The organism is Streptomyces piniterrae (assembly GCF_005048155.1).
GTDB lineage: Bacteria > Actinomycetota > Actinomycetes > Streptomycetales > Streptomycetaceae > Streptomyces > Streptomyces piniterrae.
The window spans coordinates 57,672-114,992 of sequence record NZ_SUMB01000007.1; the positions used below are offsets into that span (position 1 = coordinate 57,672).

A 57,321-nucleotide genomic window follows, 5' to 3' on the forward strand; every position below is an offset into this window, starting at 1 on the left:
GTGATCGCGCCGGCGCTCCAGATGGCGAAGTCCAGCAGCGTCCACTCGTAGCGGGTACGCGACATCAGGCCGACTCTGTCGCCGGGCCGGACACCGGAGGCCATCAGGCCCTTGGCGGCGGCGCGGACCTCGGCCAGGAAGGTGGCGGCGGTGACGTCCTGCCAGGCACCGTTCACCTTGCGGCCCACGACCGCGACATCAGGATGCTGCGCGGCATTTCGGCGGATCAGATCCGTCAGGTTGCCGTCCGCGGGGACCTCGTACAGGGCCGGAAGGCTGAACTCGCGCAAGACTGCTGCTCCTCATTGGCGCCGGCGCCACGACGCTGTGTGTACACCGGCTGCGGTCCATGATTCAGGCAGGGGGGATCGGACTGCCCGGACGTTACCCACCGGTATTGCTTCAGGGATAGGGGGGTACGGCCAGATGTTTGATGCGTCACATACATAGGGACACGCCATGGGGACTGCTTCGCGCAGACTAAACCAGGCCATTGGTGACCCGAAAGTAACCGCAGGTCCAGGAGGCCCTCCCGGGCGCGCCCCGCGGGATCTAGGGTGGCGCCATGCGTGTGCATGTGGTCAGTGACGTCCATGGCAACAGCCGGGACCTGGCGCGGGCCGGAATCGGCGCCGACGCCGTGGTCTGCCTCGGTGACCTGGTGCTCTTCCTTGATTACCACGACCATTCGCGCGGCATCTTCCCCGATCTCTTCGGCGTCGCGCACGCCGACACCCTGGTCGAACTGCGCACCGCCCGCCGCTTCGAGGAGGCCCGTGAGCTGGGCCGCAGGCTGTGGGGCGAGCTGGACGGCACGGGCCGGAGCCGGGAGTCGGTCATCGAGTCCGCGGTCCGCAAGCAATACGCGGAACTGTTCGCCGCGTTCCCCACACCCACGTACGCCACCTACGGCAATGTCGACATGCCGCGGCTGTGGCCGGAATACGCCGGACCTGGCACCACCGTCCTCGACGGGGAGCGGGTGGAGATCGGCGGCCGGGTCTTCGGCTTCATCGGCGGCGGACTGACCAGCCCGATGCGGACTCCCTACGAGATCAGCGACGAGGAGTACGCCGCCAAGATCGAGGCGGTCGGCGAGGTGGACGTGCTGTGCACGCATATCCCGCCGGACGTCCCCGAGCTCTGCTACGACACCGTCGCCCGCCGCTTCGAACGCGGCAGCGCCGCGCTGCTGCACGCCATCCGCCGTACCCGGCCCCGCTATTCGCTCTTCGGCCATGTCCATCAGCCGCTCGCCCGGCGGGCCCGGATCGGCGGTACGGAATGCGTCAACGTCGGGCACTTCAACGCGACCGGGACGCCGTACGTCCTGGAGTGGTGAGCCCGGCCGCACGGGGGCGGACGGCGTTCGGCGCCGGGGGCGGGCCGGTGGCCGATAGCGCACGGGCCCGTCGTACAGGGACCGCTGGTGTCCGCCCGCCGTTCGCCGCGCGGTAGCCTTCAGCAGCAGAGACACGGAATGTGACGCGAGTCGGCGGACCGGCATGAATCGGCATGGAGGAGCACGGCGATGGCCGAACACACCAGCTCGAGCATCACGATCGAGGCGGCACCCGCCGACGTGATGGGAGTGATCGCCGACTTTGACCGCTACCCGGAGTGGACCGGCGAGGTCAAAGAGGCGCAGGTGCTCGCCAAGGACGACCGGGGGCGCGCGGAGCAGGTCCGCCTGCTGCTGGACGCCGGCGCGATCAAGGACGACCACACCCTCGCCTACACCTGGACCGGTGACAACGAGGTCAGCTGGTCGCTGGTCAAGTCGCAGATGCTGCGCGCCCTCGACGGCTCCTACCGGCTCGCCGCGCTCGGCGACGGCAAGCGGACCGAGGTGACCTACCGCCTCACCGTCGACGTCAAGATCCCCATGCTGGGAATGATCAAGCGCAAGGCGGAGAAGGTCATCATCGAGCGGGCGCTGGAGGGTCTGAAGCGGCGCGTGGAGAGCGGTCCCGAGGGTGCCGCTGACGCCACCGGGAAGCCCACCGACGAGGCCAAGAAGCTCTGAGCGTGCGCACCCTTCTCGTCACCGGCCCCGGCGGCGCGGGCCGCACCACGCTCGCCGCCGCGACCGCCCTGGCCGGCGCCCGACGGGGAGCCCGCGTACTGCTGCTCACCACCGAGAGCGACACCGCGGAAACCGTGCTGGGCTCCGGGCGCCTCGCCGCCGACGCGCCCACCCCGATAGTCCCCGGACTGCACGCCCGCCGGATCGACCCCGGCGACCGCTTCCGCCGGGAGTTCCTCGCCTTCCAGGAACGCGCCGGGGTCGCCCTCGACCTGCTCGGCGCCGCCCCCCTCGAAGAGGACGAACTCACCGAACTCCCCGGCTCCGAAGCCTTCGCGCTGCTGCACGCCCTGCGCGCCGAACACGCCTCGGGCGCCTGGGACTTGGTCGTCGTCGACACCCCGCCGGCCGCCGAAACGATCCGGTTGCTGGCGCTGCCCGCCCAGGTCCGCCGCTATCTGCGCCGGCTGCTGCCGCCCGAACGCCAGGCCGCCCGCGCACTGCGCCCGGTCCTCGCCCAGCTCGCCGGCGTCCCGATGCCGGCCCAGAAGCTGTACGAGGCCGCCGAGCGCTGGGAGAGCGAACTCGCCGCCGTCCAGCGGGTGATCGACGACCCCGGCACCTCCGTACGCCTGGTCACCGAAGCCGGCCCGGTCGCCGCCGCCAACCTGCGCGGCCTGCGCGCCGGACTCGCACTGCACGGCCGTCGCACCGACGCCGTCCTCGTCAACCGGCTGCTGCCCACCGGTTCCGCCGACCCCTTCCTCGGCGCGCTCTCCGGCAGCCAGCAGTCCGCCCTCAAGGCGCTGCGCGAGGAATTCCCCGACGTGCCCGTCCACGAGGTGCCGCACCTGGGCCGCGACCCCCAGGGCGTCGAGGAGCTGGACGAGCTGATCGACGGGCCGACCGGCGAAATCGGCGACGGCGACCCCGCGGACCGGGCGCACCCCGACCCGTGGGCCGTCGAGGACCGCCTCGCCACCGACGGCATCCTCGTCTGGCGGGTGCCGCTGCCCGGCGCCGAGCGGGACGCCCTCGGCCTGGTGCGCCGCGGCGACGAGATCGTCGTCACCGTCGGCCGCTACCGCCGGATCCGTACGCTCCCCTCCGCACTGCGCCGCTGCACCGTCTCCGGCGCCGGGCTGCGGGACGGCGTCCTGGACATCCGCTTCACCCCCGATCCCGCGCTGTGGCCCGAGAGCCGCTGAACGGCCCGTGAGCCGTGAACGCCATACCACCATTCGGGTAACGTCGTGAGTGAGCGGCGCTCAGGGGCGCTCGTCGTGAGTACCCTTCCCGACCCGCCCCGCACACGCCGCTCGGCCGTACCACCCGCCGTACCCGCCGCGCCGCAGGAGTCCACGGAGTTCATCATGAGTGATGCCACCGAGCGTCCCGCCGACCGCCAGGCCGATGTCGATGCCGATGCCTGGGCGACGGCCTGCGCCGAGGACCTCGCCGCGCTCAAGGCCCGCCGCCGCGCGGAGAACGGCCAGCAGCCCGGCAGCGCCGCCGACGAGCTGCGCAAGCTCGCCGAGGCGGTGACCGAGAAGCTCAGCGGCATCCAGCTGCCCGGCGCGCTGGGCGGGATCGCCGCGCAGGGCGCCGTCAACCAGCTCTTCCGGCAGGCCAAGGCCGCCGTCGAGCCGGTCATCGAGCGCAACCCGGAGATCTTCGACCACCTCGCCGCGGCCGGCTCCGAGCTGCTCGCCGCCTACCGCTCGGCCGTCGAGAGCAGCGAGCGCCGCTGGACCCGCGAGGACCTCGGCGACCGGCCCGGCGGCACCACCGGAACGAACCGCGGCGACGATCCCCGCGACGACGACGGTCCCACCGGCACCGAGCGCATCGATCTCGACTGACCTCGTCTCCGGTACGGTTGGTCCCGGCGGGGTTCGAGCGAATACTGAGGGACACATGGGACTCACCATCGGCGTCGACATCGGCGGCACGAAGATCGCGGCCGGCGTGGTCGACGAAGAGGGCTCGATCCTTGAGACGTGCACGGTGCCGACCCCGCAGGCCACCGACGCGCTGACCGAGGCCATCGCGGACGCCGTCCGGAAGGTAGGGGCCGACCACCAGATCGAGGCGGTCGGTATCGGCGCCGCCGGCTATGTCGACGAGAAGCGGGCCACGGTCCTCTTCGCGCCCAACATCGACTGGCGTCACGAACCGCTCAAGGACAAGGTCGAGCAGCGCGTCGGCCTCCCCGTCGTCGTCGAGAACGACGCCAACGCAGCGGCCTGGGGCGAGTACAAGTTCGGCGCCGGCCAGGGCCACAGCGACGTCATCTGCATCACCCTGGGCACCGGCCTGGGTGGCGGCATCATCATCGGCAACAAGCTGCGCCGCGGCCGGTTCGGCGTCGCCGCCGAGTTCGGCCACATCCGGGTCGTCCCCGACGGCCTGCTCTGCGGCTGCGGCAGCCAGGGCTGCTGGGAGCAGTACGCGTCCGGGCGCGCCCTGCTGCGCTACGCCCGCCAGCGTGCCTTCGCCACCCCCGAGAGCGCGCAGATCCTGCTGGGCCTGGGCGACGGCACCTCCGAGGGCATCCAGGGCAAGCACGTCAGCGAGGCCGCCCGCAAGGGCGACCCGGTCGCCATCGACTCCTTCCGCGAGCTGGCCCGCTGGGCCGGCGCCGGCCTCGCCGACCTGGCCTCGCTCTTCGACCCGTCCGCCTTCATCGTCGGCGGCGGCGTCTCGGACGAGGGCGAACTGGTCCTCGACCCGATCCGCAAGTCCTTCCGCCGCTGGCTGGTCGGCAACCAGTGGCGCCCGCACGCCCAGGTACTCGCCGCCCAGCTGGGCGGCAAGGCGGGACTGGTGGGCGCCGCCGACCTGGCCCGCCAGGGCTAGCACGCCGGCAGCGGCCGCTCATCCGTAGGGCAACGGCCCGTCGCGTCCCGGGGACGCGACGGGCCGTTGCCCTATCTTGGCGCGGGTGACCTTACCGTTGAACCCGCTCCCCGACTCCCACACCGATCCCGACGGTTCGGCCGTCATCCGGGTGCTCAGCTACAACATCCGCTCGATGCGCGACGACCGGGCCGCGCTGGCCCGGGTCATCAGGGCCTGCGCCCCCGACCTCGTGCTGATCCAGGAGGCGCCGCGGTTCTTCCGCTGGCGCAAGGCCGCCGAGCGGCTGGCCCGCGCGTCCGGCCTGGTCCATGTCACCGGCGGCGGGACGACCGCGGGCCCGATGATCCTCTCCACCCTGCGCGCCCATGTGGAGCGCACGGAGGACATCCTGCTGCCCCGTACCCCCGGCCTCCACCAGCGCGGTTTCGCGACCGCCGTGGTACGGATCGGCCGGGCCCGGCTCGGTGCGCTCAGCTGCCATCTCAGCCTCGCCGCCGAGGAGCGTTACGAGCAGGCCGGGCTGCTCCTGGAACGGCTGGCGCGGCTGGACGTCCCGCACGCGGTCGCCGGGGGCGACCTCAACGACCGGCCGGACGGCCGGAGTTTCCGGCGGCTGGCGGGCGCGCTCACCGACGGCTGGACGGCGAAGCCGTGGGGCGGCGAGTTCACCTCCACGCCCCATGACCCGCATCAGCGGATCGACGCGGTGTTCACGACGGCGGGGGTGGAGGTGCTCGGCTGCGGGGTGCCGCACGGCCTGCCGGGCGTACACGAGGCGGATCTCAGGGCCGCCACGGACCATCTGCCGGTGCTGGCGGCGCTGCGGGTGCCGGCCGGCTGAGGTCAGACCACCGCGCCGCTGCCCGGCGTCCCGTCGTCGTCCTCGTCGTCGTTCTTCATCCGGGCCACCAGGGTGGCGAAGCCGCCGAGGAAGCCGCCGATGCCCAGGACCGTGATCCACCATGTCACCGGCTGCTGGAGCAGCATCATCAGCACCAGCAGCAGCGGACCGCCGAGCACCGCGATCCAAGCGAACTTGGTGGTGACGTCGGCGTGCGGCAGCGGCGGCGGTTCGGGCGGGGTGAAGTGCCCCTCGTCCGTCTCGTCGAAGTCGTCGTCGGACGGTTCGGCGGTGCTCCAGTCGCGCGGTCCGACACCGGGGGCGTAGACGATGAAGCTGCCAGGACGGGAGGCGTCGCCGCCGGACTTCGCGTCGCCGGATTTCGCATCGTCGGAGCCGGGGCCGGAGCCGGGGCTGGAGCCGGAGCCGGAGCCGGGACCGGACGCGGACCCGGGACCGGGTGCGGCCCCGGCGTCGTCGCCCGCCGCCGCGCTGCCCGCGGCCTTCCCGTCGCCGTCCCCGTTCCTGCCGCCGTCCTTCTCCCCGTCCGTGCCGTCATCCGTCGTGGGGAACTCCGGCTGCTCGCCGTAGCCCGCGACGATCTCGGCCCACGCGGCCTCTTCGTCCAGCGGGTCCCGGGGATCGCGGGGGCTACGCTCCGCCACTGGCCGCCGCCTCCTCCTCGACGGTGCCCGCGTGTGCTTCCGGCGCGAGCCGGGTGATGAAGGCGAGGGTCTCCCGGAAGATCTGCTCCGCGTCGTGGTCGAGCGTCGCGACGTGGTAGCTGCGCTCCAGGAGGGTCTGCCGTACGTCCGTGGAGGACACCCGGCTCAGGATGCGCTCGGAGTCCACGGGCGGTACGACATGGTCCTGCGGGCTGGTCATCACCAGCAACGGCTGGGTGACGCGGGGGAGTTCGGAGTCGACCTGCTGGAAGAACCGGCGCAGCGAGTGCGCCGCGTGCAGCGGCACCCGGTCGTAGCCGACCTCCTCCGCGCCCGGCTTGGCGATGTCGCTCGCGATCCCCTTGGTCGTCCGTACGAGGTGGCGCAGCGCCGGCAGCAGCGGCGCCGCCGCGTCGTGCACCTTGTTGCCGGGGTTGACCAGGGCCAGCCCGCTGATCGCGGCGCCGTGTTTGGCGGCCAGCCGCAGCGCCAGGGCACCGCCCATGGACAGCCCGCAGACGAAGACCTTGGCGCACCGCTCGGTCAGCGCCCGCAGTTCGCGGTCGACCTCGGCGTACCAGTCCTGCCAGGTGGTGAGCTGGAGGTCCTGCCAGCGGGTGCCGTGTCCCGGCAGCAGCGGGAGCGAGACGGTCAGCCCGTGGTCGGCGAGATGTTCGGCCCAGGGGCGTACGGACTGGGGGGAGCCGGTGAAGCCGTGGCATACGAGAACGCCGACCTCTCCGCCGTCACGGCGGAACGGCTCGGCTCCGGGAAGCAGCGGCACCAGGGGACTCCGATCGATGAAGGGGGCCGGCGAGTTACCCCAGGGTACGCGGAGGGGCCCCGGCCGGATAGGTCCGACGGGGGCCGCCGGACGGGTAAGTCGGCACTCCCGTCCCGGGCGCCCGTCGGGACCCGTGCCCGGCGCCCGGCGGGCCGTCGCGGCCCGGTCGCGCCCGCTCGCCGCCCCGTCGCGACCGGCGGGGCGCCGGGGCAGGTTAATCTCTTTGCGTCACACACAGGAGGCAGTCGGTTGATCTACGGCGCAATGAAGTTTTCCATCGGCGGGTCGCTGAAGCTTGCCTTCAGGCCCTGGGTGGAAGGCATCGAGAACATTCCCGCCGAGGGTCCGGCGATCCTCGCGAGCAACCATCTGTCCTTCTCGGACTCCTTCTTCCTGCCCGCGGTGCTCGACCGGAAGGTCACCTTCATCGCGAAGGCCGAGTACTTCACCTCCCCGGGCGTCAAGGGGAAGCTGACGGCGGCGTTCTTCAAGGGCGTGGGCCAGCTCCCGGTGGACCGCTCGGGCGGCCGGGGCGCGGGCGAGGCGGCGATCAAGAGCGGCATCGAGGTGCTGGAGCGCGGTGAGCTGTTCGGCATCTACCCGGAGGGCACCCGCTCCCCGGACGGCCGGCTCTACCGCGGCAAGCCCGGCGGTCTGGCGCGGGTCGCGCTGGCCACCGGGGCGCCGGTGATCCCCGTCGCGATGATCGACACCGAGAAGGTGCAGCCTCCGGGCAAGATCGTGCCGAAGATGATCCGGCCGGGCATCCGCATCGGCAAGCCGCTGGACTTCACCCGCTATCAGGGCATGGAGGGCGACCGCTTCATCCTGCGGTCGGTCACCGACGAGGTCATGTACGAGATCATGAAGCTGTCCGGCCAGGAGTACGTCGACATCTACGCGACGGCGGCGAAGCGCCAGATCGCCGAGGCGAAGGCGGAGGCGGCGAAGAAGAAGGCGGAGGCCGAGAAGGCCGAGAAGGCCGCGCAGTCCGGGCACGCCGCAGGGAACAAGTCGGGCAAGGGCAAGAGCAAGGGCTAGGCCGAGGCCGGGGCGTGGAGATGCCCGGCAGGGGGTGGGGGCCGGTATGACGGATGCCGCGATACGGACCGTGGACAGGCGGAAGGGCAAGCGCCCGAAAGTGCTGCGGATGTCCGTCGAGCTTCCACTGTGGCGCGCGCTCACCGGCTACCGGATCCTCACCCTCGGCTACACCCTCGTCCTGGTCACGCTCTCCTACGACCAGTACGCCCATCCGCTGGGCGCCGCCGCCTACATGGGCGCGCTCACCCTCTGGATGGTGCTGACCTGGCGGCATACGACCGCCAGGGAGCGCTGCACCAGGCAGTTCCTGATCGCCGACCTGTCCTTCGCGGTCGGCGGCATCCTCATCACCCCGCTGATCGACACCCACGCCCGCATCATGGACGGGGGGCCCACGCTGCCGTCCATCTGGACGGCGGGCGCGGTCCTGGGCTTCGCGATCAAGGGCGGCTGGCGGTGGGCCGCGGCTGCTTCCGCCGCGGTCGCCGTGGCCAATCTCGTCGAACGCCAGGAGTTCGCCCGCGACACCATCCACAACGTGGTCCTGGTGTGGGTGGCCAGCGTCGCCATCGGCTATGTCGTCGAGGTGGCCCGCACCAGTGAGCGCACCCTCGCCCGCGCGCTGCAGATCGAGGCCGCCACCCGGGAACGGGAGCGGCTGGCCCGCGACATCCACGACAGTGTGCTCCAGGTGCTGGCGATGGTGCAGCGGCGCGGTGCCGCGATCGGCGGGGAGGCCGCCGAGCTCGGCCGGATGGCGGGCGAACAGGAGGTCGCGCTGCGGACGTTGGTCTCCAGCGGGCTGGTGCCGCCGCAGCGCGGGGCGGAAATGCCGGGCACCGCCGGGGTGTTGGGCACGAAGGCGCCCAGGACCGGTACGCCGCCGGAGGACCGGCCCGGTGCGCCGTGCGACATCCGGGCGCTGCTCGCGCCGTACGCGGGTGCCGGGATCACCTTCTCCGAGCCGGGTGCCCCGGTCGAGCTGCCGGCCGTCGCGGCGGCGGAGCTGACGGCCGCTGTCGGTGCCGCGTTGGACAATGTGCGGGTGCACGCGGGGGCCGGCGCCCACGCGTGGATCCTGGTGGAGGACGAACCGGACGCGGTGATCGTGACGGTGCGCGACGACGGCCCCGGCATCCCCGAGGGCCGGCTCGCCGACGCCGAGCGCGAGGGCCGTCTCGGGGTGGCCCTCTCGATCCGCGGGCGGCTGCGGGATCTGGGCGGCAGCGCCGACTGGATCTCGGTTCACGGACAGGGCACGGAAGTGGAGTTGAAGGTCCCCAAGGGCGGTGCGCCCGGGGGCGGCAGAGGGGGGAAGACGTGAGTGAGCAGGCGGGCCTGAAGGTGATGGTGGTCGACGACCACCCGATGTGGCGCGACGCGGTCGCGCGGGATCTGGCGGAGGCCGGGTTCGACGTGGTGGCGACGGCCGGGGACGGCCTCCAGGCGGTGCGCAGGGCGCAGGCCGCGGCGCCCGATGTGCTGGTGCTGGACCTCAATCTGCCGGAGCTGCCCGGCGTCCGGGTGTGCAAGGAGCTGGTCGGCGCCAATCCGGCGCTGCGGGTGCTGGTGCTCTCCGCGAGTGGCGAGCACGCCGACGTCCTGGAGGCGGTCAAGTCCGGGGCGACCGGCTATCTGCTGAAGTCGGCGAGCACCGAGGAACTGCTCGACGCGGTGCGCCGCACCGCGGTCGGCGACCCGGTGTTCACCCCGGGTCTGGCCGGTCTGGTGCTCGGCGAGTACCGCAGGCTGGCGACGGAGCCGGCCCCGGCGGCGCCCGACGAGCCCGGCGCTCCGCAGCTGACGGACCGGGAGACCGAGGTGCTGCGCCTGGTCGCCAAGGGCCTCTCGTACAAGCAGATCGCCGAGCGGCTGGTCATCTCGCACCGCACGGTGCAGAACCACGTCCAGAACACCCTCGGCAAGCTGCAGTTGCACAACCGCGTGGAGCTGGTGCGGTACGCGATCGAGCGCGGCCTCGACGACGCGTAGCGGGCGGCGTAGACCCATCCGGTCCCGCTCGTACGGGTGAACGCATCTTCTCAACTCCCCGATATTTCCGCGAAATCGGACATCACCCCATCCCGGAGTGACCCAGATCACCATTAGCGTGAGCCGGGTCGGCTCATTCACGGCCGTGTGCGCGGCCCTGACGGGATGTAGGTGAGGCAACGATGCGGGTCGGAGTACTGACCGGCGGCGGCGACTGCCCCGGTCTCAACGCGGTGATCCGGGGCGCCGTCCGCAAGGGCACCCAGGAGCACGGATACGAGTTCATCGGTTTCCGGGACGGCTGGCGCGGCCCGCTGGACGGCGACACGGTCCCGCTGGACATCGCGGCGGTCCGCGGCATCCTGCCCCGTGGCGGCACGATCCTGGGCTCTTCGCGGACCAACCCGTTCAAGGTGGACGACGGCATCCGCCGGATCAACGACACCCTCGCGAAGGAGGAGGTCGAGGCGCTGATCGCGATCGGCGGGGAGGACACCCTCGGCGTCGCCGCCCGGCTCCACGAGGAACACGGCGTGCCCTGCGTCGGCGTCCCCAAGACCATCGACAACGACCTCTCGGCCACCGACTACACCTTCGGCTTCGACACCGCCGTCGGCGTCGCCACCGAGGCCATCGACCGGCTGCACACCACCGCCGAATCCCATATGCGGGTGCTGGTGGTGGAGGTGATGGGCCGGCACGCCGGCTGGATCGCGCTGCACTCGGGCCTGGCGGGCGGGGCGAACGTCATCCTCATCCCCGAGCAGCGCTTCGACGTCGAGCAGGTCTGCCGCTGGATCGAGTCCCGCTTCAAGGTCCGCTACGCCCCGATCGTGGTCGTCGCCGAGGGGGCGATGCCCAAGGACGGCCAGATGGTGCTCAAGGACGAGTCGAAGGACTCCTTCGGACACGTCCGGCTGTCGGGTGTGGGGGAGTGGCTGGCCAAGGAGATCGAGCAGCGCACCGGCAAGGAGGCCCGCACGACGGTGCTCGGGCACACCCAGCGCGGCGGTACGCCCAGCGCCTTCGACCGCTGGCTGGCCACCCGCTTCGGGCTGCACGCCATCGACGCGGTGCGGGACGGCGACTTCGGCAAGATGGTCGCGCTGCGCGGCACGGAGATCGTCCGGGTGCCGATCGCGGAGGCGACCGCGAAGCTGAAGACCGTCGATCCGTCGCTGTACTCGGAGGTCGGCGTGTTCTTCGGCTAGCCGGGCCGGGCCGGGCCGGGTCGGGCCGCTCCCTCCCCGCTCCGGACGGCGTCGTCGAGCGATGGGCCGTATATTCGGCCTATCGCTCGAAAACGGGAAGAAACCCCGAAAGCGGGGAGAACACGGGGAAACCCACCTATCCGGATCGGCGGGAGCAGTCGTGGAGATCGTTGCCTTCGGCGTGCAGGCGGACGAGCAGCCGCTGCTGGAGAGGGCCTTCGAAGGCCGTCACCAGATCCGCAGCCTGGATGTCTTCCTCAACCGCGACACCGCCCCCATCGCGCGCGGCTACGAGATCGTCAGCACCAGCGTCAACGCCGATCTGAGCGCGGACGTCCTGCAGACCCTCTCGGCCGGCGGCACCAAGATGATCGCCCAGCGCTCCACGGGCTTCAACAACATCGATCTGGAGGCCGCGGCCGACCTCCTCATGACCATCGGCCGGGTCTCCTCCTACTCGCCCTACGCGGTCGCCGAATTCGCCTGGGGCCTGACGCTGGCCGTGAACCGGCGGATCGTACGGGCCGCCAACCGCACCCGTAACTTCGACTTCCGGCTGGACGGCCTCATGGGCCGCGATCTGCGCGGCCGTACGGTCGGGGTGATGGGCACCGGCAAGATCGGCGAGGCGTTCACCCGGATCGCCCATGGCATCGGGATGAACCTGCTCGGCTGGGACATCGTCGAGAACCCGCGCTGTATCGAGCTGGGCCTGAAGTACGTCGGCAAGGAGCAGCTGTTCGCCGAGGCGGATCTGATCACCCTGCATGTGCCGCTGGTGGAGGCCACCCGCCATCTCATCGACGCCGACGCGCTGGCCGCGATGAAGGACGACGCGATCCTGGTCAACTCCAGCCGTGGCGGGCTGATCGACACCGCCGCCCTCGTCGAGACCCTCAAGGCCGGCCGGCTCACCGGCGTCGGCCTGGACGTCTACGAGGAGGAGGCCGGGCTGTTCTTCTTCGACCGGTCCCTGGACGTGATCAACGACGACACCCTGGCCCGCCTGATGACGTTCGGAAACGTGCTGGTCACCTCACATCAGGCGTACTTCACGGAGGAAGCGGTCGGCCAGATCATCGAGGCCACCGTGACCAATGTCCAGGACTACCTGGCCGGCCGCACCAACGAGAACATGCTGGTCACACAAGGACAGCTGCCAGCAGCTGCGCGGTGACCGAGGCGCCGTCCAGGGTCAGCACCGACTCGGGGTGGAACTGCACGCCGGCGAAGCCGGGCCCGCGCAGCGCGTGCACCTCGCCGGTCGCCGCGTCCCGGCTCAACTCGACGCGGTGCATGGCCAGTTCGGCCGCCGTCGTGTCATCGCAGCGGGCCGTGAAGGTGTTGTAGAAGCCGACCGTCTCCGGGCGCCCGAAGAAGTCGATCCGCTCCTGCGCGCCCTGGAACGGGACGTCCTTGCGGACGATCTCCAGCCCCAGCTCCGCGGCGAGCAGCTCGTGCCCGAGGCAGACGCCGAGGAGACCGTGGCGGTGGCCGGCGACGAGCTCCGCCGTCAGCGCGCGCAGAAACCGCATCTTGGGGTCGGCCGCGTCGGACGGATCGCCCGGACCCGGGCCCAGCACCACCGGCCCCTCATGCGCGACGGCGGCCTCGCGCAGCCCCGGCTCGTCGTAGCGGCGGACGGTGACGGACAGGCCCGAGGTGCGCAGCAGATGCGCCAGCATCGCGGTGAAGGTGTCCTCGGCGTCGACGACCAGCGCATGGCCGCTCAGCGCGGCGGTCGGCGCAGTGGTCCGCATCCGCAGCCAGAAGGGCGCGAGGTCGGCGCGGCGGGCGTCCAGCGCGGCCCGCACCCGCGGGTCGTCGGCCAGCCGCGGCGGCTCCCCGCCGGCCGCCGGGAGCGCGGGGGCCTCCCGTACGCCCAGCGCGGTGAGCACCCCCGCGGCCTTGGCGTGCGTCTCGGCGACCTCGCTGTGCGGGTCGGAGGCGCGGACCAGGGTGGCGCCCACCGGGACGCGCAGTCTGCCCCCGGCCGCGATGTCGGCGGTACGGATCAGGATCGGCGAGTCCAGCGTCTGGGCGCCTCCGGCGTCCCTGCCGATCAGCGCCAGCGCGCCCGCGTAGTAGCCGCGCCCGCGCCCGTCGGGACCGACCGGCTCATGGCGCTCGATGACCCGGCAGGCGTTCTGCACCGGCGACCCGGTGACCGTCGCCGCGAACATGGTCTCCCTGAGCACCTCCCGCACATCGAGGGTGGACCGGCCGCGCAGCTCGTATTCGGTATGCGCGAGATGGGCCATTTCCTTGAGCCGGGGTCCGATCACCACCCCGCCCTTGTCGCCGACGGTGCACATCATCTTCAGCTCTTCGTCGACCACCATGGACAGCTCCTCGACCTCCTTGCGGTCGCCGAGGAACGCCAGCAGGCTCTCGGGGGTGGGGCCGCCGACCGGGTAGCGGTAGGTGCCGCTGATCGGGTTCATCACCACCGTTCCGCCGGTCATCCGGACATGCACCTCGGGGCTGGCGCCGACCAGGGTGCGCACCCCGGGCCGGTGGACGACATAAGTCCAGTAGGCGCCGCGCTCACCGGCCAGCAGCCGGCGGAACAGGGCCAGCGCGTCGGCCGCCGAGAAGTCGGGAATCTGCCCCTCGAAGGTCCTGCGGATGACGAAGTTCGCACCCTCGCCGGTGCCGATCTCGTCCCTGACCACCCGCCCGACGATCTCCGCGTACGCCTCGTCGGCCACGTCGAACGCCCCTTCCGTGACCCGTACGTCATGCGCGGGAAGGGCCGCCAGCACCTCGTCCAGGGGCAGTTCGGCGGTCTCCCGGGGCCGGAGTACGGCCAGCGGGGTGCCGTCGTCGTGGGCGCGGAAGCCGCGCTCGCGGATCTGCCGGAACGGGATCAGCGCCAGCGCGTCGGTCACCGGCGCGGCCGGAACGCCGTCACCCAGCGGGATGTCGGCCAGCCGCTCGACCTCCGCCACCTCGCCGATCAGCACCTCGATGGCGGCGGGGCCGGGCTCCCGCCCGTGGGAGCGGCGGCGCAGCAGGGCGAACGGCGGGCAGTCGGGGTCGAGCAGCCGCTGGACGAGCGCGGCGGCGGTCGGTGCGAGGGGCTCGGGGTGCATGGCGGTTCCTTCCGGGTGGGGAGGAACGGCCGGCGCAAACGCCGAAGGCCGCCCCTCGGGCGGCCTTCGCGGAGTGTGTGTGGTGCGCGCGAATCAGTGGGCCGCCGGATGGGCGGTCCACCACCAGTTCATGTTCATGGCCGGTTGCGCGTACATGGTGGGCACCCTACCCGACGCCCTACGGGAGGGTGGCCAGGAATTTCGCGAGCGCTTCGTTGAACTGGCCGGGCTGCTCCAGGTTCGGCATGTGGGCGGCGTCGTCGATGACGGTGAGCGTCGCGTCCGGGATGTGCCAGTGCAGGAACTCCGCGTCGGAGACCGGGGTGTACTCGTCGTCCTCGCCGACGACGACCAGCGTGGGCACCGTGATCCGCCCCAACAGCTCGGTGTAGTCCAGCCGTTCGGCGCGGCCGCGGAGCGCCGCCGCGGCTCCCGCGGGCGGCGCTCCGAGCATCATCCGGCGGACGTGCGCGGCGACCTCCGGCTGCCGCTCGATGTTGTACCGGGCGACCATCTTGTCCAGCACCTCGTCCGTGTAGCCGGCCATGCCCTCGCCCAGCAGCCGGTCGGCGATGGCGTTACGGATCGCCCTGCCCTCGGGGGTCTCGCCCCGCGCGAAGGTGTCGGCCAGCACCAGACCGCGCAGCCGCTGCGGGAACAGCCTGGCGAACTCCATGACGATCTGGCCGCCCATCGACAGTCCGCCGAGCACGATCCGCTCCGCCGCCAGGCCCAGCGCGTCCAGCAGCGCGGCGAGGTCGTGGGCGAAGGTCTCCAGGTAGGTGATCCCGGGGACGACCGTCGTGGTGCCGTATCCGCGCAGATCCGGGGCGATCACCCGCCAGCCGGCGTCCGGTCCGGCGGCGGCCCCGAAGGTCTCGATCTGCGGCGTCCACATCGTGCGGTCGAAGGGATGGCCGTGGACGAGTACGAGGGGGGCTCCGGCGCCCCGGTCCTCGTATCCGATGGTGATCCCGTTGACGTCCTTCGCGTACGACGTGCTCGGCACAACCCGCCCCTTTCGCCTGCCAGTTGGCTCCCTGCCCCTTGACGGCTCGATGCTATGAGGCAGACAATCTCGGTGCAATAAAAACATTGCGCTCGGTGCAATATGGCTGGGAAGTGCCGAGCTTTCGTGAGGGGCGAGCGAGAGGCGGACGGGGCCATGGCCACAGAGGACTACCAGCGCATCGCCGACCGGGTCGCGGCCGATATCGCCGCCGGGCGGCTGCGCCCCGGCGACCGGCTCCCCGCCCAGCGTGCCTTCGCCCGCCGGTACCGGATCGCCAACTCCACCGCCACCCGCGTCTACCGCGAACTGGCCCGCCGCGGCCTGACCGTCGGCGAGGTCGGCCGGGGCACCTACGTCCGCGCCGCACAGCACGCGCCGGGGCCCGCGCTCGCCGAACCCGCCGCCCCGGCCGCCGGCACCCGCGTCAACCTCGAACTCAACTACCCCGTCGTGCCCGAACAGGCCGCCCTGCTCGCCGCGGGCATCACGCCACTGCTGCGGCCCGACGCCCTCGGCGCGGCGATGGGACCCGTCGGCCCGGCCGGCACCCCGGCGGCCCGCACCGCAGCGGCCGCCCTCCTCGCCCGCACGGGCCTGGCCGCCGACCCCGACCGGATCCTGTTCGCCGGCAACGGGCGGCAGGCGGTGGCCGGCTCCGTTGCCGCACTGGTACCCCCGGGCGGCCGGCTGGGCGTCGAAGCGTTCACCTATCCGCTGGTCAAGGGCATCGCGGCGCGGATCGGCGTGACGCTCGTGCCGCTCGCGACGGACGAGTACGGGCTGCGCCCCGACGCGGTACGCGCCGCCCACCGCTCCGCCCCGCTGCGCGCGCTCTACCTCCAGCCCACCCTCCACAATCCGCTCGGCGTGACCATGCCGCCCCACCGCCGCACCGAACTGGCCGAGACCCTGGACGAGCTGGACCTGTGGGCGGTCGAGGACACGATCTGGGCCTTCCTCCAGGAGGACGCGGCGGCGGGCGGCGAGCGGGCCGAAGGGGAGGCCGGTGAGCGGGAGGAGGCCCCGTGGGAGGAGCTCCGCGCCGGGTACCGGGCGGAGCCGGCCGGGGGCCCGGCCGTACCCGGAGTGCCGCTCGGTCCCGGGCTGCCGCTCCGGCCCGGCGTGCCCTTCCCGCCCGCCCTGCCGCTGCCGCCGCTCGCCGCGTACGCGCCCGAGCGCACCGTCCTCGTCGACAGCCTCTCCAAGCGGCTGGCCCCCGGCCTGACCGTCGGCCTGGTCCTCGCGCCGGGCCCGCTGACCGACAAGGTGGCCGCCGCACTGCGCTCCGGCGGCTGGACCGCGCCCGGCTTCCCCCTGGAGGCGGTCACCCGCTGGCTGGCCGACGGCACCGTGGACCGCATCGCCCGCGCCAAGCGCCGGGACGCCGCCGCCCGGCAGGCGCAGGTCCGCGAGCACCTCGCGGGGTTCGACGTACGCAGCGACCCGCGGTCCTACTTCGCCTGGTGGCAGCTGCCGGACGGCTGGCGGGCGGAGAGCTTCCTGGCCGCCGCCGCCCGGCGCGGTATCGCCGTCACCCCGGCCACCGCCTTCGCGGTCGCCCCCGAGGGCGCCCAGGGCACCGCGCCCGCGCCGAACGCCGTACGCCTCGGCCTGGCCGGCGCTCCCATGGACGTGCTGCCCTACGCGCTGAAGACGCTCGCGGCCGTCGCCCGCGGCGCTCCGGACGACGCGCTCCCGGAATGACGGGCCGGGGCCGGGCCGTCCGCGTCTTCGGATGTGGACCCTGTCTCATAGTGCGGTCGTCGTGCTGGACGCCCGCCGGGACCCCGTAATGTTGGGCATGTGACCGTGAACGCTGAAACCCACGCCGGTGGCAACACCTGGCGAGACCTGCCCGCGGCGCAGCAGCCTGACTGGCCGGACCAAGAGGCTCTGCGCGATGTGATCGCGGAGCTCGAGTCCTATCCGCCGCTCGTCTTCGCGGGCGAGTGCGACCAGCTGCGCGAGCGCCTGGGAGCCGTCGCCCGTGGTGAGGCGTTCCTGCTCCAGGGCGGCGACTGCGCGGAGGCCTTCGACGCCGTATCCGCCGAGCACATCCGGAACAAGCTCAAGACGCTCCTCCAGATGGGCGCCGTACTGACCTACGCCGGCTCCGTCCCGGTGGTCAAGGTCGGCCGGATCGCCGGCCAGTACAGCAAGCCCCGCTCCAAGCCGACCGAGACCCGCGACGGGGTGACGCTGCCGACCTACCGCGGCGACTCCGTCAACGGCTTCGAGTTCACCGAGGCGGCCCGTATCCCGGACCCGCAGCGGCTCAAGCGGATGTACCACGCCTCCGCTGCGACGCTGAACCTGGTGCGCGCCTTCACCACCGGCGGCTACGCCGACCTGCGCCAGGTGCACGCCTGGAACCAGGACTTCGTGAAGTCCTCGCCCTCCGGGCAGCGCTACGAGGCGCTGGCCCGCGAGATCGACCGGGCGATGAACTTCATGAACGCCTGCGGGGTGGATCCGGAGGAGTTCCGGACCGTCGAGTTCTACGCCTCGCACGAGGCGCTGATCCTGGACTACGAGTCGTCGCTGACCCGCACCGACTCGCGCACCGGCCACCTCTACGACGTGTCGGGCCACATGGTCTGGATCGGTGAGCGCACCCGCCAGCTGGACGGGGCGCACCTGGAGTTCGCGTCGAAGATCCGCAATCCGATCGGCGTGAAGCTCGGCCCGACCACCACCCCGGAGGACGCGCTCACCCTCATCGAGCGCCTCGACCCGGACCGTGAGCCCGGCCGGCTGACCTTCATCACCCGGATGGGCGCGGACAAGGTCCGTGACAAGCTCCCCGAGCTGGTCGACAAGGTCACCGCCTCCGGCGCCCAGGTCGCGTGGATCTGCGACCCGATGCACGGCAACACCTTCGAGGCGGCCTCGGGTCACAAGACCCGCCGCTTCGACGATGTGCTGGACGAGGTCAAGGGCTTCTTCGAGGTCCACAAGGGCCTCGGCACCCACCCGGGCGGCATCCACGTCGAGCTGACCGGTGACGACGTCACGGAGTGCGTGGGCGGCGGCGACGAGATCTTCGTCGACGATCTGCACCAGCGCTACGAGACGGCCTGCGACCCGCGGCTCAACCGCAGCCAGTCGCTGGACCTGGCGTTCCTGGTGGCGGAGATGTACCGCGACCAGTAGCTCGTACGAAGACACAACAGTGGGGCGCGGATCCTGTGATCCGCGCCCCACCGCGTTGTGGAGCACCCGCCGTGACAGGTAAGGTAAGGGTTACCTCACTCAAGATCAGCCGGATCGACGAGCCAATCCTCCTCGGGGGTGAACCGCGTGTACGTCTGCTCATGCTTCGGGATCACCGAGCAGCAGGTCCGCGACCACGCGGATTCGGGTGCCTGCACGCCCCGCCAGATCGCCTCCGCCTGCAAGGCCGGCACCGACTGCGGCAACTGCGTGCGCCGCATCCAGGCACTGCTCGGCCGCGGCGCCTGCCCCCGGCGTGAGCTCATCGACAACGGCGCGTCCGAGCCGCTGGTCGCGGAGGAGGCCGAAGCGGTGCTCGCGGGGCTCCCGGGGGCCGCGTAGCCCGTCGGCCCGTCAGCTCGGCTGCTCGATCAGCTGGGCGATGTAGAGCCCCTCCCCGAGCTTCTCGACCAACTCCAGCTGGGTGTCGAGATAGTCGATGTGGTGCTCCTCGTCCGCGAGGATGCTCTCGAAGATATTCGCCGACGTGATGTCGCCCTTGTTGCGCATCACCTCGATACCGCGCTTGAGCCGGTCGATCGCCTCGACCTCCACCTGCCGGTCCGCCTGGAACATCTCGGTGACGGTCTGGCCGACGCGCACATGGAACAGCCGCTGGTAATTCGGCAGCCCTTCGAGGAAGAGAATGCGGTCGGTCAGCACCTCGGCATGCTTCATCTCGTCGAACGACTCGCTGCGGGTGTACTTCGCGAGCTTCGTCCAGCCGAAGTTCTCCTGCATCTTGGCGTGCAGGAAGTACTGGTTGATCGCGGTCAGCTCGGCAGTCAGCTGCTCGTTGAGGAATTCGATGACCTCGGGGTCGCCCTGCATGGCAGCGGGCTCCTTCCGCGCGTGAACTGGGCAGATGCCGCGCATCCTCGCACCGCCCGGAGCGAGCCGTCCAGTAAGTTCACGCTTAGTGCGAGTTGCCCGAATCCGTCCGTCCCTGGTCATCGGCACCCCTCCCGGTCTGACAACATGGAGGGCATGGGTCAGCCGGAACGCCGCGAACAGGAGCATCCTCAGCTCCCTCCGGGGCAGCGACTTCAGCGGGGCTGGCCGGTGACGCATTACGGGCCGGTTCCGAAGTTCCGCCCCGAGCGCTGGGAGTTCCGGGCCTTCGGCGCCACCGCGGACGGCGGCAAGCACTGCTGGTCGCATGAGGAATTCACGGCACTGCCGTATTCGACGGTCGTCTCCGATATGCACTGCGTGACCAAATTCAGCATGCTGGGCGCCGAATGGGGCGGGGTCCGCACACAGACGATCCTGGAGCTCGCGCCGCCCGCGCCGGATGTCACCCATGTGATGGTGTGGGCCGAGTACGGATTCAGCTCGAATTTGCGGCTGGCGGATTTCGCCGCGGAGAACTGCATCTTCGCCACGCACCGCTCCGGAGAACTGCTCACCGCCGAACACGGCTTTCCGGTACGGCTGATCGTCCCGCACCTGTACGCCTGGAAGGGCCCCAAATGGGTCCGCGGCATCGAGTACATGACGGCGGACCGCCGCGGCTTCTGGGAGGAGCGCGGCTACCACAACCTCGGCGACCCGTGGCGTGAACAGCGCTACTCCTACCAGGAGGAGCCGGGCGAGGGCCCCGAGCTCTGAGCCGGGGCCCGCACCGTGACGCGTGGCTCCGCTACGAAGAGGCCGACGCGCGCAGCTCCTTCAGGCGGGCCACATCCGCCGCATGCCCCTCCTTGCCGCCGGGTGTCTCGATCACCAGAGGGACGCCGGCGGTCGCCGGGTGCCGGAACAGTTCCCCGAACGGCTCCGCGCCGAGGTGCCCGGCGCCGATGTTGGCGTGCCGGTCCTTGCGCGCGCCGGCCACGTCCTTGGAGTCATTGGCGTGGATCAGCTTCAGCCGCCCCTCGCCGGTGACCTCCACCAGCTCGTCCAGCAGCGCCTTCATCCCGCCCGGCGCCGCCATGTCGTGACCGGCCGCGAAGGCATGGCAGGTGTCGAGGCAGACCCCGAGCCTGGGGTGCCGGTCGAGCGCCTCGAAGTACGGCCCGAGATCCTCCGCCAGCGAGCACAGCGACGCCCCCTGGCCCGCCGTCGGCTCCAGCAGCAACCACGGGTCGTCGTCCCGCGTCAGCTCGTCCAGCAGCGGCCGCAGCCGCTCCCTGACCTGCGCCAGCGCCTGCGCGCGAGGGCGCCCGCCGGTCGCCGAGCCGGTGTGCACGACGACCCCGAGCGCGCCGATCTCCCGGCCGCGGCGCAGCGAGTGCCGCAGCGACGCCACGGACTTCTCGACGGTCGCCTCGGTGTGCGAGCCGAAGTTGATCAGATACGGCGCATGCACATACGCCGGGATGCCGTCCCGCGCACAGGCGGCCCGGAACGCCTCGTCCTGCCCGGGGTTGCCGGGCGGCGTCGCCCAGCCGCGCGGATTGGCCACGAAGACCTGCACGGTCTCGGCGCCCATCTCGGCGGCGTACGGAAGGCCGACCTTGGCCAGGCCGCCGGCCACCGGCACATGGCCGCCGACCGGATTACGGGCACGGGCACGCCGCTCGGCGCGCTCTGGGAACGGGGGAGTACTCACGCTCCCAGGGTGCCAGGGACCCGAAGGGTCCCCGACACCGCTCCCCGACCGCGCGGGAACCTCGCCCCCGTTACAGCGCTCCCTTGAGCTTGATGGTGATCGTGCTGCCCTTCGGCGCCTGCTCCTCGCCCTCGACCGACTGGCTCTCGACCTCGTCCTGGGGGAAGAGGAACGGCTTCTTCACCTCGACCCGGAAGCCGCGATCCGTCAGCGTCTTCCTGGCGTCCGCCTCGCTCTGACCGGTGACGTCCGGGACGGTGACCATCTCAGGGCCCTTGGAGAGCGTGAGGGTGACGGTGTCGCCCTTGCCCAGTTCGGTGTTCTCATCGGGCGACTGCTGGGCGATGGTGCCCCGGTCCTCCTGGGAGAACACCGGCCGGGCCGCGAACTTCACCTTGAAGCCCTCGTCACGCAGCGTCTCCACGGCGTCCGCCCGGTCGTCGCCGATCACATCGGGCACCTGCACGGCGGGGCCACGGCTGATGGTGAGCGCCACCGCCGTATCGGGGTGCCGCTTGGTGCCCGGGGCCGGGTCCGTACGGATCACCGAGCCCTTGGCGACGTCCGCGTCGAACTCCCGGCGCTCGGTGCCCGGGGCCAGCCCGAGGTCGCGCAGTTTGCGCTTGGCGTCAGCGACCGGGGTGCCGGACAGCTCGGGGATCGTGACGATCTCCGGGCCGCGGGAGATGGTGAGGGTGACCGTGCCCGTACCGCGGATCTGCCGGCCGGTCGCCGGGTCCGTGGCCATGACATGGCCGCGCGCCACGGTCGCGCTGAAGTCCCGCTTCACCTTCACGCCCAGGCCCTCGTCCCGCAGCGTCTTCTCCGCCTTGGCCTGCGGCATGTCCAGCACCGCCGGGACGGTCGTGAACTGGCCGATATTGATGTACCAGACGCCGGTGCCCACCCCGAGGACGAGCAGGACGGCCGCGACGATGGTGAGCAGCCGGTGCCGCTGGAGCAGCCCGCCACGGGGCGCCGCGGCGGCCACCGGGCGCAGCCGCGTCGTCTGGTCCGTCGGCGCCGCGGCCGGCGGCGGCACCTCCAGCCGGCTGGTGCGGTTGAGCCCGTCCCCGGTCTCCTCGACGGGCAGCGGCATCTGGACGCCGCCGATCCGCGGGAGCACGTCCGTGCGCTCGGCGTCGCCGCCCTCCCCCACTCTCGACTTCGCTCGAGCGGGGGGACCCCCATCGGAGCCCTGGGCGGGCGTCTCCTTGGCCTGCGGCGGCACGACGTCCAGCTGCGCGTCGGTCAGCTCGGCGCGGGCCGCGCGGGAGCGGGACAGCAGGGCCACCGCGTCCTGCGGGCGCTGCTGCGGATCGCGGGCGGTGGCCAGCGCCACCAGGTCGTCCAGCTGCGGCGCCAGACCGGGCACGAGCTCGGACGGCGGCAGCACGTCCTCGTGCAGATGCTGGTAGAGGATCTGCGCCGCGGAGCCGCCGGTGTGCGGCTTGCCGCCGGTCAGCATCTCGTAGAGCACCACACCGCAGGCGTAGACATCCACCCGGGTGTCCGCGGTGCCGTGCTCCATCTGCTCGGGGGCCAGATAGGAGACCGTCCCCAGGACCGAGCCCGTCGAGGCGGTGGTGTTGGTGTCCACGGCGCGCACCAGACCGAAGTCGGCGACCTTGACCCGGCCGTCGTCGCCGATCAGGACGTTCTCCGGCTTCATGTCGCGGTGCACCAGGCCGGCGCGGTGCGCGGCGCCCAGGGCGGCGAGGACCGGCTCCAGGATGTCCAGCGCGGCCCGCGGCTGCAGCGCGCCCCGCTCGCGGAGCACGTCGCGCAGTGTGCACCCCGCGACGTACTCCATCGCCAGATAGACGTATGTGCCGTCCGTGCCCTGGTCGAAGACGCCGACCACGTTCGGGTGCGACAGGCGCGCGACCGACTTCGCCTCACGGATGAACCGGTCGACGAACGCGTCGTCCATGGCGAGGGTCGGGTGCATCACCTTCAGCGCGAGCACACGGTCGAGCCGGGTGTCCATGGCCCGGTAGACCGTGGCCATCCCGCCGGCGGCGATGCGCGCCTGGACGCGGTAGCGGCCGTCGAGCAGCTGGCCCACGAGTGGGTCCTGGAGGGTCGTATCCACGGCAGACGAGTCTACGAGCAAGCACCGACAGGTCTCACGCCCCGGCCGCTCCCCGGCCGTACTGCAGCCGAACGGTGACAGGAACATGGCTTCCTGGCGGGAACACGGCCTCGTCCGCCCCGCCTCCGCCGCGCCGCTCAGAACGCCGGCCGCTCCGGATCCAGCTCCGCCACGCCCTCCGTCGGCGACGACGCCTGCGCGAAGTGGCGGCGCGGGATCCGGCCCGCGCGGTACGCCAGCCGGCCCGCCTCGACCGCGTGCCGCATCGCCGCGGCCATCAGCTCCGGCTCCTGCGCCCGGGTCACCGCGGACGCCAGCATCACCGCGGCGCAGCCCAGCTCCATCGCCAGTGCGGCGTCCGAGGCGGTGCCCGCGCCCGCGTCCAGCACGACGGGGACGGTGGCGCGCTCGGTGATCAGCTGGAAGTTGTGCGGATTGCGGATGCCGAGACCGGAGCCGATCGGCGAGCCCAGCGGCATGATCGCGGCGCAGCCGACGTCCTCCAGCTTCCGGGCCAGCACCGGATCGTCGTTCGTATAGGGCAGCACCGTGAAACCGTCGTCCACCAGGGTCTCGGCGGCGTCCAGCAGCTCGATCGGGTCGGGCAGCAGGGTCCGCTCGTCGGCGACGACCTCCAGCTTGACCCAGTCGGTGCCGAGCGCTTCCCGGGCGAGCCGGGCGGTGAGCACCGCCTCGCCCGCGGTGAAGCAGCCCGCGGTGTTCGGCAGCACCCGGATCCCGTGCCGTTGCAGTACGGACAGCACCGAGCCCTGCACGGTCGGGTCCAGCCGCCGCATGGCGACCGTCGTCAGTTCCGTGCCGGAGGCGAGCAGCGCGCGTTCCAGGACGTCGAGGCTGGGCGCGCCGCCGGTGCCCATGATCAGGCGGGACCGGAAGGTGGTGCCGGCGATGGTGAGGGCGTCGGGGGCCGCCGCATCGGCTGTGCCGGTTGCCTCGGTCATGTCTGCGGTTTCGGTCATGTCTGCGGATCAGCCTCCCTGGACCGCGGTGAGCACTTCGACGCGGTCGCCGTCGCCGAGGGCGGTGGCGGGCCACTGGGTGCGCGGCACCACGGTCTCGTTGACCGCGGCGGCCACCCCGCCAGGCGCCGTGGAGAGGGTCGCGACGAGCCGGTCGAGGGTGAGGCCGCCGGGGATCTCGCGGGCCTCCCCGTTGACGGACACGGAAACGGTGTGGCCACCGGGGGCGCTCATACGGGCTGCTCCTCTGGGACGCGGGCGCCTGCCGGCCCGTGGACGGCCGCGGCGGGGAACCGCGCGGGGGAGAACGGGCGGGCCTCCTCCGGGAGGTTCCCGGTGGCCAGCGCCTCGGCCATCGCCTCACCGGTGACCGGCGTCAGCAGCACCCCGTTGCGGAAGTGCCCGGTGGCCAGGTGGAGGCCGGGCAGCGCGGACGGGCCGAGCAGCGGGGCGTTGTCGGGGGAGGTGGGGCGCAGCCCGGCGCAGGTCTCGACCAGCGGCAGCTCGGTGATGCCGGGGACCAGCTCGTGCGCGTCCCGCAGCAGCTCGTAGACGCCGCCCGCGGTGACGGTGGTGTCCCAGCCCAGCTCCTCGCTGGTGGCGCCGACGACCAGTTCGCCGTTCTCCCGGGGCACCAGATAGAGCGGCCCGCCCCGTACGACGGCCCGTACGGTGCGCGACAGGAAGGCGGGCCCGCCGGCCGGTGCGTCCGGCATGCGCAGTCGCAGTACCTGTCCCTTGACCGGCCGCACCGGAGGCAGCACGTCCTCGGGTACGCCGGCCAGCCGCCCGCTGTGGCTGCCTCCGGCCAGCACCGTCTGACCGGCCGACAGCCGTGTGCCGTCGTCGAGTTCGACGCCCGAGGCGCGCCCCCCGGAGACCGTCAGCCGCTTCGCCCAGCCACGGTGGAAGGCCACCCCGGCCCGCTCGCAGGCGATCAGCAGGGCGCTGGCCAGTCGGCGCGGATCGACCTGGTGGTCGCCGTCCACCCGGAGACCGCCGCGCACCCCGGGGGCCAGCATCGGCTCCAGCCGGCGGCACTCGCGCCCCGAGAGCCACTGCGAGTCCAGTCCGGAGCGGGTCTGCAGGGCGTGCAGTTCGCGCAGATGGGCGCGGTCGTCGGCGTCCAGGGCGACGGCGAGGGTGCCGCACCGCCGGTAGCCGATCCGCTGCCCGCTGGCCTCCTCCAGCTCCGCCGTGAACCGTGGATAGCGGCCCGCGGAGGCGAGGTTGAGGCCGAGCAGGGTCTGCTCGCCGAAGTGCAGCTCGGTGACCGCGGCCAGCATGCCGGCCGCGACCCGGGCGGCGCCGCCGCCGGGCGCGGGGTCGGCCACGGCCACGGTGAGCCCACGGGCGGCCGCCTTCCAGGCCGTGACCAGCCCGATGATCCCGCCCCCGATGACGAGCACGTCGGGGTGCCCGGACGGGGTCGCCGATGAGATGGACGACGAGATGGATGCGGTGGATGACGTCGGTGTTGTGGCAGGTGGATGCATGGGCGTCCAGCCCCTCCCTTCGCCGGCATGACCCGGATCAGGTTCGTACGGTCGGAGGCCGGCCAGCCTCCCTCTCAGCCCGGTGCGTCCGGGCTCCCGCGAGTGCGTGCATCGGTCACCCTAATACGGGCCCGCGACGCGCCGTAAGGGAGCGCCCCGGGGTCCCGCGGGGGCGGCGCCCCGAGGCGGCCGATCGTGACGGTGTGTCAGAGATCTCCTTGCGCGCTGCTGCGAGCGGCGCGACACACCGTCCTACAGTGATCGGGTGAGCGAGCACAGCACGTCCTCCCAGGCCCCTGACCGCACGCCGCGCGTCGTGATCGTCGGCGCGGGAATAGCGGGTGTGCAGACCGCGGTCGCCCTCCGTGAGCAGGGCTGGCGCGGTGCGATCACACTGCTCGGCGACGAGCCCCACCAGCCCTACGACCGCCCACCGCTGTCCAAGGCCCTGCTGCTCGGCAAGGCCGACGGCGCCGCCTTCGACATCGACTTCGGCGCGCTCGGCATCGAGCTGCACCTGGCCCGCCGGGTCACCGCCCTGCGCCCCGACGCGCATGTCGTCGAGACCGCCGAGGGGCCCATCCCGTACGACTACGCGGTGCTCGCGACCGGCGCCGATCCGGTCGTGCTGCCCGGCAGCGAAGGGGTGCCCGGCGTCCATCTGCTGCGCACCCTGGACGACGCCGAGCGGCTGCGCCCGGTGCTCGCCGGCCAGCACAAGATCGTGGTCGTCGGGGCCGGCTGGATCGGCGCGGAGTTCGCGACCGCGGCCCGCGAGGCGGGCTGCGCGGTCACCGTCGTCGAGGCCGCCGACCGCCCGCTGGCCGGCGCGCTGCCCGCCGAGGTCGCCGCCCATATGACCGACTGGTACGCGGACGCCGGGGCCGATCTGCGCACCGGAGTCTCGGTCGCGTCCGTGGCGCCGGGCGCGGTCACCCTCGCGGACGGTACGACGCTCTCCGCCGACGCCGTGGTCGTCGGGATCGGCGCCCGGCCGGCCACCGGCTGGCTGGCAGGATCCGGCGTCGCCCTGTCGCCCGAGGACGGATCCGTGCTGGCCGACGAGCACCTGTGCACCTCCGTCCCCGACGTCTACGCGGTCGGCGACTGCGCCTCCTTCCCGTCCGCCCGCTACGGCCGCCGCCTCTTGATCCACCACTGGGACAACGCCCTCCAGGGCCCCCGTACGGTCGCCGAGAACATCGCCCGCGAGCCCGCGGAGGGCCTGGCCTACGACCCGGTCCCGTACTTCTGGTCCGAGCAGTTCGGCCGGTTCGTGCAGTACGCGGGCCACCACTCGGCCGCCGACGAGCTGGTCTGGCGCGGCGACCCGACCGGCGCCGCCTGGTCGGTGGTCTGGCTGCGGGACGGCCGGCTGGTCGCGCTGCTCGCCGTGGGCCGGCCGAGGGACCTCGCACAGGGGCGCAAGCTCATCGAGCGGGGCGCCGCCCTGGACCGGCAGCGCGCCGCGGACGCGTCCGTCTCGCTGAAGTCGGCGGTGAGCTAGGCCTGTCCGATGCTGCCCGACGGGTCATGGCCGGGCCCGCCGCGGGCGGGGCGCCACCCCCTGATGGCGATGCCCGGCTACCGGCTGTCAGTGCGAGGTGGCAGGCTTGTCCTGTGACCGAGATTGACGCAAACATCGATGGACTCGTCCCCGCCTGGCTCACCCTCCCCGACATCGCCGAAGAGATCGGCGTCGAGGTGACGCGCGTCCGGCAGCTGGTCAAGGAGGGCCAGCTGATCGCGGTGCGCCGCGGCGAGAACAGGGCGCTTCAGGTGCCGGCCGATTTCATCAAGGACGGCAAGGTCGTCAAGGGCCTCGTCGGGACCCTGACGCTCCTGCGCGACGACGGCTTCGCCGACGACGAGATGCTGGAGTGGCTCTTCACCCCTGATGACTCCCTGCCCGGCACCCCGGCGCAGGCACTGCGCGAGAATCGCGGCACGGAGGTGAAGCGCCGGGCCCAGGCGCTCGCCGTCTGAACCGCCCGGCGCGGCCGCGCGCCCAGCCGGGCGTTCCTCAGCAACCGCACCATCATCCGTAACCGCACCCGAGGGGCGTACGGACCGGAAAGCCCGGCCCGTACGCCCCTGACCTGGGGGGAAACCACCCGATGAGCACCGCACGACAGGCCCTGTCCGACGCCCGGCTGTATCTGTGCACGGACGCCCGCACGCGCCAGGGCGACCTCCCGCAGTTCCTGGACGCGGTGCTGTCCTCGGGTGTGGACATCGTCCAGCTGCGCGACAAGGGCATGGAGGCCGGCGAGGAGCTCAGGCATCTGGAGGTCTTCGCAGACGCCTGCCGGCGGCACGGCAAGCTGCTGGCGGTCAACGACCGTGCGGACGTCGCGCACGCCATAGCCGCCGATGTGCTGCATCTGGGGCAGGGCGATCTGCCGGTCCCGGCCGCCCGCGCCATCCTCGGCACGGACGTCCTCGTGGGCCGCTCCACCCACGCCGAGGCCGAGGTGGACGCCGCGGTCGCCGAGGCGGGGGTGGACTACTTCTGCACCGGCCCGTGCTGGCCCACGCCCACCAAGCCGGGCCGCCACGCCCCCGGCCTCGACCTGGTCCGTTACACCGCCTCGCGTGCCCCCGAGCGCCCCTGGTTCGCCATCGGCGGGATCGACGCCGGCAATCTGGACGAGGTGCTGGAGGCGGGCGCCCGCCGCGTCGTGGTGGTCCGCGCGATCACCGAGGCGGACGACCCGGGGGCCGCGGCCGCGGACCTGGCGAAGCGCGTACGGGCCCTGGGCGCCTGACGTCGGAGACCGGAAATGGAACCCGGGGTGCGTCGGCTGCCGGTCCGGCGGCGCTTTCTGTACGGCCGATGGCCGGGAAATGTCCAACCAGTGGACATGAAACCGGCTAATCAGGCATAACGCCGCTGGCGGTTGGTGTGTGCCTGCCCGGTGGCTAACCTGCCGGTATGGCCCTAGGTACAGCTTCCACCAGGACTGATCGCGCCCGTACCGTGCGTGAGCTGCTGGCTTCCGGCAAGCAGTCATATTCGTTCGAGTTCGCCGCCCCGAAGACCGAGAAGGGCGAGCGGACCCTGTGGAACGCCATTCGCCGGATCGAGGCCGTCTCCCCGACCTTTGTCTCCGTGACGTATGGAGCCGGCGGCACCTCCCGTGAGGGCACGGTGCGCGCCACCGAACGCATCGCCACCGACACCACCCTGACGCCGGTCGCCCACCTCACCGCCGTCAACCACTCCCTGGCCGACCTGCGCAACGTCATCGGGCAGTACGCCGACGCCGGCATCCGCAACATGCTCGCACTGCGCGGCGACCCGCCCGGCGACCCGATGGGCGAATGGGTGCGGCACCCCGAAGGCGTCTCGTACGCCGCCGACCTGGTCCGGCTGATCAAGGAGTCCGGCGACTTCTGCGTCGGCGTCGCCGCCTTCCCCGAGATGCACCCCCGCTCGACGGACTGGGACACGGACGTGGCCCACTTCGTCGACAAGTGCCGGGCGGGCGCGGACTTCGCGATCACCCAGATGTTCTTCTACGCCGAGGACTATCTCCGGCTCCGCGACCGGGTCAGCGACGCCGGCTGCGCGACGCCGATCATCCCGGAGATCATGCCGGTCACGAACGTGCGCCAGATCGAGCGTTTCGCGCAGCTCAGCAACGCCGCCTTCCCACCCGAGCTCGCCGACCGCATCCTCGCCGTCAAGGACGACCCGGCGGCTGTACGCTCCATTGGGATCGAGTACGCGACGGAACTGTGTGCGCGCTTGATGGCCGAGGGCGTTCCCGGGCTGCACTTCATTACCCTGAACCACTCCACGGCAACGCTGGAAATCTACGAGAATCTGGGTCTGCACCAGCAGTCCTGATCACGGTGGCCGGAAACCGGCGGAAGAGGGGCGTACATGGGCTGGACGGTCCTCTACATCGCGTTCGGCCTCGTTGCTCTGTGGCTCCTCGGTGAGGTCCTGCTCCAGTACAAGGCCCGGCTGCGCTGGCGGCTGCTCGCCTTCTCCGGCTTCATCGGTGTGGTGGTCGGCGTCATCATCCCCTCGGTGATCGTGATCGGGGTCGGTGCCATCGCCTTCGCGATCGGGCAGACCAATGTGACGCTCTCCTTCAAGCGCGGCTTCTCGACCGGCTGGGCGCTGGGCGGGAAGCCGGGGGAGAGCCGGCGCCGCCGGGGCCGCTCCAGCGGCGCGCCCGCCCAGCCGACCCTTCAGGTCTCCGACCTGGAAGCCGTGCCGCTGGACGGCGGCACCGGCCAGGGCGGCGACCAGGGGGCGTACGACGGGCAGGACGCCTACCAGGGCGTCCAGGACGGCTATGCCGGGCAGGGCGCGGCCTACACCGCGACCGACGGCTACGCCGGCCAGGACCCGTACCAGACCCAGCAGCAGACCTACCCGGGCCTCGACGACGGCTACGCCCAGCAGCAGCCCTACGGCGCCCAGGACGGCTACGCCCGCGCGGAGGCCACCGCCGTCTACGCCCCGCAGCCGCTGCCCGACGAGACCGGGCAGTACGGCGTCTACAGCCCCGACGCCCGCACCCAGCAGCCCGACTACTCCGCCCACGACACGTACGGCACCGCCGCCGGCAACGGAAACAGCGACGGCAACGGCTATGCGTACGGCGCCGGTTACGGCCAGAACGGCACCGGCCAGGACGCCTACGCCGACCCCTACGCGGCGTACGGCGACGGCCAGGGCCAGGGCCAGCAGGCGCCCTACTCCGACCCGTACCTCGGCACCCAGCAGTACGCGGCGCAGTACGACCCGTACGAGCAGCTGGACCCCTATGGGCAGCCGGCCTACGCCCCGCAGCAGCCGTACGACCCCCTGCAGTCCGACGGCCAGGGCCAGCCGCTGGGGCAGAACCCGGGCCAGGGATACGGCGAGACACCGCCCGGCGGGGTGTGGGTCCCGCAGCAGCGCGGCGGCGAACTCCCGCCCGAGCAGCCGCCCTACCCGCCCTACCAGCAGGGCTACGACGAGCAGCAGTACCGCTACTGAGCCGCCGGAGCGGCGGCGGTCAGCGGGGCTGTCGGCACGCTCCGGCAACGCCGCGCGGTGCCGCACCGGACGCCGCGGCCGCCCCGCTGGGCCTCATGCCGACCCGCGCCAGTCCTCGCCGTTCACGATGAGACCCGCGACGATCGCGCCGGACATCCCGGCATGGGCCGGCCCGCCGCCCGGATGCGACCGGCCGCCGACCGCGTAGAGCCCCGGTATCCGGGTGCGGTTGGCGGGCCGCAGAAAGCGGCCTTCCCGCCCCGCCAGCGCCGGTCCGGCCACCGGCTCGTCGTCGGCGGGCGGCAGCACCTCCCGCCACAGCAGCCGCTCCCGCAGCCCCGGCACCGCGGCCTCGGCGCGCTCGACCAGCCGGTCGGCAGCCGCCTCCGCGGCCTCGCGGTCCCATGGGCCGCCCGCGGCCACCGTCGCGCTCAGCGTCACGGCCTCGTGGTCGTCGTCGGGCCGGGACGCGGGGTCGTCCGGCCGCAGCACCGTCACCGTAGGCCCGTGGCACACCGCCCGCGGGCCCGCACCCTCCCCGAACACGGCCGCCAGCTCGGCCGCGCGGTCCTCGCCGTGCACCACCGTCCGGTGCGCGGCGTCCCCCGGCCGCGCGCCACGCAGCGCCAGCGCCACCGTGAACCGCCCAGGAGCCCTCTCCGGACGGACCTCAGGACCGACGTCCTCCGCGCCCCACAACGGCCCGCCCGGCACCATCGCCGCCAGCCGGACCGGATCGCCGCCCGCGACCACGAACTCCGCGCCGGCCACCTGCCCGTCGGCCAGCTCGACGCCCGCCGCCCGGCCGTCCTTCTCGACTATCCCGGTCACCTCCGCACCGAAGGTGAACTCCACCCTGCGGGCCAGACAGCGCTCGTACAGCGCATCCGCCAGCGCCCGCATGCCGCCGCGCGCGTACCAACTCCCGAAGGTCTGCTCCATATACGGCAGCACCGCGGCGCTCGCCGGGGCGCTGCGCGGGTCGAAGCCGTACGCCAGCGCATGGCTCTCCAGCAGCGCGACCAGCCGGGGGTCGGCCAGTTCGCGGCGGGCGACCTCGGCGAGGGTGGCCGTCGTCGGGCCCTTGCCGCGGCCGAACAGCCCGCGCCTGCGCACCGCCGGATACGGATCGCGCCCCAGCACCTGCCAGTCGGGCCGCAGCGGCTCCTCCAGAAGCGGCCGGCGGGTGGCGTCCCAGGCGTCGCGGGCCCGGTTGACGAAGGCGCTCCAGCGCTCGCCGGCGCCCGCGCCCAGCGCGCCGTCCAGCGCCTCGACGACCCCGGCCCGCGAGGCGTTCGGCAGCGAGACCGCGGTGCCGTCGGCGAAGACATGGCGGCTCGCCGGGTCGACCTGCGACAGCTCGACGCAGCTCTCCAGCGGCTCACGGCCGGTCTTGACGAACAGATCCCGGTAGACCGCCGGCAGATGCAGCAGACCGGGCCCCGTATCGAACGCGAAGCCGTCCCGCTCGAACCGCCGCAGCGCGCCGCCATACGTCGCGCCACGCTCGAACACCGCCACCCGGTGGCCGGCGACGGCCAGCCGGGCAGCGGCCGCCATCGCGCCCATCCCGGCGCCGATCACCGCAATCCCTGCCATGCCAGCGACTTTAACCGGGCCCACCGACAACGCCCGCACGGCGGTGGTTCGGCAGCCGGGCCGCCGCCCCCGCCGAGCCGTCCCGGCTACTGGCGCGCCGCCGCACCCGCCACCGCGGCCGCCCGCTTCTCCGCGCGCCGCAACCGCCTGCGCCGCAGGAACCGGCGGATCCGCGACCACAGGAAGATCACCAGCGTGATGCCCGCGAGCAGCAGCGTGCCCGCGATGACCGCCGCCGCCACCGGGTGGAACACGGCGAACGCGATCAGCCCGGCGACCCCCAGATCCTCGACGATGCTCAGCACGATGTTGCTCGCGGGCTCCGGCGAGGTGTTGACCGCGATCCGCGTACCCGCCTTCACCAGATGGCTCAGCAGCGCCGTGGAGCCGCCCACGGCGCCCGCCGCCAGCTGGGGCAGCGAACCGTCGTGCCCGGCCAGCAGCGCCGCCACCACGGCGCCCGCGACGGGCCGCACCACCGTGTGCACGGCGTCCCACACCGAGTCCACGTACGGGACCTTGTCGGCGACGGCCTCCACGAGGAACAGCACCCCCGCGACGATCAGCACATCGGGGCGCTGCAGCGCGGCCGGCACCTCGTCGGTGACGCCGGTCGCGCCGAGCAGGCCGAAGAGCAGGACGACGGCATAGGCGTTGATCCCACTCGCCCAGCCACTGGTGAAAACCAACGGGAGAACAGACACGGGGGAGAGCGTAGGCGAGCGCTGGGCCTCGGTGCTCAGGTTTGAGTATCCGTACTCAGACGCCCAGATGAGTAGGTACGCGGATGGGCCGGAACCCCTCCGGACGGAAGAGTGGGGACCACGGAAGGGACGCGGCGCCGCACCGCCGACACGGGGCGGCGGAACGGCGCGGCTCCCGACCGTGACGGGGGAAGTACGGGGGCTCCACGGGGGGACACGGGGGAGCACGGGGGAAGCGCTGTCCTGGTCGGATCGGAGGGGGAACGATCTGCGCCAGGGCAGCGCACTCTTTTGTGTCGGGGCCACGGGCCGTGCTGTGTGCGCGCCGTACCGACCATACGGCGCGCATGCACGCCCCCCGCGGCTAGCACTGGCGGCCGGTCACCCGCCCCTGGAGGAGCCGCGACAGCGCCGCGTGCACATCGTCGATCGACCGGTCCGGCTGGTACGACTGCCAGTCCAGGGCGGCCACCAGCACCATCCCGAACAGCGCCGACGCGGTCAGCGGAATATCGATCTCCTCGCTCAGCTCCTCATTGGCCACCGCCTCCCGCAGCACGTCCTCCACCACGGTGATGGCCCGCTGGCGGACCACCATCAGGGTCGACTGCCAGGCGCGGTTGGTGCGCCACAGCTCGGCCACATAGAGCTGGGTGAGCGCCGGGTAGCGGGAGATGAAGTCCAGACCGGCCCGGATCATCGCGTCCAGGGCGTCGATCCGGCTGCCGCCCCGGTCGGCCACCTCGTCCGCGGCCGCCTGCAGCGAGGTCGCCAGCAGCTCGATGCCGTGCCGCAGCAGCTCCTCGAAGAGAACGTTCTTGCTCGCGAAGTTGTAGTAGACGGTGCCCTTCGCGACGCCCGCCCGCTCGGCGATCTCGTCCACCGTCGTGGAGGAGAAGCCCTGTTCGGCGATGAGCGTGACCGCGGCCTCGAAAAGTTTGCGCCGGGTGGCGTCGCGGCGTGTATTGGAGCTGTCCATGGGGGCGATTGTGCCGGTCCCGGCGGTCTGCTCGCTCACAGGCTCAGCTCCGGATGGAGGTCCTTCATCCGCACCACCTGGCGGCCACGGGCCGACAGAGAGGTCAGCGCGAGCGCCCCCACGGTGAACGCGAGCAGCACCGCACTGCCCTGCCATACGGGTTCGAGGCCACCGCCCGTGATGAGCCGGCGCAGCCCCTCCACGATGTAACTCATGGGCAGGAAGGGGTGGATGGCGCCGAAGAAGCCGGGACTGGTCTGCACCGGGTACGTACCGCCCGCCGACGTCAGCTGGAGCATCAGCAGCGCCAGGACCAGGATCCGGCCGGCCGGTCCGAACTGCGCGTTCAGCCACTGCACGATCGCCGAGAAACAGGCCGTGACCAGCACAAGGAAGCCGATCGTGCCGGCCTCGCCGGCCATCCGGAGCCCCAGCCCGAAGTGCAGAACGGACATCAGGGCCACGGTCTGCAGCACCCCGATCGCGACCACCGGCAGCCACCCGGACAGCGCCACCCGCCAGGACGACGCGCCCATCGTCAGCGCCCTCCGGTTGAGGGGCTTGATCAGCATGTACGCCACCATGGCGCCGACCCACAGGGACAGCGGAATGAAGTACGGGGCGAACCCGGTGCCGTAGTTGGGCGCCTTGTGGGCCGAGTCCGAAGCGAGCTGCACCGGGTCGGACATGACCAGGGTGCGCGCGTCGCGGTCCTGCTTGCCGTAGTCGGGAATCCGCTTCGCCCCGTCGTGCAGCCCGCCGGCCAGCTTCGCGGAGCCGTCCGAGAGCTTGAACATGCCGCCGTTCAGCGTCTGCGCGCCGTCCTTGAGCCTGCCCACGCCCGAGTCGAGGTCGCCCATACCGGTGGAGGCGCGACCGGTCCCGCTGTGCAGCTGGTCCGCGCCGTCCGCCAGCCTGCCCGCGCCGTCGGCGAGTTGATCCGTACCGGCGGCCAACTTGCGCGCGCCCGCCGACACTTTGTGGGCACCGTCGTTCAGGTCGTTGATCTTCTTGACCGCGGCGTCCATGTCGGCGCCCAGGGTCGGCCCGTGCTCGGCCAGCTCACCGGCCAGATAGTGCAGCGTGTCCAGGTCCTTGCCGAGCTGGTCGAGGTTCTTCTGGTCGTGGACGTACCCGCTGACCTCCTCGGCCTTGTCCGCCGCGGCGTCCGCCTGCTCCGTGATGCGCTTCAGCTCGGCACAGGAGGTGTCGAGGGTCAGCCCGCTCTCGCAGCGCGCCCGGTAGAAGCTCCCGAGGTGGTCGGAGATGCCCCGGGAGAGCTCCGCCCCGGTGGCGGCCGCGGCAGGCAGCTTGTCCAGGTGGTCACGGACCGCCTGCGAGCCGTCGGCGACCAGCCGCGCGGCCTCGCCGATCTCCTTGCCGTGCGCGTGGATGAAGGGCCCCACCTTCTCGGCCATCCCGTTGACCTTGTCGGCGAGCTGCTGGGTGCCCTGTGCCACCCGCCCGGAACCGTCGGCCACCTGGTGCGAGCCGCCGGCCGCGGCGTCCGCCCCGCGGGCGAGGTCGGCGCTGCCTCGGGTGAGCCGCCCGGCGCCCTCGTCGAGGTCCCCGAGGCCCTCGACCAGCCGGCCGCTGCCGTGCTTCGCGGTGCCCAGTCCGTCGGCCAGTCTGCCGGTGCCGTCCTTGGCCTTCCCGATGCCGTCCTTCAGTTTGTCGGCGCCGTCCGCGGCCTCCTCCGTCTTGCCGTGCAGCGTCGAGAAGGAGACGAAGATCTTGTCGAGGAACGTCCGCGCGGCCTTCTTGGAGGCGGCGGAGCGCACCTCGGAGAACACCGTCCGGGAGATCTGCCCGACGATGTAGTTGTTCGCGTCGTTCGTCCGCACCTTGAGGGCGCTGGTCTCCGGGTGGTCCCCGGCGCTGGAGGCGATCCGCCGGCTGAAGTCCTCCGGGATGGACAGCGAGAGGAAGTACGAGCCGTCCTCGACGCCCTTGCCGGCGTCGCCGGCGTCCACGGTGTGCCAGTCGAAGACATGGCTGTCGCGCAGCCCCTCGACGATGCTGTCGCCCGCCGATATGCGTTTGCCGTCGACGTCGGCGCCCTTGTCCTCGTTGACCAGGGCGACCGGGATCCGGTCCAGCCGCCCGTACGGGTCCCAGAAGGACCACAGGTAGAGCGCGCCGTACAGGAGCGGCAGGAGCAGCAGCGCGGCCAGCGCCGCGCGCGGCATCTTCCCCCTGCCGAACCGCTTCAGCTCAAGCGCGGCCAGCTTCGGCGAGCGCATCGGCCGCCCCCTCCTCGTCGTCGCGAACGTCCTCCTGGGCGGCGGTGGTCTCCCCGGCCGCGGTCTCCCCGGCGGCAGCCGTGGCCTCCCCGGCTGCGGCCGTGGTCTCCTGGGCGGCGTCCCGCTCCGCGGGGCCGGTGCGCACCCGTACCAGGCGGGTGCCCTCCTCACCGCCCTCCGGCGGCTCGCTGCACACCGCGAGGACCGTCGTGCCGGCCGCCGCCAGGCCGCGCAGCATCGCCCAGGCAGCGGCCCGTTCGCCGTCGGACAGCTTCAGATCGGTGTCGTCCACGGCCAGCAACCGGGGGCCGCCGATCATCGCCAGCGCCACGGACAGCCGCAGCGCCTCCAGCCGCTCCAGATCGCGCACCGACGTACGGATCCCCTTGGGCAGCGACTCCACCTCCAGGCCGGCCGCCGTGAGCGCGGCGTCCACCAGGGCGCGGGCCTCGGCCCTGCGCTCCTGGCGCGGCCGCAGCAGCCCGCGCAGCGAACCGCCGAACCGCCCCTGGAGCAGGGCGCGTTCCCGCAGATGCTCGCCCACGGTCAGCGCGGGATCGAGCTCGGCGATGCCGGGCACATGGGCGAGCGCGCTGACCGCCCGGACCGCGGCCATCTTCTTGGGCAGCGGCAGCCCGCCGACCTCGGCGGTGCCGGCGGCGGTCTTCATCCGCCCGGTGAGCGCGAGCAGCAGACATGTACGGCCGGAACCCGAAGGGCCCTGTACGGCGATCAGCGAGCCGGGCTCCGCCGCGATGTCGATGCCCTGGAACGCCCATCCGCGGGGGCCCTTGACCCCGAAACCCGCGGCCGTGACCGCCGCCCCGTGCGGGGTGCTGTCCACGATGCCTCCTTGTACTGACTGGTCAGTACAAAAGCTAGGCGCTCATGTCGGTCTCCGCAAGGGGGCGCGGGAAATCCGCGCGCGATCCGCCGGAGAACCGCGGGACGCCCGTCCGCGCCGGCCCCTGCCGCGACCGGCCCGGAACCACCCCGAGCCTCTCCCCATCCCGGCGAAACAGCAGGTCAGGGCCGATTGTCAGTGGCGTACCCCACGATGGGGTCATACGGTCCCGAATCGGCATTCGGTCCCGAACCGGCATGCGACGACAGGAGGTTCGTCATGGCAGCTCGTCCCGCATCGGGCAGCTCCGCTGCGTACGGTCCCCCGAGCGATGTCCACCCCGTCCTGCGGCGGACGGCAGCGCCACCCGCCGCCCTCGATCTCCTCGCCAAGGCCCAGCACGGCCTGGCCGAGGCGCAGACCCTGGAAACCCCCAACGAGCGGTTCGCCACGGCCCATCTCGCCGCGCTGCGCACCGCGGCCGCCGTGCTCGCCGTCCGAGGCAGGCCGGAGAGCACGATGCGCCGAAGGCAGCGTATCCGCAGCGCCTGGGAGGTTCTCCCGGAGGTCGCTCCCGAACTCGCCGAGTGGAGTGCCCTGTTCGCCGCGGGAGCCCCCCGACGGGCCAAGGCCGAAGCGGGCATAGCCGGCGCCGCGAGCCACCGTGACGCCGACGATCTGCTCCGGGACGCGGACATGTTCCTGCGCCTCGTGGAGCGCATGCTCCTGCTCCAGCCGTCCCTGCCACCACAGCGAGCGGTCTGAGGGCCTGAGGGTCTGGGGGGAGGGGAGGGGAGCGGCGAGGAGAGGGGGCGGGCGGGGAGGCGGCTGGGGAGGGGCGGGGCAGGGCCGTCGCGGCGCCCGGCGGAGGTGGGGTGCGGGGGTGGGGTGGGGGGGCGGGGCCCCCGGGGGGAGGGAGGGGAAGGAGACGTACGGCCCCCGCCGCAGCCCGCGGGCATCCGGGAACGTGATCGGGGCCCGGAACGCAATAGGGTGGTGAGCGCTAGATGTTCATGCCCCCGCCGAGGAGCCACCCGCCGTGTCTGACCCGCTGCGCCCGCGCGCATCCCTTCGTACCGCCGTGGTCTGGGAGGTCCTCAAGGACGCCCTGGAGCGCCGGGTCAAGGCCGCCGGCCGGGAGGCCCTGGACGTCCTCGACACCGGAGGGGGCACCGGGAACTTCGCCGTGCCGGTGGCCCGCCTCGGCCACCGGGTCACGGTTGTCGACCCCAGCCCCAACGCCCTCTTCGCCCTGGAACGCCGGGCCGCGGAGGCCGGCGTCGCCGACCAGGTGCGCGCGGTCCAGGGCGACGCCCACGGCCTCTTCGACGTCGTCGAGCGCGGCGGCTACGACGCCGTCCTGTGCCACGGTGTGCTGGAGTACGTCGACGACCCGGCCGAGGGCGTCCGCAACGCCGTCGACGCGCTGCGCCCGGCCGGCACCCTCAGCCTGCTCGCCGCCGGCCTCGGCGGCGCGGTGCTCGCCCGCGCCCTCGCCGGCCACTTCGCCGAGGCCCAGCACGCCCTCACCGACCCGGCCGGACGCTGGGGCGAGGGCGACCCGGTGCCGCGCCGCTTCACCGCCGAACAGCTCACCGCGCTGGTCTCCCTGACCGGCCTGACCGTCGGCGCGGTGCACGGCGTACGGGTCTTCGCCGACCTGGTGCCCGGCGTGCTCGTCGACACCGAGCCGGGTGCCATGGAGGCGCTGCTCAAGCTGGAAGCCGCCGCCGCCGAGCAGCCTGCCTTCCACTCCGTCGCGACCCAGCTGCACGTCCTCGCCGAGCGCGACTGACCGCACCGCGGCCCCCACCAGCCGCACGGCCACCGCGTGCAGTCGGCCACAGGCCACCCGATCAGCCCCTTCTCCCCGTATGATCGGGGTACGAGGTTCCGGCATGACGGACAGGCGGGTGGGGAATGCAGCCAGCATCACCACCGGCAGCCGCAGCGGCCCGGACAGTGAACTGGCGCAGAGGGGCGGGTTTCACGGGGGCGATTCCCTGCCTATCCTGAAAGGGTCGCACCCGGTCGCCCCCCGCGACCGACGAGTAGGAGGTCTCCGTGCCGCTCTCGGAGCACGAGCAGCGCATGCTCGAGCAAATGGAGCGAGCGCTGTACGCCGAAGATCCCAAGTTCGCGACAGCGCTTGAGGGAAGCGGGCTGCGTACGTACACCCGGCGACGGGTCTACCAAGCGGTCGCGGGCTTCCTGGTGGGTATCGCGCTGCTCATGGCCGGAATGGTCTGGCAGCAGATCTGGATCAGCGTGGTGGGCTTCCTCGTCATGCTCGGCTGTGCGGTGCTGGCAGTCACCGGATGGCGTAAGGCCCCCAAAGCGGGTGAGCAGGCCGGCGCGGGCGCCGGCGGTGCCGCGGGTGGGCCCGCGCGTCGCCAGGCCAAGCCGCGGCGCTCGATGATGAACCGTATCGAGGACCGCTGGCAGCGTCGCCGCGACGAACAAGGCCACTGATCCCACAGGGCCGCCGCCGACAAACAAAGCCTCTGGCGAGTAACGCCGCCAGCGCATAAAACCCCTGACGGACGAAGCCATTGACGACTGGGTCAATGGCTTCGCCGGGCTTCAGGGCCCCATCGTCTCGTCGGGGCTCGTCAGGGCGTCGGAGAATTATCGCTCTCGGGCCCTGATCCGCGAATTTCCGCACTGCGGCCGGACAGGACCGAATCGCTGCCCTGATGTCCTCACCGAGGACAATCAATACCGATTTCTTCGCATTCTCCGGGTTCTTCGGCTCCTCCGGAAACTCCGGAACTTCGGGCCTGCCTGCCATGTATTCCGGGTTTCGGATTCCCGCGGGTCTTCGGATTCCCGCGGCGTTGGATTCTCCGTTATCCGATCTCCGTCCTTGGTTCTCCGCGGTTCGTGTTTCTCATGTTGGCCGGGAAAAGCGCCTCGGCCGCCCCGATTCCGGCCGGCGCGGCCGCGGCGGCTAGGCCCGCTGCCGTCCTGGCCGGAGGGCGGCCGCCGCGCGCCGGGCCGTGGTGACCGGGCGGCTGGTGGCGCAGCGGACGAGGAAGGCCGTCCAGCGGGCGGAGACGGCCCACAGGACGCGGACCGCGGAGCGGGGGGCGAGCAGGGCGCGCAGTCGCAGGCCGCGGGTCGCCTTGGTGTGGAGTCCGGTCCGTACCCGTGTCACGTCCGCGGCGAGGCCATCGGCTGGGCGTGGCTGCGGGGCGTACAGCGCCTGCTCGACGGCGGCCGCCACCCGGTGGGCGGCCTCCGCGTCCTCCGGCGACAGCTCCCCGATGCGGGCGATCCGGGCGGCCGCCTTGCGCGGGGTCAGCGAGTCGTCCGGCAGGATGCCGTAGTCCCAGCCGGTGTCCAGGAGCTCCCGCCAGGCGGCGAGGGTGCCCGCCGTCCGGTCACCGTCCGGCCCGCCGTCCGCCAGCCTCCGGGATCGCGTACGGACACGCCACAGCAGCGGCAGCGCGGGCAACAGCAGGACGAGCAGCGCGGCGAGAGAGATCCCGGCCACGGCCCAGGGGGACGGGCCGCCGTCGGAGGGGCGGGCGCCCGATTCGGCGGGCAACTGGACACACGCCGATCCCGTTCCGGAGCGCTCACCCGGGCCGCAGGTCGGGTCGGCGGAAGGCTCGTCCGAGGGGGCCGCCGGCTGGCTGGGTTCCGGTGCGGGGCGGCCGGGGTCGCCGGTGTTCGCGGTGTCGGGGTAGCTGTAGTCGGGGGTGTTGCCGCGGCTCGGCGTCGGCTCGAAACGGGTCCAGCCGATGCCCTGGAAATACAGCTCGGGCCAGGCGTGCGCGTCCTTGAGGCCGACCGATGTCGTGCCGTCCGGCTGCTTGGAGCCCGGTGTGAAGCCGACCGCGACCCGGGCCGGTATGCCCAGCGTCCGCGCCATCGCCGCCATCGAGAAGGAGAAGTGGACGCAGAAGCCCTGCTTCTGCTCCAGGAAACGGGCTATCGCCTCGCTGCCGCTGCCGGCCCGGACATCGGTGTCGTAGGTGAAGCCCCCGTAGAGCGCGAACCACTCCTGCAGCTTGACGGCCTTCTCGTACGCGTTCCGCGCGCCGTGGGTGACCTTCCGCGCGGTCGTCCGCACCACGGGCGGCAGGGAGCGCGGCACCTTGGTGTACTCGCGCCGCAGCCGCTCGGGCGGTGCCGGGGCGTCGGCCAGCTGGCGGGGCGTGGGCCGGACTTGGAGACTCTCGACCTGGTACTGGACGCCGCGGGTGTTCTGGCCGCGGTCGCCGACGAGGGTGCGGCCCTGGGGCTCGAACCGCCAGCGCCCGGGAATGTCCACCCTGGACGCCGGATAGGGGAGCGGCAGCCAGTTCTGGGCGTACCACTCGGCGGTCGAGATGGAGGTGTTGATCCGCTCCAGGTCCACCGTGGGGCCGAGGCCCGGCGGTTGCGGCAGCTGGTCGGGGACGTCGGTGACCGTGCGCTCGGACGGTTTCCAGGCCGTGCCGTCGAACTGGTCGAGGGCGACGATCCGCAGATACAGGTCGCGGGTGTCGGCGGCGGTCGTGCGGTAGTTGAGGACTTCCTTGTCCGCCGGCTGGTTGAGGCTGTTCTGCAGCGACACCAGCGGGTTCACGGCGGAGATGGTGCCGCCACCGCCTCCGGGGCCCTGACCGTCGCTGGGCGGGCCGAGCAGCCCGCCGCCCAGCGACGGCAGTGCCGCGGGCACCACCAGCGCGATCCCGAGCACCAGGGCGCCGATCCTGCGGCCCGTACGGACCGGGGCGGGCGCCGGTATGCCGGGCCCGGCGGCGAAGCCCTGACCGCCGCCCGGCCGTGCCGTACCGGAGCCCGCGGCGCCGAACACCCGGCCCCACTGGGAGAGCCGGTCGCGGCCCTCGGCGAGCAGGAGCAGCAGATAGCCGGCCGCCGCTATCAGGAACCACAGCCAGCCCGCGCCGCCCTGGGACAGCCCCGCGGCCACCGAATACAGCGCGAGCAGCGGCAGCCCGGCGGGGGCGGCGCTGCGGTACGTCACCGCCAGGGCGTCCACGACCAGGCCGATGACCAGGACGCCGCCGACGAGCAGCAGCCGGATGCCGGGCGTGAGCGGGGCGGGTATGGCGTATCGCCCGACGTCCTGGATGCCGTTCCGCACCAGCTGGCCGAAGGCGGCCAGGGCGTCCGGGCCCGGCAGCAGCCCGCCGATCGCCTGGCCGCGGGTGAAGAGCAGGGTCAGCAGCAGCAGGCCGGTCAGCGCCTGTGCGCCGATGGTCAGCGGTCTGGCCAGCGGGATGCGGCGGGTCAGCGCCCCTACGCCGGTCACGATGCCGAGCAGGATGACCGCCTCGAACACCCAGGTGACCGGATCCACCAGGGGCAGCAGCGCGCAGGCCGCGCACAGGCTCGCCACCGTCGCGCACAGCGTCAGCCGCGCCCGCCCACTCATGCCGAAACCTCGCTTCGCTCGGGACCGCCGGCGGGGTGTCCGCGCCGGGAGTCGGTCCGACGGTGGGGGAGGGGCGCGGGGGCGGGCGGCGGCAGGAGGCGTCCGCCGACCACCCGCAGGCCGATGCCGCCCCGGTATGCCGAGTCCGCACCCGTCACGCCCCGGAAGGGCACGCCTCCGTACGCCCGGCCCCCATACGCCACGGCCTCACATGCCGAGCGCCCATAAGCCCAGCCCCCGTGTGCCCAGCCCCCGTAAAGCATGTGCCTCGCGCCCCCGCTCATGCGCCGCCCCCCGTAGGCGACGACCCGGTCCCCGCCGTCCGTTCCAGGCGTATCCCGGCCGTGTCCGCCGTCCGCCAGAGGTCGGCGAGCGAGGCGCCGGGTGCCACCGGCAGCGCCGTCCAGCCCGCCTCGCGCAGCATCCGCAGCCGGTCGGCCGTCGGCACCTGGCCGCCGTCGAGCCTGATCCCGCCAGGGCCGCGGGTCCAGGCGTCGCCGTCCAGGACGAAGGCGACGGCGGCGCCGCTGCGCTGCCGCATCCGCGCGGCTACCGCCGCCTGCTCCTCGTCCAGATCGCCGAAGAACGCGATCAGCAGTCCTTCGTTGCCGCCGCGCAGGACGTCGTACGCGGCCGAGAGCCCCTCCTCGTCGGAGTGCTCGACGACGGCGAGGGTGTCCAGCAGCAGGCCGGCGGTGTCCGCGGACTCGTTGCCGCCGCCGTCCGGGCCGGGCACCGAGGTGCCGGTGTCGGTCAGCAGCCGCACCGAGAACCCGCGCTCCAGCAGATGCAGCGCGACCGAGGCGGCGGCCGACACCGCCCACTCGAAGGCCGAGTCGGGACCGGCGCCGCGGTGGGCCGTGTAGCGGGTGTCGAGGAGCACCGAGCAGCGTGCCTTCTGCGGCTGTTCCTCCCGGCGGACCATCAGTTCGCCGTGGCGCGCGGTGGACCGCCAGTGGACCCGGCGCAGGTCGTCGCCGTGCCGGTAGCCGCGCGGTATGACGTCGTCCTCGCCGGCCAGCGCCAGCGCGCGCTGGCGTCCGTCGCCGTGTCCGGACGTCAGGCCGGCGAGCTGGACCGCCGGCAGCGGTTCGACCCGGGGCACCACCGTCAGGGTGTCGTGGGCGCTGAAGGAGCGGGTCAGCTCGCACATCCCGAACGGGTCCGACAGCCGCAGCTGAAGCGGCCCCAGCGGGTAGCGTCCGCGCAGGTCGGAGCGGACGCGGTAGGCCACCTCGCGGCGGCCGCCGGCCTCCACCCGGTCCAGCACGAAGCGCGGCCGCGGCCCGAGGACGTAGGGCACCCGGTCCTGGAGCATCAGCACACCGGTCGGCAGCCGGGAGATGTTCTCGATCAGCAGCCGGACCCGGGATTCGGCGCCCGAGGGCACCCGGGCGGGGGAGAGCGTACGGCTGCCCGCCACCCGGTAGCGGGTGCGGTGCAGGACGAGGACGCACACCAGCGGCAGCGCCGCCAGCAGCAGCCCGACCCGCAGCAGATCCGCCTGCCCCAGGAGGTACGAGCACACCGCGGCGGCCACCCCGGCCGCCAGGAACGACCGGCCGCGCGTCGTCAGCCCGCCGAGGGCGGCCCGCAGCCCGCCCCGCTCCGGCGTCCCCTCGTCCCCCCTGCTCCCCCCCTCGGGCATCACAACCCCCGTGCCCCGGGCGGCTGCTGGTCGTGGCCGTGCCGCCATTGCCGCGCGGACGGGTCGGGGACGGGGGTGCGGCGCAGGATCTCCAGGACGACCTGCTCGGCGGTGCGGCGGTTCAACTGGGCCTGGGCGGTGGGCAGCAGCCGGTGCGCGAGCACCGCCACCGCCAGCGACTGCACATCGTCCGGCAGCGCGTAATCCCGCCCGGCGAGCGCGGCCGCGGCCTTCGCGGCGCGCAGCAGATGCAGCGTCGCCCGCGGTGAGGCGCCCAGCCGCAGATCGGGGTGGCTGCGGGTGGCCGACACCAGATCCACCGCGTATCTGCGCACCGCTTCGGCGACATGGACGGTGCGCACCGCTTCGATCAGCTTCGCGATCTCATGGGCGTGCGCGACCGGCTGGAGGTCGTCCAGGGGGGAGGCGCCGCCGTGCACATCGAGCATCTGCAGCTCGGCGGCCGGGCTCGGATAGCCGATGGACACCCGCGCCATGAAGCGGTCCCGCTGCGCCTCCGGGAGGGGGTAGGTGCCCTCCATCTCCACCGGGTTCTGCGTCGCGACGACCATGAAGGGGCTGGGCAGCTCGTAGGTCTGCCCGTCCATCGTGACCTGGCGCTCCTCCATGGACTCCAGGAGCGCCGACTGGGTCTTGGGCGAGGCGCGGTTGATCTCGTCGCCGATCACGATCTGGGCGAAGATCGCGCCGGGCTTGAACTCGAATTCCTGCCGCTGCTGGTCGTAGACGCTGACGCCGGTGATGTCGGAGGGCAGCAGATCCGGCGTGAACTGGATGCGCCGCACCGAGCAGTCGATGGAACGGGCCAGCGCCTTGGCGAGCATGGTCTTGCCCACGCCCGGCACATCCTCGATGAGCAGATGCCCCTCGGCGAGCAGCACGGTCAGCGAGAGCCGTACGACCTCCGGCTTGCCCTCGATCACACCCTCGACGGACCGGTGAACCCGCTCGCCCGTAGTGGTCAGATCGCTGAGGCTCGCTCGTTCGTCATACGTCGTCACTCGGCCCTCCTCGGCCCCCTCCCCACGCTCCCAAGGAGCGGGGGATACCCCATTGCGGGCCGGCGTCCTCGGTACGGAACCGGCTCCTCCCCGCATACGCGCGGCGCGCCCCGGCGGTTCCCGCCGGGGCCACGTCACGTACGCATTCTTGCCGTCCGTGAGCCTTCGCGTCATGGCCTGTGGATAACTCGGGGCGTTTTGTCCGGACGGTCCCTTGTAGTCCCCCTACCAGCGCTTCGGTCCGGGACCGGGGCGGTGCGGACCGCCCCGGCCGGGGCGTCAGGACTGCGGGTCGATCTCCCGCAGCAGGCCCGTCGTCACGTCGAAGACGAAGCCGCGGACGTCGTCCGTGTGCGGCAGGAAGGGCGAGGTGCGCACCCGCTGCATGGACTGCCGGACGTCCTCGTCGAGGTCCTTGAAGGCCTCGACCGCCCAGGTGGGCCGCTGGCCGACCTCGGCCGCCAGCTCGTGCCGGAAGTCCTCGGTGAGGTTCAGCAGACCGCAGCCGGTGTGGTGGATGAGTACGACCGAGCGGGTGCCGAGCGCACGCTGGCTGATCGTCAGGGAGCGGATGATGTCGTCGGTGACCACACCGCCGGCGTTGCGGATGGTGTGGCAGTCGCCGAGCTCCAGGCCGAGCGCGGCGTGCAGGTCGAGCCGGGCGTCCATGCAGGCCACCACGGCGACCTTGAGGACCGGTCGGGCATCCATTCCGGGGTCGGTGAAGGCGGCGGCATAGCGACGGTTCGCCTCGACGAGGCGGTCGGTGACGGTGCCATCGGTACGGACGGCGGCGCTGTCGGCGGAGGAGGACATCGGCTGCGACGCAGGTATGGACATGCCCTCACCGTAATCGTCAGGGCGATTTCCGGCCGCTTGTGAGGACGGGCATAGGGGTCAATGTCGCTTCTTGTGAGGTAACCCACATGAGTCTCTCCGTCGCCGCCTTCCGGGTGAGAGGGCAACGCGAGGGATGGACGCAAGCCGTCGCGGGACGCGCGGAACCGGTTGATTGACCGGGGCACCCGGTGGACTAAAGTGGCGCGAAGTGGGAGGCGTGACGCTCTCCTTGGATCCCGAGTCCCTGACGTACGCGCTTCGTACGTACGGCTCGGCCTCCTCCCGCTCCACCGGTCCTCCGACGGCACTTCCCCGTCGCCGGAGAACCACTTCCCCTTCAGAGCGGGCGGGGACCAAGCGGTACGTGCGGCACCACCCCAGCCAACCGCCGGGGGCCCACCTGCCGCCACCATCGGAAGGCGCATGAGTAGCAACACTCGCCACGTACCCGTCATGCTCCAGCGCTGTCTGGACATGCTCGCCCCCGCGCTCACCGAGCCAGGTGCGGTCGTCGTCGACTGCACGCTCGGCCTCGGAGGGCACAGCGAGGCGCTGCTCGCCACCTTCCCCGGCGTCCGGCTCGTGGCCCTCGACCGCGACCCGGCCGCCCTGAAGCTGGCGGGGGAGCGGCTGGCCCCGTACGGCGAGCGCGCCACCCTGGTGCACGCCGTCTACGACGAGCTCCCGGAGGTCCTCGACCGGCTCGGGCTGCCGCGCGTCCAGGGCGTCCTGTTCGACCTCGGGGTCTCCTCCATGCAGCTCGACGAGGCCGAGCGCGGCTTCGCGTACGCGCAGGACGCCCCGCTGGACATGCGGATGGACCAGACGACCGGCATCAGCGCCGCCGACGTCCTCAACACCTACGCGCCCGGGGAACTGGTCCGGATCCTGCGGGCCTACGGCGAGGAGAAGCAGGCCAAGCGGATCGTGGGGGCGATCGTCCGCGAGCGCGCCAAGGAGCCGTTCACGAACAGCGCGCGGCTGGTCGAGCTGATCCGGGACGCGTTGCCGCAGGCCGCCAAGCGCACCGGCGGCAACCCCGCCAAGCGCACCTTCCAGGCGCTGCGCATCGAGGTCAACGGGGAGCTGGCGAGCGTCGAGCGGGCCATTCCGGCGGCCGTGGACGCGCTGGCGGTCGGCGGCCGGATCGCCGTGCTCGCGTACCACTCGCTGGAGGACCGCCTGGTCAAGCAGGTCTTTGCGGCGGGCGCGGCCAACACCGCGCCGCCCGGACTGCCGGTCGTGCCCGAGCAGTACCAGCCCCGCCTGAAGCTGCTGACCCGGGGCGCGGAACTCCCCACGGAGGAGGAGATCGCCGAGAACCGGCGCGCGGCCCCCGCCCGGCTGCGCGGCGCCGAGCGCATCCGCGAGCCCGTCGAGAAGACCAAGAACGCCAAGGACACGATGTGAGCGGCCAGGGGCGGCCGCACGGCGGGCAGGGACGCCTCTCCGCGCTCTTCCCCGCCGGCGGCGGCACGGCCGCCCGCACCCCCTTCGTGCTGCTGGTCGTCGTACTGCTGGGCTCCGGGCTGATCGTGCTGCTGCTGCTCAACTCCGCGCTCAACCAGGGGTCGTTCGAGCTCAGCAAGCTGGAGAAGCAGACCGAGGACCTGACGGACGAACAGCAGGCGCTGCAGCAGGAGGTGGACGCGTACTCCGCGCCGGCCGCCTTGGAGAAGCGCGCCCGCAGGCTGGGGATGGTGCCGGGCGGCAATCCGGCGTTCCTGCTCCCGGACGGCACGGTCCGCGGCAAGCCCCATGTGGTCACCTCCGACGCGTCGGTGATGCGGGCGGGCGCCGCGCTGCCGGCCCTCGGGCCGCTCAGGGCGCCGGGGACGGCGGTCGTCCCGGTGGCGCCGGTCGCCCCGGTGATCCCGGGCGCGCCGGGCGGGAGCGCGGCCCCCGCCCCGGCCGCCCCACCGGTACGAAGCGCCTCCCCGACGGCCTCCGGCAGGTGATCCCGTGACCCGCCAGGCCGCCGCCCCGTACGGCGCATCCGCCGCCCCGGCCACCCAAGGCCCCGCAGCCCTGGAGCGCGCGGTATGAGCGAGCCCAGGGACCCCCGCCGCCGCGTACCGCGCCCCGCCGGGCGCGGCCAGAGCGGCCGAGGCGGCCAGAGCGGCCGAGGTGGCCGGTCGGGCGGCGGTGGCCGGGCAGGTCGCGCCGCCCCGCAGCGCCCGGCCGCCAAACGCACCACCCCCAAGCCCGGCGCCGCCAAGCCCTCGGCAGGCCTCCGGCAGGGGCCCGCGGCCCGCCGCCCCGCCCGCCCCACAGCGCTCCGCCTCGCCCGCCCCCGCCCCCGCCTGCGGCTGGTCTCCCTCGGGCTGACGCTGGTGATGCTGGTCTTCGTCGTACGGCTCTTCCAGGTGCAGGCCGTGGACGCCGGGGCGTTCGCCGCCAAGGCCAACGAGAACCGCTACGTCCCGGTCAAGCTGGCCGCCGAGCGCGGCGCGATCACCGACCGGGGCGGCGTCGCCCTGGCCACCACCGTGGACGCCTACGACATCACCGCCGACCCGAGCCTGCTGGCACCCGACAAGACCAGGATCGACGACGCTCCGCAGCGGGCCGCGACGCTGCTCGCGCCGATCCTCCACGAGGACAAGGCCACCCTCGCCACCAAGCTCGCCAAGTCCACGTCCCGCTACGTCCTGCTGTCCCGGCAGCAGACCCCGCAGGTCTGGAAGAAGATCAAGGACCTGCGGAAGTCCCTCGACGCCCGGGCCGCCGCCGCACCCAAGCGCGTGCCCCGCCCGAACGTCCTGGTCGGGATCTTCGCCGACAAGCACAGCAAGCGGGTCTACCCCAACCACGACCTCGCCTCCGGCGTCCTCGGCTTCGTCAACAGCGAGGGCACAGGACGCGGCGGCCTGGAGGCCCGGCTCGACAAGCAGCTCGCCGGCAAGGACGGCAAGCTCGTCTACGCCCAGTCCGGCGGCCGCCGGGTCCCCACCGCCGACGCCCAGGTGCACCCCGCGGTCCCGGGCACCGACGTCGAGCTCACCCTCGACCGCGACATCCAGTGGGCGGCGCAGCAGGCCATCACCAAACAGGTCGCGAAGTCCCGGGCCGACCGCGGCTATGTCGTCGTCCAGGACACCAGGACCGGTGAGATCCTCGCGCTGGCCAACTCGCCCGGCTTCGACCCCAACGACGTGTCGAAGGCCGACCCGGGGGCGCTGGGCAACGCCGCGCTCTCCGACGCGTACGAGCCGGGCTCCACCAGCAAGCTGATGTCGATGGCCGCCGTCCTGGAGGAGGGCGCCGCCACCCCCGCCACCAGGGTCACCGTGCCCAACCGGCTGCACCGGGGCGACCGGCTGTTCGCGGACGACATCGACCACCCCACCTGGCATCTCACGCTCAACGGGGTGCTCGCCAAGTCCAGCAACATCGGCACCATCCTGGCGGCCGGCCAGCTCGGCAAGACCCAGCGCCAGGCCAACCAGGTGCTCTACTCCTACCTGCGGAAATTCGGGATCGGACAGCCGACCGGGCTCGGTTTCCCGGGCGAGACGGCCGGCATCCTGGCCAAGCCGCAGGACTGGAACACCTCGCAGCAGTTCACCATCCCGTTCGGCCAGGGACTGTCCCTCAACGCCGTCCAGGCCGCGTCCGTCTACTCCACCATCGCCAACGGCGGCGAGCGCATCGCCCCCTCGCTCGTCCGCGGCACCATCGGACCCGACGGGCGCTACACCCCGGCACCCAAGCCCGCGAAGACCCGGGTGGTCGGCAAGAAGACCGCCGCCACCCTCGCCACCATGCTGGAGTCGGTGGTGGACGACGAGGAGGGCACCGGCGCCAAGGCGCGGATCGACGGCTACCGGGTGGGCGGCAAGACCGGCACCTCCAACCGGGTGGACCCCCGTACCGGCCGCTACCGGGGCTACACCGCCTCCTTCGCCGGCTTCGCGCCCGCCGACAAGCCCCGCATCACCGTCTACTGCGCCGTCCAGAACCCCACCCAGGGCAGCTACTTCGGCGGCCAGGTGTGCGGCCCGATCTACCAGCAGGTCATGGCGTTCGCGCTGAAAACCCTCCAGGTCCCGCCGACCGGCGCAGCGCCCCCGCGGCTGCCGGTCACGTTCCAGCCAGGCCAATGAAATCGAGGCAATAGCGCCGTGACGACCATCACTCCCGACGGCACCTCCGAACCCGGTAACCGTTCCTCGGCGCGGCCCTCACTTCGCCCCGGGCCCGCTGTGAACGGTACGCTCACCGCCGTGTCACGCTCTGATCAGTCCCCCAAAGCCCAGCCCGGCGAGAAGGGCGAACCCGGCAAATATCCGGGAGCGCCCCGCCCCGAGCAGGTCCGCCCCACACCCCTGGCGGACCTCGCCGAGCAGCTGGGCATCCAGGCTCCGCCCGCCGGCGCGGCAGATGCTCCGGTTGCTCCGGTCACCGGCATCACGCACGACTCCCGCGCGGTCCGCCCCGGTGACCTCTACGCCGCCCTGCCCGGCGCCCGTCTGCACGGCGCGGACTTCGTCGCGCAGGCCGCCGACCTCGGCGCCGCGGCGATCCTGACCGACCCGTCGGGCGAGGAACGCGCCGCCGAGACCGGCCTGCCGGTCCTCGTCGTCGAGAACCCGCGCTCCCGGATGGGCGCCCTGGCCGTCTCGATCTACGGGGCGCCCGGCGAGGACCTGCTCCAGATCGGCATCACCGGCACCTCCGGCAAGACCACCACCGCGTATCTGATCGAGGGCGGGCTGCGGGCGGCCGCCGCGAAGACGGAAGAAGAGGGGGGCCTGCGCGAAGCGCAGTCCACAACGGGCGGTGGTGGGCGACGGGCGGGCGGCTCGCTGACCGGCCTGATCGGCACCGTCGAGACCCGCATCGGCGACGAGCGCATCAAGTCCGAGCGCACCACTCCCGAGGCCACCGACCTCCAGGCGATGTTCGCCGTCATGCGCGAGCGCGGTGTCCGCGCGGTCGCCATGGAGGTCTCCAGCCATGCGCTGGTCCTCGGCCGCGTCGACGGCTGTGTCTTCGACGTCGCGATCTTCAACAACCTCAGCCCGGAGCACATGGAGTTCCACTCCGGCATGGAGGACTACTTCCAGGCCAAGGCCCGGCTCTTCACCAAGGCGCGCAGCCGCGCCGGCGTCGTCAACCTCGACGACGAGTACGGCAAGCGGCTGGCCGCGGGCGAGTCCGAGGTCCCGGTCACCACCTTCTCCGCCGAGGGCCACCCGGACGCGGACTGGCGCGCCTCGGACGTCGAGGTCGGCGCGCTCGGCTCGACCTTCACCGTGCACGGCCCCGGCGGCCAGAAGCTGCGCGCCGCCTCCCCGATCGCCGGCCCGTTCAACGTCGCCAACGCGCTCGCCGCCATCACGTCCCTGGTCGTCGCCGGTATCGACCCGCAGACCGCCGCCGACGGCGTCGCCGCGGTCCCCGGCGTCCCCGGCCGCCTGGAGCGCGTCGACGCGGGCCAGCCCTATCTGGCCGTCGTCGACTACGCGCACAAGACCGACGCCGTCGAATCGGTTCTGCGTGCGCTGCGCAAGGTCACCGACGGCAAGCTGCACGCCGTACTGGGCTGCGGCGGCGACCGCGACCCGCACAAGCGCCTCCCGATGGGCTCCGCGGTGGCCCGGCTCGCCGACACCGCCATCCTGACCTCCGACAACCCCCGTACCGAGGACCCGCTCGCGATCCTCGCCACCATGCTCGCGGGCGCCGCCGAGGTGCCCGTCCACGAACGCGGCACGGTGCTGGTCGAAGAAGAGCGGGCCGCCGCCATCGCCGCCGCCGTCGCCCGTGCCGAGCCCGGTGACACCGTGATCGTCGCGGGCAAGGGCCACGAGCAGGGCCAGGACATCGCCGGAGTGGTCCGCCCCTTCGACGACCGCCAGGTCCTGCGCGAGGCCATCGAGGAATCGCTGAAGACGCAGCAGCCGCAGCACTCGCCGCAGCCGAACCACCAGGGATGACACACCGCCATGCGCGTACAACCCTTCCCCCGTCACCTCCCGCCCCGCGCCGGGGGTGACCTGTGATCTCCCTGTCCCTCGCCGAGATCACCCGCATCGTCGGCGGGCAGCAGCACGACATACCGGACGACGGCCTCCAGGTCACCGGACCGGTCGTCACGGACTCCCGCCAGGTACGCCCCGGTGGCCTGTTCGTGGCCATCGCCGGTGACCGCGTCGACGGCCATGAATTCGCCGCGGGCGCCGTGGCGACGGGCGCGGCGGCCGTGCTGGCCACCCGCCCCGTAGGCGTTCCCGCCATCGTTGTCGACGACGTTGTCGCCGCGCTCGGTGCGCTCGCCCGCGCCGTCGTCGGGCGCCTCGGCGCCACCGTCGTCGGCCTCACCGGCTCGGCCGGCAAGACCAGCACCAAGGACCTGATCGCCCAGCTGTTGCAGCGTCAGGGCCCCACCGTCTGGCCGGAAGGCAACCTCAACAACGAGATCGGGCTGCCGCTGACCGCGCTGCGCGCGGAGTCCAGCACCCGCCATCTCGTCCTGGAGATGGGCGCCCGCGGTGTCGGCCACATCCGCTATCTCGCCGAGCTGACCCCGCCGACGATCGGTGTGGTGCTGAACGTCGGCACCGCGCACATCGGCGAGTTCGGCGGCCGCGAGCGGATCGCGGAGGCAAAGGGCGAACTCGTCGAGGCGCTGCCCGCGGCGTCCGACGGCGGCATCGCGGTGCTCAATGCCGACGATCCGTACGTCCGCGCCATGGCGTCCCGTACGAAGGCCCGTACGGTGCTCTTCGGCGAGGACCCGGAGGCCGCGATTCGTGCCGAGAATGTCCGTCTCACCGAGACGGGCCGCCCCGCTTTCACGCTTCACACACCCTCCGGGTGCAGCGATGTGACCATGCGGCTGTACGGTGAGCACCACGTGTCGAACGCGCTCGCCGCGGCCGCCGTCGCCCATGAGTTGGGCATGCCCGCAGACGAGATCGCCACCGCGCTCTCCGAAGCCGGCACGCTCTCCCGCTGGCGGATGGAGGTCACCGAGCGCGCGGATGGCGTGACGGTCGTCAACGACGCCTACAACGCGAACCCCGAGTCCATGCGAGCGGCGCTGCGAGCGCTGGTCGCGATGGGCGCCGCCGCCAAGGCGAAGGGCGGTCGTACGTGGGCGGTGCTCGGTGAGATGGCCGAGCTCGGCGAGGACTCACTCGCCGAACACGACGCGGTCGGGCGGCTGGTCGTCCGACTCAACGTCAGCAAGCTCGTGGCAGTCGGCGGCAGGGAAGCGGCCTGGCTCGACATGGGCGCCAAGAACGAGGGTTCGTGGGGTGAGGAGTCGGTGCACGTGTCCGACGCGCGGGCGGCGGTCGACCTGTTGCGCAGCGAGCTGCGACCGGGAGACGTCGTGCTGGTGAAGGCGTCCAGGTCGGTGGGACTGGAGCGGGTCGCCGCAGCATTGCTGGACGGCGACGGCGTTGCGGTCACTGAGGGCGGAGCCGCGTCCCGATGAACTCGATGAAGCAGATCCTCTTCTCCGGAATGATCGGGCTCTTCCTGACCTTGATCGGCACTCCGCTGCTGATCAAGCTGCTGGCCAAAAAGGGCTACGGGCAGTACATCCGCGACGACGGCCCGCGTGACCATCACAGCAAGCGCGGTACCCCCACCATGGGTGGTATCGCCTTCATCCTGGCCACGATCATCGCGTACGCCCTGACCAAGGTGATCACGAGCAGCGACCCCACCTTCTCGGGTGTGCTGGTGCTGTTCCTGATGGCGGGCATGGGCCTGGTCGGCTTCCTGGACGACTACATCAAGATCGTCAAGCAGCGTTCGCTGGGTCTGCGGGCCAAGGCGAAGATGGCCGGCCAGCTGATCGTCGGTATCGCCTTCGCGGTGCTTTCGCTGCAGTTCGCCGATTTGCGGGGCCAGACCCCGGCGTCGGACCGGCTGTCCTTCACCCAGGACTTCGGCTGGCAGGTCGGCCCGGTGATCTTCGTCATCTGGGCGCTGTTCATGATCCTGGCGATGTCCAACGGCGTGAACCTCACCGACGGCCTCGACGGTCTGGCGACCGGCGCCTCGGTGATGGTCTTCGGCGCGTACACGTTCATCGGCATCTGGCAGCACCAGGAGTCCTGCGCCAACGTGCCCACCGCGGGGCCCGGCTGCTACGAGGTCCGCGACCCGCTGGACCTCGCGGTCGTCGCCTCCGCCCTGATGGGTGCCTGCTTCGGCTTCCTGTGGTGGAACACCTCGCCCGCCAAGATCTTCATGGGGGACACCGGCTCGCTGGCCCTGGGCGGCGCGCTCGCCGGACTCGCGATCTGCTCCCGCACGGAGCTGCTGCTGGCGCTCCTCGGCGGTCTCTTCGTGCTGATCACCCTGTCCGTGGTGATCCAGGTCGGTTCCTTCCGCCTGACCGGCAAGCGGGTCTTCCGTATGGCGCCACTCCAACACCACTTCGAACTCAAGGGGTGGTCGGAAGTCCTTGTGGTGGTCAGATTCTGGATCATCCAGGGCATGTGCGTGATCGTCGGCCTGGGCATCTTCTACGGCGGCTGGCAGGCGGCGAAGTGACCGCGCAGCAGCCGCGGGACTTCCAGGACCTCGCCGGCCGGCACGTCACGGTCGCCGGCCTCGGCGTGAGCGGCGTGCCCGCCGCCCGCGCCCTGGCCGGCCTCGGCGCCCATGTCACCGTCGTCAACAGCACCGACGGTGAGCGCGAACGCGCGCAGGCCGCCGAGCTGGAGCCGCTGGGTGTCAGCGTCCGCCTCGGCGACGGTGACACCCTTCCCGAGGGCACCGAGCTGATCGTCACCAGTCCTGGTTGGAAGCCGACCAGCCCGCTCTTCGCCGCCGCCGAGAAGGCCGGCGTCGAGGTGTGGGGCGACGTCGAGCTGGCCTGGCGGCTGCGCGGCCCCGGCTCCGCGCCCTGGCTGGCGGTCACCGGCACCAACGGCAAGACCACCACCGTCCAGATGCTGGCCTCGATCCTGAAGGCGGCCGGTCTGCGCACCGCCGCCGTCGGCAACATCGGCGTCCCGCTCGTCGACGTGGTGCTCGGCGAAGGGCGCGCGGAGGGCGAGTCGTACGACGTCCTCGCGGTGGAGCTGTCCAGCTACCAGCTGCACTGGGCGCCCTCGGTACGCGCGCACTCCGCGGCCGTCCTCAACCTGGCGCCCGACCACCTGGACTGGCACGGCTCCATGGCGGAGTACGCCGCCGCCAAGGGCCGGATCTACGAGGGCAACACCGTCGCCTGTGTCTACAACGTCGCCGATCCGCTGACCGAGGACCTGGTCAGGGCGGCCGACGTCGACGAGGGCTGCCGCGCCATCGGCTTCACCCTCGGCACCCCGGGGCCCTCCCAGCTCGGTGTCGTCGAGGGCATCCTCGTCGACCGCGCCTTCGTCGAGAACCGGCAGCAGCAGGCCCAGGAACTCGCCGAGGTCTCGGACGTCGCGCCCCAGTCGGGAAAAGCAGCGCCGCACAACATCGCCAACGCCCTCGCGGCGGCCGCGCTGGCCCGCGCCTTCGGCGTCCCGGCCGCCGCGGTACGCGACGGTCTGCGGGCCTTCCACCCGGACGCGCACCGCATCCAGCACATCGCGGACGTCGGCGGCATCAGCTACATCGACGACTCCAAGGCCACCAACACACACGCCGCTGAGGCGTCGTTGGCGGCGTACGAGCACATCGTGTGGATCGCCGGCGGGCTGGCCAAGGGCGCGACCTTCGACGACCTGGTGCGGACGTCGGCCGCGCGGCTGCGCGGGGTGGTGCTGATCGGTGCCGACCGGGCGCTGATTCGCGAAGCCCTGGCGCGACACGCCCCCGATGTCCCGGTCGTCGACCTCGACCGGACCGACACTGGGGCGATGTCCGAGGCGGTCCGCCAGGCGACCCGTCTGGCCGAGCCCGGTGACACGGTCCTGCTGGCCCCGGCCTGTGCCTCCATGGACATGTTCGTCAACTACAACAAGCGGGGCGACGCCTTCGCCGACGCGGTCGGTGAGCTGACCGCAGAGGATCACTAGCCAGTCCCCGCAGCCGTCGGGCACCCGCGGCCAGCGCACCTGTGGAGGGGACGAGGATGACCGTCCGACCAGCGAAGTCAGGGTGGGTGGGCGGGAGCCGGTCGGTCGGTGGTCGGTCCGCACCGGCGCGCCCGGGACGCCGGATCCCCTCGGTGCGTACGCCGCGCGGCCGGCGCCCCCCGGGCGCCCCGCGCGGCCCCCGGCGCCTCTACACCCGGGCGAAACGCGCCTGGGACCGGCCGCTGACCGCCTACTACCTCATCCTCGGCGGCAGTCTGCTGATCACCGTCCTGGGGCTGGTGATGGTCTACTCGGCCTCCCAGATCAAGGCTCTCCAGTCCGGCCTCGCCCCGACGTACTTCTTCCGCAAGCAACTGCTCGCGGCCGTCCTCGGCGGCGTACTGCTGCTGGTCGCCTCCCGGACGTCCGTCAGGCTGCACCGCGCACTGGCCTATCCGCTGCTCGCCGGGTCGGTGTTCCTGATGTGCCTGGTGCAGATCCCGGGCATAGGGGTCGCGGTCAACGGCAACCAGAACTGGATCAATCTCGGCGGCCCTTTCCAGATGCAACCGAGCGAGTTCGGCAAACTCGCACTGGTCCTGTGGGGCGCCGACCTCCTGGCCCGCAAACAGGACAAGAAACTGCTGGTGCAGTGGAAGCATCTGCTGGTGCCGCTGGTCCCGGCCGCCTTCCTGCTGCTCGCGTTGATCATGCTCGGCGGCGACATGGGCACCGCGATCATCCTGACCGCGATCGTCTTCGGACTGCTGTGGCTGGCCGGCGCCCCCACCAGGCTTTTCGTGGGCGTCCTCGGCGGCGCCGCGGCGCTCGGGGCGCTGCTGATCACCACCAGTGCCAACCGGATGTCCCGGCTCGCCTGCATCGGCGCCACCGACCCGGGCCCCGGCGATCAGTGCTGGCAGGCCGTGCACGGCATCTACGCCCTCGCGTCCGGCGGATTCTTCGGTTCCGGGCTCGGCGCGAGTATGGAAAAATGGGGAGAACTCCCCGAACCGCACACCGACTTCATCTTCGCCATCACCGGGGAGGAACTGGGTCTGGCGGGGACGCTGTCGGTGCTCGCACTCTTCGCGGCTCTAGGCTATGCGGGTATCCGCGTGGCCGGGCGCACGGAGGACCCCTTCGTACGGTACGCCGCGGGAGGCGTGACCACCTGGATCACGGCCCAGGCCGTGATCAACATCGGTGC

Annotated in this window: 52 protein-coding genes and 1 riboswitch (2 of these 53 running past the window's edge); of the genes, 31 read left to right on the forward strand and 21 right to left on the reverse strand. The window is 72.4% G+C overall.

Annotated features, from left to right (window positions below):
* Positions 1-290: the start of an AMP-dependent synthetase/ligase gene (locus FCH28_RS20680; RefSeq protein WP_136741565.1), read on the reverse strand. The gene continues 1,507 nt to the left of window position 1, outside the view; the window shows 290 of its 1,797 coding nt (coding positions 1-290); it begins with the start codon at positions 288-290; its stop codon lies off the left edge, out of view.
* Between the two features lie 287 nt (positions 291-577).
* Here FCH28_RS20680 and FCH28_RS20685 point away from each other — a divergent pair, with 287 nt between their 5' ends.
* The 6 genes from FCH28_RS20685 to FCH28_RS20710 all read left to right on the forward strand — a co-directional run bounded on the left by FCH28_RS20685 (position 578) and on the right by FCH28_RS20710 (position 5,729).
* The gene (locus FCH28_RS20685) at positions 578-1,342 is read left to right on the forward strand and encodes a metallophosphoesterase family protein (RefSeq protein WP_136741864.1); all 765 of its coding nucleotides are present in this window, start codon (positions 578-580) and stop codon (positions 1,340-1,342) included.
* A gap of 189 nt (positions 1,343-1,531) precedes the next feature.
* Entirely contained in the window at positions 1,532-2,026 is a 495-nt protein-coding gene (locus FCH28_RS20690; RefSeq protein WP_136741566.1) for an SRPBCC family protein, read from the forward strand.
* 2 nt (positions 2,027-2,028) lie between these two features.
* Positions 2,029-3,234: an ArsA family ATPase gene (locus FCH28_RS20695; RefSeq protein WP_136741567.1), complete on the forward strand. Its 1,206-nt coding sequence runs from the start codon at positions 2,029-2,031 to the stop codon at positions 3,232-3,234.
* Between the two features lie 165 nt (positions 3,235-3,399).
* Positions 3,400-3,888 (forward strand): DUF5304 domain-containing protein, encoded by a 489-nt coding sequence (locus tag FCH28_RS20700; protein ID WP_136741568.1) that lies wholly within the window; start codon positions 3,400-3,402, stop codon positions 3,886-3,888.
* Positions 3,889-3,943: 55 nt separating this feature from the next.
* Positions 3,944-4,885 (forward strand): ROK family glucokinase, encoded by a 942-nt coding sequence (locus FCH28_RS20705; protein WP_136741569.1) that lies wholly within the window; start codon positions 3,944-3,946, stop codon positions 4,883-4,885.
* 85 nt (positions 4,886-4,970) lie between these two features.
* Complete coding sequence (locus tag FCH28_RS20710) at positions 4,971-5,729, forward strand: endonuclease/exonuclease/phosphatase family protein (RefSeq protein WP_136741570.1); 759 nt, start codon at positions 4,971-4,973, stop codon at positions 5,727-5,729.
* Positions 5,730-5,731: 2 nt separating this feature from the next.
* Here FCH28_RS20710 and FCH28_RS38555 read toward each other — a convergent pair whose 3' ends face one another.
* The gene (locus FCH28_RS38555) at positions 5,732-6,394 is read right to left on the reverse strand and encodes a hypothetical protein (protein WP_136741571.1); all 663 of its coding nucleotides are present in this window, start codon (positions 6,392-6,394) and stop codon (positions 5,732-5,734) included.
* Positions 6,381-7,178 carry an alpha/beta hydrolase gene (locus tag FCH28_RS20720; RefSeq protein WP_187363885.1) on the reverse strand — a complete coding sequence of 266 codons (798 nt, stop codon included), beginning with the start codon at positions 7,176-7,178 and terminating at the stop codon, positions 6,381-6,383. Before FCH28_RS20720 ends, FCH28_RS38555 begins: the two co-directional genes overlap by 14 nt.
* A 264-nt stretch (positions 7,179-7,442) precedes the next feature.
* Between FCH28_RS20720 and FCH28_RS20725 the strand changes: the two genes are divergently transcribed.
* The 5 genes from FCH28_RS20725 (at position 7,443) to FCH28_RS20745 (ending at position 12,602) form a co-directional block, all read left to right on the forward strand.
* Positions 7,443-8,219, forward strand: a complete 777-nt coding sequence (locus FCH28_RS20725) for a lysophospholipid acyltransferase family protein (protein WP_136741573.1) — start codon at positions 7,443-7,445, stop codon at positions 8,217-8,219.
* A 109-nt stretch (positions 8,220-8,328) separates the two neighbouring features.
* Positions 8,329-9,546: a MacS family sensor histidine kinase gene (gene macS, locus FCH28_RS20730; RefSeq protein WP_136741865.1), complete on the forward strand. Its 1,218-nt coding sequence runs from the start codon at positions 8,329-8,331 to the stop codon at positions 9,544-9,546.
* Complete coding sequence (locus FCH28_RS20735) at positions 9,543-10,214, forward strand: response regulator (RefSeq protein WP_136741574.1); 672 nt, start codon at positions 9,543-9,545, stop codon at positions 10,212-10,214. Before macS ends, FCH28_RS20735 begins: the two co-directional genes overlap by 4 nt.
* A 182-nt stretch (positions 10,215-10,396) precedes the next feature.
* On the forward strand, positions 10,397-11,425 hold the full coding sequence (locus FCH28_RS20740; protein ID WP_136741575.1) for a 6-phosphofructokinase: 1,029 nt from the start codon (positions 10,397-10,399) through the stop codon (positions 11,423-11,425).
* Between the two features lie 160 nt (positions 11,426-11,585).
* Entirely contained in the window at positions 11,586-12,602 is a 1,017-nt protein-coding gene (locus FCH28_RS20745) for a 2-hydroxyacid dehydrogenase (RefSeq protein WP_136741576.1), read from the forward strand.
* Here the strand turns inward: FCH28_RS20745 and FCH28_RS20750 are convergent.
* From FCH28_RS20750 to FCH28_RS20760, 3 genes are all read right to left on the reverse strand, one after another.
* Positions 12,568-14,520, reverse strand: a complete 1,953-nt coding sequence (locus FCH28_RS20750) for an anthranilate synthase family protein (protein ID WP_136741577.1) — start codon at positions 14,518-14,520, stop codon at positions 12,568-12,570. The genes FCH28_RS20745 and FCH28_RS20750 overlap by 35 nt on opposite strands.
* Positions 14,521-14,613: 93 nt before the next feature.
* Complete coding sequence (locus FCH28_RS40115) at positions 14,614-14,676, reverse strand: hypothetical protein (RefSeq protein ID WP_136741866.1); 63 nt, start codon at positions 14,674-14,676, stop codon at positions 14,614-14,616.
* A gap of 22 nt (positions 14,677-14,698) precedes the next feature.
* Complete coding sequence (locus tag FCH28_RS20760; protein WP_246103056.1) at positions 14,699-15,529, reverse strand: alpha/beta fold hydrolase; 831 nt, start codon at positions 15,527-15,529, stop codon at positions 14,699-14,701.
* 156 nt (positions 15,530-15,685) lie between these two features.
* Here FCH28_RS20760 and FCH28_RS38685 point away from each other — a divergent pair, with 156 nt between their 5' ends.
* From FCH28_RS38685 to FCH28_RS20780, 3 genes are all read left to right on the forward strand, one after another.
* Positions 15,686-17,236, forward strand: coding sequence for an aminotransferase-like domain-containing protein (locus FCH28_RS38685; protein WP_222852444.1), 1,551 nt, complete (start codon positions 15,686-15,688; stop codon positions 17,234-17,236).
* 105 nt (positions 17,237-17,341) lie between these two features.
* Positions 17,342-18,685 (forward strand): class II 3-deoxy-7-phosphoheptulonate synthase, encoded by a 1,344-nt coding sequence (locus FCH28_RS20775; protein ID WP_187363892.1) that lies wholly within the window; start codon positions 17,342-17,344, stop codon positions 18,683-18,685.
* A 138-nt stretch (positions 18,686-18,823) separates the two neighbouring features.
* Positions 18,824-19,087, forward strand: coding sequence for a (2Fe-2S)-binding protein (locus FCH28_RS20780; protein WP_136741580.1), 264 nt, complete (start codon positions 18,824-18,826; stop codon positions 19,085-19,087).
* Between the two features lie 12 nt (positions 19,088-19,099).
* Here FCH28_RS20780 and bfr read toward each other — a convergent pair whose 3' ends face one another.
* Positions 19,100-19,576, reverse strand: a complete 477-nt coding sequence (gene bfr / locus FCH28_RS20785; protein ID WP_136741581.1) for a bacterioferritin — start codon at positions 19,574-19,576, stop codon at positions 19,100-19,102.
* 147 nt (positions 19,577-19,723) lie between these two features.
* Between bfr and FCH28_RS20790 the strand changes: the two genes are divergently transcribed.
* A complete protein-coding gene (locus FCH28_RS20790; RefSeq protein ID WP_136741582.1) occupies positions 19,724-20,356 on the forward strand; it encodes a sulfite oxidase-like oxidoreductase in 633 nt (210 codons plus the stop codon).
* Positions 20,357-20,387: 31 nt separating this feature from the next.
* Here FCH28_RS20790 and FCH28_RS20795 read toward each other — a convergent pair whose 3' ends face one another.
* The 5 genes from FCH28_RS20795 to thiO all read right to left on the reverse strand — a co-directional run bounded on the left by FCH28_RS20795 (position 20,388) and on the right by thiO (position 25,867).
* The gene (locus tag FCH28_RS20795) at positions 20,388-21,296 is read right to left on the reverse strand and encodes a deoxyribonuclease IV (protein ID WP_136741583.1); all 909 of its coding nucleotides are present in this window, start codon (positions 21,294-21,296) and stop codon (positions 20,388-20,390) included.
* Between the two features lie 70 nt (positions 21,297-21,366).
* On the reverse strand, positions 21,367-23,391 hold the full coding sequence (gene pknB, locus FCH28_RS20800; RefSeq protein ID WP_136741584.1) for a Stk1 family PASTA domain-containing Ser/Thr kinase: 2,025 nt from the start codon (positions 23,389-23,391) through the stop codon (positions 21,367-21,369).
* 137 nt (positions 23,392-23,528) lie between these two features.
* Entirely contained in the window at positions 23,529-24,353 is an 825-nt protein-coding gene (locus tag FCH28_RS20805; RefSeq protein WP_136741868.1) for a thiazole synthase, read from the reverse strand.
* Between the two features lie 27 nt (positions 24,354-24,380).
* Positions 24,381-24,605 (reverse strand): sulfur carrier protein ThiS, encoded by a 225-nt coding sequence (gene thiS, locus FCH28_RS20810; RefSeq protein WP_136741585.1) that lies wholly within the window; start codon positions 24,603-24,605, stop codon positions 24,381-24,383.
* Positions 24,602-25,867, reverse strand: coding sequence for a glycine oxidase ThiO (gene thiO, locus FCH28_RS20815; protein WP_187363886.1), 1,266 nt, complete (start codon positions 25,865-25,867; stop codon positions 24,602-24,604). The genes thiS and thiO overlap by 4 nt, the downstream gene beginning before the upstream one ends.
* Positions 25,865-25,977, reverse strand: a riboswitch (TPP riboswitch). Its footprint overlaps the gene before it by 3 nt.
* Before the next feature lie 155 nt (positions 25,978-26,132).
* On the opposite strand from thiO, the gene FCH28_RS20820 reads away from it, so the two are divergent.
* The 5 genes from FCH28_RS20820 to FCH28_RS20840 all read left to right on the forward strand — a co-directional run bounded on the left by FCH28_RS20820 (position 26,133) and on the right by FCH28_RS20840 (position 30,866).
* Positions 26,133-27,374 carry an NAD(P)/FAD-dependent oxidoreductase gene (locus FCH28_RS20820; protein WP_136741586.1) on the forward strand — a complete coding sequence of 414 codons (1,242 nt, stop codon included), beginning with the start codon at positions 26,133-26,135 and terminating at the stop codon, positions 27,372-27,374.
* A 113-nt stretch (positions 27,375-27,487) separates the two neighbouring features.
* Positions 27,488-27,853, forward strand: a complete 366-nt coding sequence (locus tag FCH28_RS20825; RefSeq protein WP_136741587.1) for an Rv2175c family DNA-binding protein — start codon at positions 27,488-27,490, stop codon at positions 27,851-27,853.
* Positions 27,854-27,984: 131 nt separating this feature from the next.
* Positions 27,985-28,635: a thiamine phosphate synthase gene (gene thiE, locus FCH28_RS20830; RefSeq protein ID WP_136741588.1), complete on the forward strand. Its 651-nt coding sequence runs from the start codon at positions 27,985-27,987 to the stop codon at positions 28,633-28,635.
* A 167-nt stretch (positions 28,636-28,802) separates the two neighbouring features.
* The gene (gene metF, locus FCH28_RS20835) at positions 28,803-29,720 is read left to right on the forward strand and encodes a methylenetetrahydrofolate reductase [NAD(P)H] (protein ID WP_136741589.1); all 918 of its coding nucleotides are present in this window, start codon (positions 28,803-28,805) and stop codon (positions 29,718-29,720) included.
* Positions 29,721-29,756: 36 nt separating this feature from the next.
* Positions 29,757-30,866 (forward strand): hypothetical protein, encoded by a 1,110-nt coding sequence (locus FCH28_RS20840; protein ID WP_136741590.1) that lies wholly within the window; start codon positions 29,757-29,759, stop codon positions 30,864-30,866.
* Between the two features lie 93 nt (positions 30,867-30,959).
* Here FCH28_RS20840 and FCH28_RS20845 read toward each other — a convergent pair whose 3' ends face one another.
* From FCH28_RS20845 to FCH28_RS20865, 5 genes are all read right to left on the reverse strand, one after another.
* Complete coding sequence (locus tag FCH28_RS20845) at positions 30,960-32,465, reverse strand: phytoene desaturase family protein (RefSeq protein ID WP_136741591.1); 1,506 nt, start codon at positions 32,463-32,465, stop codon at positions 30,960-30,962.
* Between the two features lie 86 nt (positions 32,466-32,551).
* Positions 32,552-33,169 (reverse strand): DUF4126 domain-containing protein, encoded by a 618-nt coding sequence (locus tag FCH28_RS20850; protein WP_136741592.1) that lies wholly within the window; start codon positions 33,167-33,169, stop codon positions 32,552-32,554.
* Positions 33,170-33,533: 364 nt separating this feature from the next.
* The gene (locus FCH28_RS20855; protein WP_136741593.1) at positions 33,534-34,148 is read right to left on the reverse strand and encodes a TetR/AcrR family transcriptional regulator; all 615 of its coding nucleotides are present in this window, start codon (positions 34,146-34,148) and stop codon (positions 33,534-33,536) included.
* Positions 34,149-34,183: 35 nt separating this feature from the next.
* Complete coding sequence (locus FCH28_RS20860) at positions 34,184-36,391, reverse strand: YhgE/Pip domain-containing protein (RefSeq protein WP_136741594.1); 2,208 nt, start codon at positions 36,389-36,391, stop codon at positions 34,184-34,186.
* On the reverse strand, positions 36,363-37,235 hold the full coding sequence (locus tag FCH28_RS20865) for an ATP-binding cassette domain-containing protein (protein WP_136741595.1): 873 nt from the start codon (positions 37,233-37,235) through the stop codon (positions 36,363-36,365). The genes FCH28_RS20860 and FCH28_RS20865 overlap by 29 nt, the downstream gene beginning before the upstream one ends.
* A 279-nt stretch (positions 37,236-37,514) precedes the next feature.
* Between FCH28_RS20865 and FCH28_RS20870 the strand changes: the two genes are divergently transcribed.
* From FCH28_RS20870 to FCH28_RS20880, 3 genes are all read left to right on the forward strand, one after another.
* A complete protein-coding gene (locus FCH28_RS20870; RefSeq protein WP_136741596.1) occupies positions 37,515-38,000 on the forward strand; it encodes an SAV_6107 family HEPN domain-containing protein in 486 nt (161 codons plus the stop codon).
* A 274-nt stretch (positions 38,001-38,274) separates the two neighbouring features.
* Positions 38,275-39,030, forward strand: a complete 756-nt coding sequence (locus FCH28_RS20875) for a methyltransferase (protein ID WP_136741597.1) — start codon at positions 38,275-38,277, stop codon at positions 39,028-39,030.
* A gap of 269 nt (positions 39,031-39,299) precedes the next feature.
* Positions 39,300-39,707 (forward strand): DUF3040 domain-containing protein, encoded by a 408-nt coding sequence (locus FCH28_RS20880; protein ID WP_136741598.1) that lies wholly within the window; start codon positions 39,300-39,302, stop codon positions 39,705-39,707.
* 478 nt (positions 39,708-40,185) lie between these two features.
* On the opposite strand, the gene FCH28_RS20885 is transcribed toward FCH28_RS20880, so the two are convergent.
* The 4 genes from FCH28_RS20885 to FCH28_RS20900 all read right to left on the reverse strand — a co-directional run bounded on the left by FCH28_RS20885 (position 40,186) and on the right by FCH28_RS20900 (position 46,134).
* On the reverse strand, positions 40,186-42,624 hold the full coding sequence (locus FCH28_RS20885; RefSeq protein WP_136741599.1) for a transglutaminase TgpA family protein: 2,439 nt from the start codon (positions 42,622-42,624) through the stop codon (positions 40,186-40,188).
* A 280-nt stretch (positions 42,625-42,904) separates the two neighbouring features.
* Positions 42,905-44,272 carry a DUF58 domain-containing protein gene (locus FCH28_RS20890; protein ID WP_136741600.1) on the reverse strand — a complete coding sequence of 456 codons (1,368 nt, stop codon included), beginning with the start codon at positions 44,270-44,272 and terminating at the stop codon, positions 42,905-42,907.
* On the reverse strand, positions 44,272-45,294 hold the full coding sequence (locus tag FCH28_RS20895; protein WP_136741601.1) for an AAA family ATPase: 1,023 nt from the start codon (positions 45,292-45,294) through the stop codon (positions 44,272-44,274). The genes FCH28_RS20890 and FCH28_RS20895 overlap by 1 nt, the downstream gene beginning before the upstream one ends.
* A gap of 279 nt (positions 45,295-45,573) precedes the next feature.
* Complete coding sequence (locus FCH28_RS20900) at positions 45,574-46,134, reverse strand: beta-class carbonic anhydrase (RefSeq protein WP_136741602.1); 561 nt, start codon at positions 46,132-46,134, stop codon at positions 45,574-45,576.
* Between the two features lie 423 nt (positions 46,135-46,557).
* On the opposite strand from FCH28_RS20900, the gene rsmH reads away from it, so the two are divergent.
* The 8 genes from rsmH to ftsW all read left to right on the forward strand — a co-directional run.
* Positions 46,558-47,544, forward strand: a complete 987-nt coding sequence (gene rsmH / locus FCH28_RS20905) for a 16S rRNA (cytosine(1402)-N(4))-methyltransferase RsmH (RefSeq protein ID WP_136741603.1) — start codon at positions 46,558-46,560, stop codon at positions 47,542-47,544.
* Complete coding sequence (ftsL, locus tag FCH28_RS20910) at positions 47,541-48,092, forward strand: cell division protein FtsL (protein WP_136741604.1); 552 nt, start codon at positions 47,541-47,543, stop codon at positions 48,090-48,092. Before rsmH ends, ftsL begins: the two co-directional genes overlap by 4 nt.
* A gap of 84 nt (positions 48,093-48,176) precedes the next feature.
* Complete coding sequence (locus FCH28_RS20915) at positions 48,177-50,240, forward strand: peptidoglycan D,D-transpeptidase FtsI family protein (RefSeq protein WP_187363887.1); 2,064 nt, start codon at positions 48,177-48,179, stop codon at positions 50,238-50,240.
* Between the two features lie 18 nt (positions 50,241-50,258).
* Positions 50,259-52,076 (forward strand): UDP-N-acetylmuramoyl-L-alanyl-D-glutamate--2,6-diaminopimelate ligase, encoded by a 1,818-nt coding sequence (locus FCH28_RS20920; RefSeq protein WP_136741605.1) that lies wholly within the window; start codon positions 50,259-50,261, stop codon positions 52,074-52,076.
* 62 nt (positions 52,077-52,138) lie between these two features.
* Positions 52,139-53,581, forward strand: coding sequence for a UDP-N-acetylmuramoyl-tripeptide--D-alanyl-D-alanine ligase (locus FCH28_RS20925; RefSeq protein ID WP_136741606.1), 1,443 nt, complete (start codon positions 52,139-52,141; stop codon positions 53,579-53,581).
* Between the two features lie 5 nt (positions 53,582-53,586).
* The gene (gene mraY / locus FCH28_RS20930) at positions 53,587-54,651 is read left to right on the forward strand and encodes a phospho-N-acetylmuramoyl-pentapeptide-transferase (protein ID WP_136741871.1); all 1,065 of its coding nucleotides are present in this window, start codon (positions 53,587-53,589) and stop codon (positions 54,649-54,651) included.
* A complete protein-coding gene (gene murD / locus FCH28_RS20935) occupies positions 54,648-56,111 on the forward strand; it encodes a UDP-N-acetylmuramoyl-L-alanine--D-glutamate ligase (RefSeq protein WP_136741607.1) in 1,464 nt (487 codons plus the stop codon). The genes mraY and murD overlap by 4 nt, the downstream gene beginning before the upstream one ends.
* A 56-nt stretch (positions 56,112-56,167) precedes the next feature.
* A protein-coding gene (ftsW, locus tag FCH28_RS20940) for a putative lipid II flippase FtsW (protein WP_246103058.1) crosses the window boundary here: on the forward strand, positions 56,168-57,321 show its 5' portion. 244 nt of this gene lie beyond the right edge of the window; the window shows 1,154 of its 1,398 coding nt (coding positions 1-1,154); it begins with the start codon at positions 56,168-56,170; its stop codon lies beyond the right edge, outside the window.

Bases quoted from the DNA above. Each gene is read 5' to 3' on its own strand.
- thiS (WP_136741585.1), bottom strand. From the start codon at position 24,605: ATGAGCGCCCCCGGTGGCCACACCGTTTCCGTGTCCGTCAACGGGGAG.
- FCH28_RS20705 (WP_136741569.1), top strand. From the start codon at position 3,944: ATGGGACTCACCATCGGCGTCGACATCGGCGGCACGAAGATCGCGGCC.
- FCH28_RS20915 (WP_187363887.1), top strand. From the start codon at position 48,177: ATGAGCGAGCCCAGGGACCCCCGCCGCCGCGTACCGCGCCCCGCCGGG.
- thiO (WP_187363886.1), bottom strand. From the start codon at position 25,867: ATGCATCCACCTGCCACAACACCGACGTCATCCACCGCATCCATCTCG.
- FCH28_RS20750 (WP_136741577.1), bottom strand. From the start codon at position 14,520: ATGCACCCCGAGCCCCTCGCACCGACCGCCGCCGCGCTCGTCCAGCGG.
- FCH28_RS20840 (WP_136741590.1), top strand. From the start codon at position 29,757: ATGGGCTGGACGGTCCTCTACATCGCGTTCGGCCTCGTTGCTCTGTGG.
- FCH28_RS20740 (WP_136741575.1), top strand. From the start codon at position 10,397: ATGCGGGTCGGAGTACTGACCGGCGGCGGCGACTGCCCCGGTCTCAAC.
- FCH28_RS20855 (WP_136741593.1), bottom strand. From the start codon at position 34,148: ATGGACAGCTCCAATACACGCCGCGACGCCACCCGGCGCAAACTTTTC.
- FCH28_RS20725 (WP_136741573.1), top strand. From the start codon at position 7,443: ATGAAGTTTTCCATCGGCGGGTCGCTGAAGCTTGCCTTCAGGCCCTGG.
- rsmH (WP_136741603.1), top strand. From the start codon at position 46,558: ATGAGTAGCAACACTCGCCACGTACCCGTCATGCTCCAGCGCTGTCTG.
- metF (WP_136741589.1), top strand. From the start codon at position 28,803: ATGGCCCTAGGTACAGCTTCCACCAGGACTGATCGCGCCCGTACCGTG.
- FCH28_RS20845 (WP_136741591.1), bottom strand. From the start codon at position 32,465: ATGGCAGGGATTGCGGTGATCGGCGCCGGGATGGGCGCGATGGCGGCC.
- mraY (WP_136741871.1), top strand. From the start codon at position 53,587: ATGAAGCAGATCCTCTTCTCCGGAATGATCGGGCTCTTCCTGACCTTG.
- FCH28_RS20805 (WP_136741868.1), bottom strand. From the start codon at position 24,353: ATGACCGAGGCAACCGGCACAGCCGATGCGGCGGCCCCCGACGCCCTC.
- macS (WP_136741865.1), top strand. From the start codon at position 8,329: ATGTCCGTCGAGCTTCCACTGTGGCGCGCGCTCACCGGCTACCGGATC.
- FCH28_RS20860 (WP_136741594.1), bottom strand. From the start codon at position 36,391: ATGCGCTCGCCGAAGCTGGCCGCGCTTGAGCTGAAGCGGTTCGGCAGG.
- FCH28_RS38685 (WP_222852444.1), top strand. From the start codon at position 15,686: ATGGCCACAGAGGACTACCAGCGCATCGCCGACCGGGTCGCGGCCGAT.
- thiE (WP_136741588.1), top strand. From the start codon at position 27,985: ATGAGCACCGCACGACAGGCCCTGTCCGACGCCCGGCTGTATCTGTGC.
- FCH28_RS20890 (WP_136741600.1), bottom strand. From the start codon at position 44,272: ATGCCCGAGGGGGGGAGCAGGGGGGACGAGGGGACGCCGGAGCGGGGC.
- FCH28_RS20900 (WP_136741602.1), bottom strand. From the start codon at position 46,134: ATGTCCATACCTGCGTCGCAGCCGATGTCCTCCTCCGCCGACAGCGCC.
- FCH28_RS20790 (WP_136741582.1), top strand. From the start codon at position 19,724: ATGGAGGGCATGGGTCAGCCGGAACGCCGCGAACAGGAGCATCCTCAG.
- FCH28_RS20885 (WP_136741599.1), bottom strand. From the start codon at position 42,624: ATGAGTGGGCGGGCGCGGCTGACGCTGTGCGCGACGGTGGCGAGCCTG.
- FCH28_RS20700 (WP_136741568.1), top strand. From the start codon at position 3,400: ATGAGTGATGCCACCGAGCGTCCCGCCGACCGCCAGGCCGATGTCGAT.
- FCH28_RS20870 (WP_136741596.1), top strand. From the start codon at position 37,515: ATGGCAGCTCGTCCCGCATCGGGCAGCTCCGCTGCGTACGGTCCCCCG.
- bfr (WP_136741581.1), bottom strand. From the start codon at position 19,576: ATGCAGGGCGACCCCGAGGTCATCGAATTCCTCAACGAGCAGCTGACT.
- FCH28_RS20690 (WP_136741566.1), top strand. From the start codon at position 1,532: ATGGCCGAACACACCAGCTCGAGCATCACGATCGAGGCGGCACCCGCC.